The sequence below is a fragment of the Burkholderia sp. Leaf177 genome (genome assembly GCF_001424345.1).
GTDB lineage: Bacteria > Pseudomonadota > Gammaproteobacteria > Burkholderiales > Burkholderiaceae > Caballeronia.
Genome location: NZ_LMPF01000022.1, coordinates 1 through 57,671 on the forward strand (window position 1 = coordinate 1; position 57,671 = coordinate 57,671).

At 56.2% G+C, this 57,671-nt stretch carries 47 protein-coding genes, 3 pseudogenes and 1 riboswitch (1 of these 51 running past the window's edge); of the genes and pseudogenes, 24 read left to right on the top strand and 26 right to left on the bottom strand.

Annotated features, from left to right (window positions below; all coding sequences use genetic code 11):
- Positions 1–364: 364 nt before the first annotated feature.
- Both ASG35_RS18930 and ASG35_RS32770 read right to left on the bottom strand, forming a co-directional pair.
- Positions 365–628, bottom strand: a complete 264-nt coding sequence (locus ASG35_RS18930) for an H-NS histone family protein (RefSeq protein ID WP_235527650.1) — start codon at positions 626–628, stop codon at positions 365–367.
- A gap of 266 nt (positions 629–894) precedes the next feature.
- Positions 895–1,437, bottom strand: a complete 543-nt coding sequence (locus tag ASG35_RS32770; RefSeq protein WP_156393255.1) for a transposase — start codon at positions 1,435–1,437, stop codon at positions 895–897.
- A gap of 361 nt (positions 1,438–1,798) precedes the next feature.
- On the opposite strand from ASG35_RS32770, the gene ASG35_RS31475 reads away from it, so the two are divergent.
- From ASG35_RS31475 to ASG35_RS18945, 5 genes are all read left to right on the top strand, one after another.
- On the top strand, positions 1,799–2,032 hold the full coding sequence (locus ASG35_RS31475; RefSeq protein WP_156393256.1) for a hypothetical protein: 234 nt from the start codon (positions 1,799–1,801) through the stop codon (positions 2,030–2,032).
- Complete coding sequence (locus ASG35_RS31480) at positions 2,029–2,313, top strand: hypothetical protein (protein ID WP_156393257.1); 285 nt, start codon at positions 2,029–2,031, stop codon at positions 2,311–2,313. Before ASG35_RS31475 ends, ASG35_RS31480 begins: the two co-directional genes overlap by 4 nt.
- Before the next feature lie 109 nt (positions 2,314–2,422).
- On the top strand, positions 2,423–2,872 hold the full coding sequence (locus ASG35_RS18935; protein WP_056360994.1) for a hypothetical protein: 450 nt from the start codon (positions 2,423–2,425) through the stop codon (positions 2,870–2,872).
- A gap of 308 nt (positions 2,873–3,180) precedes the next feature.
- A complete protein-coding gene (locus tag ASG35_RS18940) occupies positions 3,181–3,633 on the top strand; it encodes a hypothetical protein (protein ID WP_056360997.1) in 453 nt (150 codons plus the stop codon).
- A gap of 444 nt (positions 3,634–4,077) precedes the next feature.
- Positions 4,078–4,665, top strand: a complete 588-nt coding sequence (locus tag ASG35_RS18945) for a recombinase family protein (RefSeq protein WP_056361000.1) — start codon at positions 4,078–4,080, stop codon at positions 4,663–4,665.
- Positions 4,666–5,233: 568 nt separating this feature from the next.
- Here the strand turns inward: ASG35_RS18945 and ASG35_RS18955 are convergent.
- Positions 5,234–6,745 carry an ATPase domain-containing protein gene (locus tag ASG35_RS18955; protein WP_056361006.1) on the bottom strand — a complete coding sequence of 504 codons (1,512 nt, stop codon included), beginning with the start codon at positions 6,743–6,745 and terminating at the stop codon, positions 5,234–5,236.
- Between the two features lie 327 nt (positions 6,746–7,072).
- On the opposite strand from ASG35_RS18955, the gene ASG35_RS18960 reads away from it, so the two are divergent.
- Positions 7,073–8,683 (top strand): hybrid sensor histidine kinase/response regulator, encoded by a 1,611-nt coding sequence (locus ASG35_RS18960; protein WP_056361009.1) that lies wholly within the window; start codon positions 7,073–7,075, stop codon positions 8,681–8,683.
- 364 nt (positions 8,684–9,047) lie between these two features.
- Here the strand turns inward: ASG35_RS18960 and ASG35_RS18965 are convergent, their stop codons facing one another.
- Positions 9,048–9,818, bottom strand: a complete 771-nt coding sequence (locus ASG35_RS18965) for a hybrid sensor histidine kinase/response regulator (RefSeq protein WP_056361012.1) — start codon at positions 9,816–9,818, stop codon at positions 9,048–9,050.
- A gap of 579 nt (positions 9,819–10,397) precedes the next feature.
- Between ASG35_RS18965 and ASG35_RS18970 the strand changes: the two genes are divergently transcribed.
- Both ASG35_RS18970 and ASG35_RS18975 read left to right on the top strand, forming a co-directional pair.
- Entirely contained in the window at positions 10,398–12,098 is a 1,701-nt protein-coding gene (locus ASG35_RS18970; RefSeq protein ID WP_056361015.1) for a site-specific integrase, read from the top strand.
- Positions 12,099–12,233: 135 nt separating this feature from the next.
- Positions 12,234–12,629, top strand: a complete 396-nt coding sequence (locus tag ASG35_RS18975) for an MOSC domain-containing protein (RefSeq protein ID WP_235527609.1) — start codon at positions 12,234–12,236, stop codon at positions 12,627–12,629.
- Between the two features lie 406 nt (positions 12,630–13,035).
- Here ASG35_RS18975 and ASG35_RS18980 read toward each other — a convergent pair whose 3' ends face one another.
- Positions 13,036–13,488 (bottom strand): winged helix-turn-helix transcriptional regulator, encoded by a 453-nt coding sequence (locus tag ASG35_RS18980; protein WP_056362071.1) that lies wholly within the window; start codon positions 13,486–13,488, stop codon positions 13,036–13,038.
- Positions 13,489–13,616: 128 nt separating this feature from the next.
- Here ASG35_RS18980 and ASG35_RS18985 point away from each other — a divergent pair, with 128 nt between their 5' ends.
- The 4 genes from ASG35_RS18985 (at position 13,617) to ASG35_RS19000 (ending at position 16,462) form a co-directional block, all read left to right on the top strand.
- Complete coding sequence (locus ASG35_RS18985; RefSeq protein ID WP_056361018.1) at positions 13,617–14,252, top strand: NADPH-dependent F420 reductase; 636 nt, start codon at positions 13,617–13,619, stop codon at positions 14,250–14,252.
- A gap of 53 nt (positions 14,253–14,305) precedes the next feature.
- Entirely contained in the window at positions 14,306–15,277 is a 972-nt protein-coding gene (locus tag ASG35_RS18990) for an SDR family oxidoreductase (RefSeq protein ID WP_056361020.1), read from the top strand.
- A gap of 60 nt (positions 15,278–15,337) precedes the next feature.
- Entirely contained in the window at positions 15,338–15,973 is a 636-nt protein-coding gene (locus ASG35_RS18995) for an NADPH-dependent F420 reductase (protein WP_268761132.1), read from the top strand.
- Between the two features lie 87 nt (positions 15,974–16,060).
- Positions 16,061–16,462 carry a nuclear transport factor 2 family protein gene (locus tag ASG35_RS19000; protein ID WP_056361029.1) on the top strand — a complete coding sequence of 134 codons (402 nt, stop codon included), beginning with the start codon at positions 16,061–16,063 and terminating at the stop codon, positions 16,460–16,462.
- 558 nt (positions 16,463–17,020) lie between these two features.
- On the opposite strand, the gene ASG35_RS19005 is transcribed toward ASG35_RS19000, so the two are convergent.
- Positions 17,021–17,965: a LysR family transcriptional regulator gene (locus tag ASG35_RS19005; protein WP_056361031.1), complete on the bottom strand. Its 945-nt coding sequence runs from the start codon at positions 17,963–17,965 to the stop codon at positions 17,021–17,023.
- A 104-nt stretch (positions 17,966–18,069) separates the two neighbouring features.
- Between ASG35_RS19005 and ASG35_RS19010 the strand changes: the two genes are divergently transcribed.
- Positions 18,070–18,837: an SDR family oxidoreductase gene (locus ASG35_RS19010; protein WP_056361033.1), complete on the top strand. Its 768-nt coding sequence runs from the start codon at positions 18,070–18,072 to the stop codon at positions 18,835–18,837.
- Between the two features lie 23 nt (positions 18,838–18,860).
- Positions 18,861–19,937: an alkene reductase gene (locus tag ASG35_RS19015; protein WP_056361036.1), complete on the top strand. Its 1,077-nt coding sequence runs from the start codon at positions 18,861–18,863 to the stop codon at positions 19,935–19,937.
- Positions 19,938–20,292: 355 nt separating this feature from the next.
- On the opposite strand, the gene ASG35_RS19020 is transcribed toward ASG35_RS19015, so the two are convergent.
- The 4 genes from ASG35_RS19020 to ASG35_RS19035 all read right to left on the bottom strand — a co-directional run bounded on the left by ASG35_RS19020 (position 20,293) and on the right by ASG35_RS19035 (position 24,290).
- A complete protein-coding gene (locus ASG35_RS19020) occupies positions 20,293–21,771 on the bottom strand; it encodes a YncE family protein (RefSeq protein WP_056361040.1) in 1,479 nt (492 codons plus the stop codon).
- Positions 21,768–22,259, bottom strand: coding sequence for a DUF305 domain-containing protein (locus ASG35_RS19025; RefSeq protein WP_056361043.1), 492 nt, complete (start codon positions 22,257–22,259; stop codon positions 21,768–21,770). Before ASG35_RS19025 ends, ASG35_RS19020 begins: the two co-directional genes overlap by 4 nt.
- A gap of 133 nt (positions 22,260–22,392) precedes the next feature.
- Positions 22,393–23,031 (bottom strand): uracil-DNA glycosylase, encoded by a 639-nt coding sequence (locus tag ASG35_RS19030; RefSeq protein WP_082508471.1) that lies wholly within the window; start codon positions 23,029–23,031, stop codon positions 22,393–22,395.
- Between the two features lie 92 nt (positions 23,032–23,123).
- Positions 23,124–24,290, bottom strand: coding sequence for a TDT family transporter (locus tag ASG35_RS19035; protein ID WP_200945755.1), 1,167 nt, complete (start codon positions 24,288–24,290; stop codon positions 23,124–23,126).
- A 95-nt stretch (positions 24,291–24,385) separates the two neighbouring features.
- Between ASG35_RS19035 and ASG35_RS19040 the strand changes: the two genes are divergently transcribed.
- Positions 24,386–25,294: a LysR family transcriptional regulator gene (locus tag ASG35_RS19040; RefSeq protein WP_056361046.1), complete on the top strand. Its 909-nt coding sequence runs from the start codon at positions 24,386–24,388 to the stop codon at positions 25,292–25,294.
- Here ASG35_RS19040 and ASG35_RS19045 read toward each other — a convergent pair.
- Positions 25,281–26,363, bottom strand: coding sequence for a sulfite oxidase (locus ASG35_RS19045; protein WP_056361049.1), 1,083 nt, complete (start codon positions 26,361–26,363; stop codon positions 25,281–25,283). The two genes, ASG35_RS19040 and ASG35_RS19045, sit on opposite strands and share 14 nt — an antisense overlap.
- Positions 26,364–26,481: 118 nt before the next feature.
- Positions 26,482–26,598, top strand: a riboswitch (Fluoride riboswitch).
- Between the two features lie 90 nt (positions 26,599–26,688).
- Between ASG35_RS19045 and ASG35_RS19050 the strand changes: the two genes are divergently transcribed.
- The 3 genes from ASG35_RS19050 (at position 26,689) to ASG35_RS19055 (ending at position 28,680) form a co-directional block, all read left to right on the top strand.
- Positions 26,689–27,993, top strand: coding sequence for a voltage-gated chloride channel family protein (locus tag ASG35_RS19050; protein ID WP_056361053.1), 1,305 nt, complete (start codon positions 26,689–26,691; stop codon positions 27,991–27,993).
- Positions 27,990–28,376: a DUF190 domain-containing protein gene (locus tag ASG35_RS30860; protein WP_082508472.1), complete on the top strand. Its 387-nt coding sequence runs from the start codon at positions 27,990–27,992 to the stop codon at positions 28,374–28,376. The genes ASG35_RS19050 and ASG35_RS30860 overlap by 4 nt, the downstream gene beginning before the upstream one ends.
- 76 nt (positions 28,377–28,452) lie before the next feature.
- Positions 28,453–28,680 carry a hypothetical protein gene (locus ASG35_RS19055; RefSeq protein ID WP_056361056.1) on the top strand — a complete coding sequence of 76 codons (228 nt, stop codon included), beginning with the start codon at positions 28,453–28,455 and terminating at the stop codon, positions 28,678–28,680.
- 350 nt (positions 28,681–29,030) lie between these two features.
- On the opposite strand, the pseudogene ASG35_RS19060 reads toward ASG35_RS19055, so the two are convergent.
- The 3 genes and pseudogenes from ASG35_RS19060 to ASG35_RS19070 form a co-directional block, all read right to left on the bottom strand.
- Positions 29,031–29,678 (bottom strand): annotated as a pseudogene (locus tag ASG35_RS19060) (isochorismatase family protein).
- Between the two features lie 530 nt (positions 29,679–30,208).
- Entirely contained in the window at positions 30,209–31,192 is a 984-nt protein-coding gene (locus tag ASG35_RS19065; protein WP_056361059.1) for a hypothetical protein, read from the bottom strand.
- 904 nt (positions 31,193–32,096) lie between these two features.
- Positions 32,097–33,995, bottom strand: a complete 1,899-nt coding sequence (locus tag ASG35_RS19070) for a potassium transporter Kup (RefSeq protein ID WP_056361062.1) — start codon at positions 33,993–33,995, stop codon at positions 32,097–32,099.
- A gap of 62 nt (positions 33,996–34,057) precedes the next feature.
- On the opposite strand from ASG35_RS19070, the gene ASG35_RS19075 reads away from it, so the two are divergent.
- The gene (locus tag ASG35_RS19075) at positions 34,058–34,813 is read left to right on the top strand and encodes a ParB-like protein (RefSeq protein ID WP_162244420.1); all 756 of its coding nucleotides are present in this window, start codon (positions 34,058–34,060) and stop codon (positions 34,811–34,813) included.
- A gap of 2,429 nt (positions 34,814–37,242) precedes the next feature.
- Here the strand turns inward: ASG35_RS19075 and ASG35_RS19085 are convergent.
- The 5 genes from ASG35_RS19085 to ASG35_RS19105 all read right to left on the bottom strand — a co-directional run bounded on the left by ASG35_RS19085 (position 37,243) and on the right by ASG35_RS19105 (position 41,046).
- Positions 37,243–37,818, bottom strand: coding sequence for a hypothetical protein (locus tag ASG35_RS19085; protein ID WP_056361068.1), 576 nt, complete (start codon positions 37,816–37,818; stop codon positions 37,243–37,245).
- On the bottom strand, positions 37,794–38,456 hold the full coding sequence (locus ASG35_RS19090; RefSeq protein WP_056361071.1) for a response regulator transcription factor: 663 nt from the start codon (positions 38,454–38,456) through the stop codon (positions 37,794–37,796). Before ASG35_RS19090 ends, ASG35_RS19085 begins: the two co-directional genes overlap by 25 nt.
- A complete protein-coding gene (locus tag ASG35_RS19095; RefSeq protein ID WP_162244421.1) occupies positions 38,453–38,914 on the bottom strand; it encodes a hypothetical protein in 462 nt (153 codons plus the stop codon). The genes ASG35_RS19090 and ASG35_RS19095 overlap by 4 nt, the downstream gene beginning before the upstream one ends.
- Before the next feature lie 310 nt (positions 38,915–39,224).
- Positions 39,225–40,352, bottom strand: coding sequence for a VIT1/CCC1 transporter family protein (locus tag ASG35_RS19100; protein ID WP_056361076.1), 1,128 nt, complete (start codon positions 40,350–40,352; stop codon positions 39,225–39,227).
- A 130-nt stretch (positions 40,353–40,482) separates the two neighbouring features.
- The gene (locus tag ASG35_RS19105) at positions 40,483–41,046 is read right to left on the bottom strand and encodes a cytochrome b (RefSeq protein WP_056361081.1); all 564 of its coding nucleotides are present in this window, start codon (positions 41,044–41,046) and stop codon (positions 40,483–40,485) included.
- 321 nt (positions 41,047–41,367) lie between these two features.
- Between ASG35_RS19105 and hpnI (ASG35_RS19110) the strand changes: the two genes are divergently transcribed.
- Together hpnI (ASG35_RS19110) and hpnK are read left to right on the top strand one after the other, a co-directional pair.
- Positions 41,368–42,585, top strand: a complete 1,218-nt coding sequence (gene hpnI, locus ASG35_RS19110) for a bacteriohopanetetrol glucosamine biosynthesis glycosyltransferase HpnI (RefSeq protein WP_056362083.1) — start codon at positions 41,368–41,370, stop codon at positions 42,583–42,585.
- A gap of 35 nt (positions 42,586–42,620) precedes the next feature.
- The gene (hpnK, locus tag ASG35_RS19115; protein ID WP_056362086.1) at positions 42,621–43,502 is read left to right on the top strand and encodes a hopanoid biosynthesis-associated protein HpnK; all 882 of its coding nucleotides are present in this window, start codon (positions 42,621–42,623) and stop codon (positions 43,500–43,502) included.
- A 1-nt stretch (position 43,503) separates the two neighbouring features.
- On the opposite strand, the gene ASG35_RS19120 is transcribed toward hpnK, so the two are convergent.
- Genes ASG35_RS19120 through hpnJ form a run of 3 tightly spaced genes read right to left on the bottom strand, consistent with a single transcriptional unit; the run spans position 43,504 to position 47,238 of the window.
- A complete protein-coding gene (locus ASG35_RS19120) occupies positions 43,504–44,517 on the bottom strand; it encodes a lysylphosphatidylglycerol synthase domain-containing protein (protein WP_082508519.1) in 1,014 nt (337 codons plus the stop codon).
- Positions 44,518–44,522: 5 nt separating this feature from the next.
- Complete coding sequence (gene hpnI, locus ASG35_RS19125; RefSeq protein ID WP_082508473.1) at positions 44,523–45,758, bottom strand: bacteriohopanetetrol glucosamine biosynthesis glycosyltransferase HpnI; 1,236 nt, start codon at positions 45,756–45,758, stop codon at positions 44,523–44,525.
- A 31-nt stretch (positions 45,759–45,789) separates the two neighbouring features.
- Positions 45,790–47,238, bottom strand: a complete 1,449-nt coding sequence (hpnJ, locus tag ASG35_RS19130) for a hopanoid biosynthesis associated radical SAM protein HpnJ (protein ID WP_327019652.1) — start codon at positions 47,236–47,238, stop codon at positions 45,790–45,792.
- Between the two features lie 240 nt (positions 47,239–47,478).
- Here hpnJ and ASG35_RS31805 point away from each other — a divergent pair, with 240 nt between their 5' ends.
- Positions 47,479–47,766, top strand: a complete 288-nt coding sequence (locus ASG35_RS31805; protein WP_056361087.1) for a hypothetical protein — start codon at positions 47,479–47,481, stop codon at positions 47,764–47,766.
- Positions 47,767–49,154: 1,388 nt separating this feature from the next.
- Here the strand turns inward: ASG35_RS31805 and ASG35_RS19140 are convergent.
- From ASG35_RS19140 to ASG35_RS32190, 4 genes and pseudogenes are all read right to left on the bottom strand, one after another.
- Positions 49,155–50,876 carry a porin gene (locus ASG35_RS19140; protein WP_235527614.1) on the bottom strand — a complete coding sequence of 574 codons (1,722 nt, stop codon included), beginning with the start codon at positions 50,874–50,876 and terminating at the stop codon, positions 49,155–49,157.
- Between the two features lie 832 nt (positions 50,877–51,708).
- The gene (locus ASG35_RS19145; protein ID WP_056361091.1) at positions 51,709–53,394 is read right to left on the bottom strand and encodes a hypothetical protein; all 1,686 of its coding nucleotides are present in this window, start codon (positions 53,392–53,394) and stop codon (positions 51,709–51,711) included.
- A 107-nt stretch (positions 53,395–53,501) separates the two neighbouring features.
- Positions 53,502–54,120 (bottom strand): annotated as a pseudogene (locus ASG35_RS32185) (alkaline phosphatase family protein); the annotation flags it as partial.
- Between the two features lies 1 nt (position 54,121).
- Positions 54,122–55,235, bottom strand: a pseudogene (locus tag ASG35_RS32190) (alkaline phosphatase family protein); the annotation flags it as partial.
- Between the two features lie 354 nt (positions 55,236–55,589).
- Here ASG35_RS32190 and ASG35_RS19155 point away from each other — a divergent pair.
- Complete coding sequence (locus ASG35_RS19155; RefSeq protein ID WP_235527616.1) at positions 55,590–57,041, top strand: TolC family protein; 1,452 nt, start codon at positions 55,590–55,592, stop codon at positions 57,039–57,041.
- An 8-nt stretch (positions 57,042–57,049) separates the two neighbouring features.
- A protein-coding gene (locus ASG35_RS19160; RefSeq protein ID WP_056361100.1) for an efflux RND transporter periplasmic adaptor subunit crosses the window boundary here: on the top strand, positions 57,050–57,671 show its 5' portion. The gene runs 446 nt beyond the window's last position; only the first 622 of its 1,068 coding nucleotides appear in the window; its start codon is at positions 57,050–57,052; the stop codon falls past the right edge of the window.

The window sequence follows — 57,671 nt, forward strand, 5'->3', positions numbered from 1 at the left end:
TGGATGGCAACGCCGGCAAGCCGATCGCGTCGAAAGCGCTCGTTGATTGCTGCAATGTCGCTGTCAGTCAACGCGAAGTAACGCTCCACGTCGAATTCCGATAGTCGAGCGGGCAGGCGATCCTGTCCCATATAACGAAATTCTAGCTTGGCATTTCCGCCTCCCGTCAAGGTGGCGCGATTTAATCACGGGCAGATATTTTATCCAGACGCATTTTGAGCCTTCGGACAAAAGTCGGAACCTCTTGGCAGCCCATAAATTAAGGTGCTTCAGAGATAACCGCCAGATCTAGCACGAAAAGAACGAATACCCAGGCTCGGATACCCCACGCGTCGCGGACGGCAGGAGGTGTGATCAGGGCTTATTAGCGGTCTGTAATGTTGATTAGATATTTTGCCTTGTTACCAACAATCCACTTCGGTTGCCGACCTGCGCCGGTCCAGGTACGCCCAGTTAAAGGGTCTTGGTACTTTGGGGCGCGGGTCCTTTTGCGTGGCGCACCTATACTATCTTCGGTATGACTTTCCTTGCCCGCATTCTGATCAAAACCTAGCTCCTCTGCGGTAAATCCAAATTCCTTAATTCCCCCAAGAATGAGAGTTAACATCTCGGCGCGAACAAGTCGCATTGCTTCGTCCGCTTGACGGCAAAGCGCGTCTGCTTGCTCTCTGAGCTCTTTATAGGTCGCCACATAATTCCCAATATCAATGATCCATTAAATCCAAGGATCACTGTACGTGTTAACTCCCCGCTTATGTATAAAGCCATTAAATTAAAGGTCATATGGAGAAATTGTTGGGTTATCAGACGCACAAAGGTAATTGCGCGTTGAGCGTCGGACGTCCAAAAAACGATCGTTTGCAACGATTTTCGTATTGATAGGATTAGCCGCCGCTAGTCACCTTTTGACACGATCCAATGCGAATCTGAGCGAGGCGTGAGAATGTCTTCACGGCGCTTTTTTACCCCAGGCGCCTGCGCTTCGGGCAAAGGTGCATTAAGCACTGCGAAAATCGGTTGAATATGCCCGGCCAAACGCCACCTGTAAAAGGCGCCGTAGCATGCCGCGTGAGGCGGAAATCGGGATGGCAAGCCCGCCCAGCTTGTCTTGTACGTTCCTAACCAAAGCAACGCATCGATCATGCACCGTAGGCGGCGGTGCCGACAGTAAGCTGCACCTACCTTGGTCAACTCGTCCCTGACAAAGATCCATTCAGCATCAGTCAGTTGGCGGGATTCGTCGTTTTGCATATAAAAGGAGTTAATTGCAGAACGTTGAAGATTCGTTGATATTTTCCAACATCGATCTATAGCTGCTGCTCCGCATCTTAAAGCGAATTTTTTATCTCGAACATCTTTTATAGGTAAACAGCTTTTCCATAGGGCAGATCTACTTATTTTGGGCCTCGTTCGATAGAGATTGACTTCTTCACTCATCTTCTTGTTTAGATACACGGCTAACTGATAAATAAGAAATTTGCAACATTTTGTACTTAAAGCATCCAATGCGGACGAAAAGTCACATAAAATTGCTTGAAGTCCTGCGATTCTAGATCAATTGCTGATTTAAATCGGACGCGGAATGTACCAGCTTTAAGATTATTTAAGAGTCGTCCTACTTAAAAAAACAACTTCCCACTTACCGCCTGTGGCTGCTCGTTTGACTGAGCAGTTGCGACGTACACTAAAGTTATGCGGCCGAGGTCAAAAATCCATTTTTAAATGGAAGGCTAGCTATAAGCGCGTTGTAAGGGTAAATACCCTCTCGCGTCGAAATATTGGAACCTGAGAGATTCCTATGAAAACCAGTGCGTTGATCCAGCAGTTAACAGACGTTATGAACGCGTTGGGTGACCCTGTAGTTGTTGTTCCGTCATACGTTGAAAACAGATATGAAGCGCTTGAACGCGTTGAAATCACAACGATGGTCCTGTGTACATCTGAAAAGCCAAACCGCAATACCAACCGTTACCGCACACGTTATGCTGCTGAGCCCGTCTCCGCAGCGATTGTCTTGAGAGGATCAAGATGATCGATCTTAGCGAAGACCATTTGAACATCATCGAAGCCCGAATCGATGCGTACAGCGTTCACCACGATCATCCCAATGGTGCCCAGCATGTTTTCGAGTTCGTGCTAAAGGATGCAAGCGGCATTGACAAAATTGGTTCCGTCTCGGTTCATGCCGCGCGGCAACTGCGGCGACATCGCAATCTTGGTCTGGCGCTCTCGCGAATGCTTCATGCGATAGGGTCTACGCCGCCCCATGAACTTTCAACATTAGTCGAAATGCGGTTTGCCGGGGAGAACTGAGCACGTTGTCCATACGTGCCAGGCTGCTACCCAGCGTCTTGTCCAAATGTTTGCGACGTGAACAATTCCAATGCACCCCGCGTAAGCGGCTCATTCACGCGGAGTCATAATGAGTGTTCGTGCTTACGAAGGCAGTTCCCTTCAATGCGCGTTGTGGAACCACAAGTCGATTCGTGTCGGTCAAAACGAACGAAGAATACTTGTAATCCACTCGGACTGGATGGTCGGCGACACCATCGCATACCTCCTTGGCCTAAAGGGATTTTCGGCGACGCTCGCAATTGACGTGTTTGCCGCGCGAGGGGATATTGTCGGTTCCAATCAGCATGCGATCCTTCTTGATACGCGTGTCGGGGCAACCAAAAACTACGAGTTCGCAAGAGAGCTAGGCACGAGCGAGCGAGCGACTAAAAGACTGCTGATTGCGATGAGTAATTTTGCTCCAGAGGAGTTTGTCGAGGCCCTTAAAAATGCAGGGTACGACGGACATTCGCGCAGGCCATGTCCCATGTGGCAGATCGCAGATCTGCTGGACAGCTTCTTTCTAATTGAGTCATGACAGGCAAGCACGACATAGATACAGGTTTTCACACGTTCGCAGCCATGATTTCGCAGTAGCCAACATTTGTGCTAATTGCATAGATTGAAAAATTGTTTTAGCTCAAAGTGTGAACCGTGGACGCCTGCAGGTCACAGGTTTAACGAACACTGTTGTTTGTCGTTGCGGCTTCGATCACGTCGCTATTCATCGACACTAGACCAAATCCGTAGGAAGATGTCTTACTCGCTCGAAATTGGGCTCTTCGTTCAGTTGTGCAGGTCTTGCACCGCCGCGCGCTCCGAACGTTAATCCCGGTTTTTGAGAAAATGAGCAAACGCCTACCACACGACGACCAGACGGAATTCTCGGTCTGGAACAAAAAAAGATCCGTCCAGCCTGGCATACAGCGAAAGGTGCTCGTTGCTCATACGGATCCTTCCATTGGCGAGTCAATTGTCCTGATGCTCGGATTGCGGGGCAATTCGAGCATGTACGCGCCCGACCTCGAAAGCCTTCACCTACAACTCGATTTTTGGGATCCCTCGGTCGTTTTTATCGATACCAGGTTCGAAAACAAGATCGATTATGCTTTCACGCTCGCTATGAGATCGGATCCGCAGTATTCCGCACGTCTATGGATTGCGATGCGTGATATCGCGAAGGAAGAAAGTGCTGAGACCCTAAAAAACATGGGTTTCGATGGGCTATGTCGGCGGCCATGTCCTGTCTGGAAGCTGTATGAGATTCTGAACGATTTCTACGCCCCTATCGCCAAATAACATGACCGCTTCGGCCGCTCCGAAGTGCGCCTGTTGTTTCCTTCGTGGTGGCCTACCGAGATGGTGCGCCCCATGAGCACCTACGTTGATTAAGTGCGCTTATTGCTATACGCGACCCGTCGCGACCGTATCGAACAGCAAGCCGCATTAACTATTTTGACCATTTAGTGTTTCGCAGTCCTGTCAAATGACATGAGTGGCGGTACGAACTAACATTGAATTCGCTATGTCTTCAGTATCTTCCGGACGTTTTCTGCAAGCTTTCAATGCAACATTTGCACGATAAGCACCGCAGTTTTGTTAACATGCGCTGAAAATTGCGGGCTCGCGCCAGACGAAAAGTACGCATCATGGCAAATGAGCTAGGCATACTTTGGAGGGTAATTTGTGACCCTATTCATCTATATAAACACAAGCGGCGATCGCCCGGTCCGCGAGAGGGACTTGTTTGAGATCGATGCAGCCGGATTCCTGGTCGACATGGGCTCAGTGCTGGTCGATCACTGCAGCAACGCGATGGCCGCCGCGTCCCGTCAGGCATTGCAAAAAGTTATCCGGCGCATAAAACCTGGGGATACACTCGTCTTCTCGCGCCTAGGCTACCTCGGCAACGGCATCAGTGACGTGGTGTCCATGCTTAATGCCATCGCGGTAAAACGCGCTCATGCCATCTGCCTGGAAATGGGCCGGAACGATCTATGTGTCCCGGGCGACAGCTCGCCTGTGCGCATGCTTGAACTCGCCGCAGAACTGGAACGCGATGCCAAGCGCGCCCGCGCGCTCGACGCTGCGGCCCTGGCCAAGCAAGTCGGCGCACCGCAAGGCCGGCCAGCGTCCCTGTCTGCATCGCAACGCCAACAGGCGCTAGGCGCGCTCGCGGCGGGCAGCACCGTATCGGCAGTTGCAAGGAGTCTCAGCACTTCGCGCCAGACGATTATCCGGCTTCGCGACGCCGCTGCGACACAAACCGCGTCAAACGACAGCGCCGCCAGTCTGAGCGTTACCTCGCGCGCAGATCACTGGTGCGAATGAAAGCGCAAGTTACGCGTGCCACAACATGCGGGGCAGTGCAGAATTGGCGTATTGAATCTGCAAGGGTTACGCAGGTCGTGCGCAAACATTGCCAGGAATTGGTCCGTGCGGTGGTCCGCTTGCCGTAAGTCTTCGGCCGCCATTTCGCGGTCTGCTAGAAGAGTTCGCGCATCATATTGGCGGCGGCGAGCCCTTAATGCCGATAGTGCAGTTCTCGCCAACGTATCGCCGCTGACAGGACGCTCGACCACGATTACGTTGCCAAGGGTTGTGACATGTCCCGCAATGAGGTTGATGCCTTAACCGAACGCTTAGCGGTCAGAACGACGAAAGGAAAATCGAACCACACAGGTTGTGCTCCGATCCACTGTTCTAAGCACGCCAATGCGCTTGCGTCGATGGCCTCTTCAGTGACGATCGCAACCGCCGCTCCTTGACTCAGGGCCTCAAGCAATCCGTTCGTATCTATACAGGCCACGCTCCCCAACTTGTGAACTGATAGCAGCTGCTCGATCACCTGCGCATCGCGCCCCCGTGGCGCCCATATCAACGCTCGATGTTACAAGTCTTACTCCGCGCGCACTTGAGGATCGAGAAGAGGTACGTCACCCGAATATTTTGGCAAACCCGCCAGCACGCCTTCGAAGTCTGAAAGTGGCGCGCCCACCTGTACTCCATTCACGCCGACCTGAAACTCTCTAACTGTTCGTTCATGGGCACTGGTTCGGCTTTTCAAGACAGAGATCGCCGACAGCACCTTGCCAGTCGACTCAAAGAACCGAAAAAGAATGATCGAATCACTAAGGTAGCTTAAGTCGATTTCCGACTCAACATTGCCAATAAGACCGTGTTGCCCAAGCGCGATCAATGTCGTCACGCCCTGCTGGTTGAGGTAGCTAAGGAGTTCGTGCATTTGAAGCAGCAGGTAACGCTGGCCCGGCATCGATTGGAGATAAGCGTTCAAGCTGTCGATGACGACCATGGTCACGCCGTGTTGCTCGACTGCAATACGAAGCCGGCTGGAGAATTGGCCCGGTGTCATCTCCGCCGGATCGATCTGTTGAATCGTAAGACGGCCCGATTCGATGTGCGGCTCGAGGTTCATGCCGAGTAACTTCGAACGGGTAAGCATCGTGGCCAACGTCTCGTCGAAGAGAAAATAGACGGCCTTTTCGCCTCGCTCCAGGGCCGTGAGAACGCAACGCGTGTTCGTAGTTGTCTTGCCCACGCCTGATGGACCAATTAGCAATGTATTGGTGCCCGGAACTAATCCGCCGCCAAGAAGCGTATCAAGCTCGGCAACACCGGTAGAGGCGGCCTTATTCGAGAATGCCCGATGGTGTTCAGCCGCTATTAACCGCGGATAAACCGTAATTCCCCCGTGGCCTAGGTCGAAATCGTGCATGCCGCGACGGAAGTCGATGCCCCGCATCTTAGCAATTCGAAGACGCCGACGCTCCGAACCGTATTCCTGCAGGACCTGATCTAATGAGATGACGCCGTGACAGATACTATGCAGCTGAAGATCGCCTGGCTCCGACGTCTTGTCGTCAAGGAGCAGTACCGTACAACCCTTGTTGACAAGGAACTGCTTCAGAGCCAGAACCTGCCTGCGATATCGCAGCGCATTTTGCGATAACAGACGCATTTCAGACAGGCTGTCAAAGACTACTCGGTCCGGCTGTATTGAGCGTACCTTGTTCATTACGTCGTTTACGGTCTCACCAAGCTCGACCTCCGACGGATGCAATACCGATTGCTCTGCCTCTGGCTCGAGACCGTCCTCGCTTACGAGTTCGTGGATGGCAAGCTCATCCAAAGACCATCCGTGCGAAGCGCCAACTGACTTTAGCTCCGCAGCGGTTTCTGACAATGTGATGTAAAGCGCTTTTTGCCCGCGGCGCGCGCCCTCTAGAAGAAACTGCAAACCAAGCGTGGTCTTACCCGAACCTGGCGAGCCCTCCACCAGATAGATGCGATTTGCGGTCAACCCTCCGTTGAGCACCTCGTCAAGACCCTGTATTCCGGTGGCTACCTGAGCATCAGCTTCAGAATTCTTGAGCGCTTGCTGTTGCGTCATGGCTTTCCTTGTAAATCACGTTGAAGTTCGGTCCCCGGGCGGACACTTCGATTTTAACGTGGCAAGTTTGCCAAAACCAAACAATACGCTATGGACAAACGAGTGATTGTTGCCGGCAAGCGAAACAGCGCCGACTTATTGACCGAACCCCATATGCATATTAGATGCTACTTTTGTCCACCAATGCCCGCATTTTCGCAGGTGGCCGACGTAGAAGGTTGCGAAAACATCTTTTGCGGCTGGCTGCAGAACCGCTACCGTTATAAAAATTAAGCGCTTCGGCACGCGGTTTGCGACGTCAACTTACCTTCTATCGAATGCTAAATAATGACGTCCGCCGCTATCCTAAATAATCCGATCCGAATAGCGAAATTGCGGGCACTCGGTGTCAACGAGGAAGCTGCTACACATTTTGACGGATTGGCACGGCTAGCCGCTCAAATGATGAGCGTGCCGGTTGCTTTTATCAACATCGTCGATAGCGCAAAAACGTGGTGCAAGGCCGCGTGGGGTGGCGAGCCAAAGAGTCTGCCGCACAATCAATCACTGTGCGCAAGCGCGTTAGACGAAGGTGCGCTGCTCTTGATTACGGATGCGCATGCCGACGAGCGATTTTCACAGCATCCAGAGGTGATTGGAGAACGGCAGGTCGCCTTCTACCTAGGGATCGTTCTCAAAACTTCGGACGGCCATGCAATAGGAACGCTGTGTGTCATGGATCGGAAGTCATGCATGCCGAATGCCGCAACGATAGACATGTTGCGGCTGCTTGCGGAGCAAGTCGTCAAACATATTGACAGCGCCTCCAACAGCCGTGCTTTGATACTTCAAGCGCAAGGCAGCCGCGATCAGTTCCTCGCCATGCTTGCCCACGAACTCCGTGCACCGCTCGCGCCTATACTGAGCGCTGTGCAGTTGTTGAACCGCCCGGAGATAACGCCCGAGCAGCGTGCATGGTGCCAAAAAATTATCAATAAACACGTGAAGTTCATGGGGGCGATCGTTGACAACCTATTGTCGGCATCGCTTGTCTCATTCGGCACAATCGAACTCGAGCTTGAGCCGTTACAGATCCAAGTACTGTTGGACCAAGCTTTAGAGATAAATGCTGAGGTCATCTCCCAACGCAAACATCTCGTTACCGTGACTCTGTCGGACGACCTCTGGGTTTGCGCAGACCGGATCCAGTGCCCGCTCATCGTTTCAAATCTGTTGCTGAACGCAGCAAAGTACACAGCGCCAGGTGGTCAAATCTTCGTTGACGTCGAAACCATGAACGACTTCATCACGATTAGGGTTAAGGATACCGGTGTCGGAATAGCAGCATCAGACATGCAAGAAATTTTTCAGATCTTTGGGCAATCCAAGCAACCGATAGACCGCGCGAAAGGAGGGATGGGGTTAGGGCTTCCTCTTGCTAAGCGGCTGGCTGAATTGCATGGCGGATCACTTAACGCTCATAGCGATGGCATTGATAAGGGAAGCGAATTCATACTTAAATTGAAGCGGGTGCTGCCGGCCACGTCGGCGCCTGACCATAGCGGGACCAGCGACCACCCGGTTCGATCGCTTGACTTACTGATCGTCGAAGACAGCGTTGATACAGCTAACGCTCTTGCGCTCTACTATCAGCTATCTGGACACACGACTCGGATCGCTTATTGCGCAGCCGACGCAATTCTTATGGTGACGGAGCGCCAGCCGGATGTCGTGCTGAGCGACGTTGGACTGCCAGACGTGGATGGTTACACGCTTGTTGCGAACATCCGCGATATTAGTTTGATACCGAACCCCACTTTCGTTGCCCTTACCGGATACGCAAGCGATGCCGACAAAGCTGCAGCGCTTGCGGCCGGCTTCGATGGCCATTTATCAAAACCAGTGGACCTTGCACAGTTGGACGAAATGCTGATCCGTCTCCGGGGTACTAACCGATAACAAGGGACTTCGCAATCGTCGATGGGGAGTGCTGAAGCCGGCATCTTTTCATTAAACGTGGACGAGGTGTTGAAGAAAGTAGAGGTGACAAAGATTACTGGCGATCATTGGACGTAGCTGGCAGCCTCTAGCAAGCCCAAAAGATAAGATCCTTGTTAGAGCCGGCCACATTGCGTCCAGCTTGTAAAGCCCCGCCTTTACCAGGCACTCGATATTCAAAAAGGGCCTGTCGCTTCGTGGATTGATCCGGCTACACAGCGTTCTGAATTGCGAATTGACAGAACACATCAAACAACGGCCGCTGCACGAACAGATTGCTGTGACGACCTTTATCATCACCCTCCCTGCTTAAACTCTCGGTAATTCACATGGCTTCAGCTATTGCTTGCGCAAGCGTCTCGAAATCGACCGGCTTCGTAAAGTGCTTATCAAAACCCGCCGCGGCAGAATTTCGTCGATCTTCGGGCTGACCCCAGCCCGTGATTGCTATCAGTAACGGCCGTTTAGCCCAAGATTGAGCGCGGATTTGTTGGGCCACCTGATATCCGGTTAGCTTTGGCATTCCAATATCTAGCAGGGCGATATCTGGTTGTTCGTTGGCGGCTACCCGGCTTGCCTGCTCGCCGTCATGTGCCACGCTGACTTCGTAGCCGCTTAGCCTTAAGAGTGTCGCGAGTGCTTCAGCTGCGTCTTCGTTGTCATCGGCAACAAGCACGCGTACTCCTGAGCGCTCAGCTATTAGAGTTTTCGCCGCAATCTCAGTCTCGGGCGCACTCACCACCGTATCGCTTAACGGCAAGCTGATGGTGAACACACTGCCGGCACCTAGGCCCGCGCTCGTGGCCGACACTTGACAACCATGCAGAAAAGCGATCTGCCGACACAGCGATAAGCCTACTCCAAGGCCGTCTTTCGACAGATCATTTGTCCGGCCGACCTGAGCGAACATCTCGAAGATCCGTTCTGTATCATCCGTGGATAGACCGATACCTTCGTCTTCAACGGATATCGTAATGTGCTGTGTTCCCACAACGATACTGAGCCGAATCGTCGATCGAGGCGCCGAGTATTTGGACGCGTTGACAAGCAGATTCGCGACCGCTTGCGAGAGGCGCGCTCCGTCGGCGTGATACAACGGTATCCGCGCTGGCCTGTCTCGGCATCGCGAAGCAGCGAAAGCAACCGTTCTAACCCGATATGCAAGCGATGCGACTTTGCCACGTCTGCTTCGCTGCTGTAGAGACGCTGCGTCCCGAAGGCCCCAGCAAATGCCGTTGCAAGCATTAAGATCGTCACAAAACACGCGGCCCAGCCAGTCCATCTGGATGTCTTTGCTTCAAGGTTGTGAACCACACTCGACATTGCCACCTCGTATTTTGTACGGAGTAGCTACATTATCAGCGCAATATCGTTGGCGTAGGGAAGATTGCGGTTAGTCGCTTCCAGGCCACGACGAAGGCGTATGCAAGCCATTCGCGAATTTGCGATAAAACCTATGGGTTAGGAAACTCGTATTTCTTAGGCAAGCGACCTACTCTTTTTGATAAGCAATAAGCAGTAACCGCACCGTGTTGAACAAGCGCTGGATGGGCTCTTAACCCACCTTGATATATGGCCAAACATGAAAACTAGTGAAGAAAAAATAAGAAATTCAGCGCTATTAAGATAACTATCCTTATCCTAATAGCTATTCCTTTACGCTAAACTCGTGCTTATGGAAACGCACGGACCTTTGATATATCCCCAATTATTGGTACAAACTATCGATCTGCCCGGCGACGATGCGCTTGCCGCCTTGCGATGCTGGTATGAAGGTGTGCCCACACGCGAGGCCGTCGTTCGTTACCTTCCTCATCGGCTCACCTACGGCACATCCGCACGCGGCGTGCTCAGTGAGATTCGGCGCCAGCTTGTACGCTGTGCCCTCGCCCGTCATCGGGACGACCTTGCCAAACTCTTCGATCACCGCACGACCGAACGCGTCAAGCACGCACGGCTTGTTGCCAAGGGCATTGAGGCCCTTCGGGTCGCCACAGTGGCGATACCTTCGATTACTGACGACATTGCCCGCTGGCTGCCGCCTCGCGCCGTGCACGCGCTTCACGCTCACGGCATCATGACGCTCGCCGAACTCACGCTTCGCATCCCGCGGCGCAAGCAATGGTGGACAGCCATTCCCAAGCTCGGACAAGCCAGCGCCAAACAGATTGAAGCGTTCTTTGCCGCCCACTCGGCGCTTACCGATCGCGCCCGTGCATTGATCAAGTCCACGGGGTCTCCCATTGTGGTGCCCTGGGAGAACGTGCGACTGCCGCATGAAATCGACGGATCATGCGGCGTCTTCAGAGCGCCGCGAGAAAGCTGCGCGCTGGACGCCAACAACGACTACGACGCGGTGCAAACGTGGTTGTCGCTGCACGAGTCACCCTCGACGCAACGCGCCTATCGGAAGGAAGCCGAGCGCCTCATCCTCTGGGCGATCGTCGAACGAGGCCGGGCGCTCTCTTCCCTGACCACCGAAGATGCGATTGCGTATCGCGCATTCTTGCGCCGGCCCACGCCCCGTGATCGATGGGTTGGTCCAACGCGCGCGCGTACGTCACCGCAGTGGCGGCCCTTTACGGGCAACCTAGCGCCGCGCTCGGTGGCCTATTCGCTGATGGTCCTGGGTGCGCTGTATCGATGGCTGATCGAGCAACGATATGTGCTCGCGAACCCGTTTTCTGGCGTGAAGGTGAAAGGTACGGAGCGCGCTGCGCTCGACGCATCGCACGCATTCACCGAAGGCGAGTGGCAACTGTTGCGCACCATCGCCGACGGACTTGAATGGTCGTATCGCTGGAAACCAGCAGCGGCCCAGCGACTGCGCTTTGTGCTGGATTTCGGCTACGCCACGGGGCTGCGCGCAAGCGAGCTCGTGAACGTGACGCTCAGGGACATTCGCACCGATGCACAGGGAGATCATTGGGTCGAACTCGTCGGCAAGGGCCAGAAAGCGGGAAAAGTGGCGCTGCCGCCCCTTGCTCGCAGGGCGCTAGAACGCTATCTGGTGGAGCGCGGCCTACCCGTGTCGCCCGAGCGCTGGACACCCGGAATCGCGTTGATTGCCGGCCTGAATGAAAGCGATCGCCAAGGGCTGAGCACTGTGCGGCTGTGGGCGATCATGAAACGGTTTTTTGAGACGACAGCGGCCCTGATCGAAACGGAAAAACCAGCATTCGCGGTAAAACTGCGGCTGGCCGGCCCGCACTGGATGCGGCACACGCACGCGACCCATGCGCTTACACGCGGCGCGCAACTGACCTCCGTTCGAGATAACCTCCGTCATGCATCGATAACGACAACGTCCACCTATCTGCACGGTGACGAGGTAGAACGAGCTCGACAGTTCCGGGATGCATTCAAGGCGACCTAGTCCGTTTCACTCAATTTAACGCTTACTTTATTTATGCCGCTCAACCCACAGTCTTCGCTCACCCGCCTCTTCAATGCGCCCATCAGATCCGGTGTGCTCATTTGGATCGGGGCGCGGCCCGAGCGCCGTTCCTCTATGCGCCCGGTTGACGAAACGATCCTTGATCCGCACGATGGACTAGGAGGCGATCACTACAGTCGCGATTCCGGAATACGGCAAGTCACGCTCATCCAGGCCGAGAGTCTCGCAGCCATCGCAAGTCATCTTGGGCTGGAAACGCTTGCTCCGGAATGCCTGCGTCGCAATCTGGTGACGCGCGGCATCAATCTGTTGGCGTTGAAAGACCGGAAGTTTCGCATCGGTGATGCGGTGCTCGAGATGACGGGAGAATGTCATCCGTGCTCGCGTCTTGAAGAAACGCTTGGCGTGGGCGGTTACAACGCGACGCGAGGTTTTGGTGGCATAACGGCGAAGGTCCTTGCACGAGGCCGCATTTACGTCGGCGAATCCGTTGTGCGTATTGACGACTGATCGCTCGTAGCGTGCTAGGAGTATCCTCCCAAGCTCATCGAGCTGAATGCCAGAACAATCACGAATTATCAACTCCATCGCGTTGCTGGCAGCCTTTTAATCTGAGATGTGCAGCCCCTTCCCGCCTATCCCTCTTTGCTAGTCCGATCGGATTGCCGGCTCTTTGATGACGAAACAGACCCGGTAGCAACACCTCAGTTGTGTGATGATGAAATGGGTCGGCCAGACCGTTAGTTGATTTTCTGTCCGACGACTCCGACTGGTCGTGATCGACCCTAAGCAGTCGCGGGCATTCTCCAAACACATAGGGCTGCCAGCAAATATATTCGGACATTCAATACACGCTTCGCTCCGTGTTGCACGGCCGCAACGTAAGCAGGTCCTCCATTTCGCGCAAAAATTGCGTTTATCCCTTGCCCTCAGGAAAAAGGCAACCCCCATTCCGGACCAAGGCTTTCACCTCTTCGCTCACTCCCGCGGGATCTTGGCTCAAGCGCGCGACAAGTGCCTTACTTCGTCGCACGTAAGACTTCGCATCGTGCTTTGCACTCCAGATCACAATGCTGATTACGATAGGGATGAGGTCCAACCCCTTCTCCGTCAACGTGTAGAAGTCCTTGCGTTTATCTTCGGGGTTGGGCGACCTCGACAGTATGCCCTGCTCTTCTAGAAATGCGAGACGCGAAGCAAGGACATTGGTTGCGATTCCTTCTTCCGATTTCAGGAATTCACCGTACGTTTTCTTTCCAACAAATACGATGTCGCGAATAATCAAAAGTGACCAGCGGTCGCCGAAAACTTCCACGCCGTAGTTCACCGCACAGTGGGACCGAAGCTCATCTTTTAGCGTTATCTTCATGAGAGACATAATAACATCACTTGCATAAGACAAGTAAATATCACGCTTTTACTTGTTTTTTGCAAGTGATATGGTTAGCATGGTCTGTAGGCGATTTGATTAGTAGCAGACTCACTTGGAGATTTCATATGAGCAGGATCACCATCATCGGCGCGGGAGGTATGGCCACAGCGATTGGAGGCCTTGCCGTCAAAGCCGGACACACCGTCGAGGTAATGAGCCGTGATGCGACGAAGGCGCAAGCGCTCGCCCAAAAGCTTGGTGATGGCGCAATGACAGGCACGTTCGGTGAGACACCGGCTGGGGACATAGTCGTGCTCGCGGTCCCCTACTCAAGCGTTCTCGAAGTGGTGAGGCAATACGGCAGAGCGTTAGGAGGAAAGCTTCTTGTTGACATCACCAATCCTATCAGCTCGAACCTCAAGGGTTTTGTGACGCCCGTGAACAGTTTCGGCGCATGGGAGATTGTCAAAGTTGCCCCTGCCGATTCGGTTGTCGTCAAGGCTTTCAACGCGCAGTTCTGTCATGTCTTGGCGAGAGGTCCAGTCCCAGGTTACACGTTGGCTGTTTTTGTTGCCGGGGATGACGTCAACGCGAAGGCGCGGGTCTATGCGTTCATCGAAAGTCTCGGATTGCGCTCGATGGACACTGGCTCGCTCGAAATGGCGCGATCGCTGGAGCACGTCGCCTTGCTGACGCTGGGCCTCGTCGCTCATTCGATTCAACACACCAACTTCTCGCTGGGCATCAGCCTTCTTGACTGAGTTCAACGTCAATAATCGTTTTTTCATTTCAATACTTCATAAGGATTACTTACATGCGAGTTTTCGTCACTGGCGGGACCGGTCACGCAGGTTCCCACATCATCCCTGAACTCGTCGCGGCCGGGCACGAAGTCACCGCTCTCGCCCGATCGGATAAAACTGCGGCTATAGTGTCCGCCCTGGGCGCCAAAGCGCGTCGTGGTGACCTTGACGACCTTGAAGGACTCAAGGCGGCAGCAGCTGAGTCCGACGGCGTCGTTCACGTCGGATATCGTGCCGATCTGCTTGCGTCCGGCGGGATTGCCGCCTTGGGCGACTCGGAGCTCGCGATCGTGCTCGCGTTTGGCGAGGCGATGGCGGGTACTGGCAAGCCTTTGGTCGTCGCAGGTAGCATTGGCGCACCCATGAACGTAGGACGCGAAGCACCTGTCGTCGCGCCGGTCAGTCTGGGCCGACCGGCAACCGAGGATGACCTCGCCCTTCCCACCAGACCCCTGGACGCAGGCACGCTACGGGCTCGCAATGTCGTGGAGGGCGCTGTCATTGGTCTTGCAAATCAGGGCGTCCGGTCTTCCGTCGTGCGAATCCCTCCGATTGCACACAGTGCGAGTGATCGCGTCGGGTTTCTCCAGATTCTGATCGGGCTGGCGAAGGAGAAAGGCGTTGTCGCCTACGCCGGCGACGGCCAGAACCGCTGGCCCGCTGTGCATATTCGCGATCTGGCTTCTTTGTTCCGACTCGCGCTGGAAAAGGGACCTTCCGGTAGGACTTGGCACGCAGTTGCGGACGAAGCCATCCCATTCCGCGCAATTGCTGAAGGGATCGCCGCTAGATTAGGCATGCCCACCGCGAGCATTCCCGCTGACGAGCTGATGGTACCCGGCTATTTCGGGTTTCTCTCTGCCGTAGTCACAGCTGATTTTCCAGCGTCTAACGCCATTACTCGCCGAGTCCTCGACTGGGAGCCCGTACAGCCTGGACTGCTCGAAGACATGGATAACGGCCACTACTTTCCTGCTGGCTGAATCGATCCACCCGCACTGAGCCGGGTCACACGATTCCGGCAAACAGCCAGACCGTCACACTTGAGGACACTACACATGAGCACCATAAGTATTATTGGATCGGGGGGCATGGCGACTGCGATCGCTGGCCGCATCGCTCAGGCTGGACACACGATAGAAGTGATCGGACGCAACGTTGCGAAAGCACAAGCACTGGCGAGCCAGCTCGGTGCCAAAGCAAGCACGGCAAAGTATGGCGTGGTGCCAGCAGGCCACATTGTCATCCTTGCGGTACCGTACCCCAATGCTGCGGCAGTCGTAGCCGACTTCGGGGAGGCGCTCGACGGCAAGGTAATCATCGACATCGCCAACCCTGTTGCCTCCGACCTCTCGGGTCTCGTCACTCCACACGGCAGTTCCGCTGCGCAAGAAACTGCCAAGGGCCTGCCTGCCGGCGCGCATGTCGTGAAAGCTTTCAATACCCTCTTCGGTCATGTACTTGCCAAAGGCGGACGTCTCGATGCGTTTATCGCAGGCGACGATGCCATGTCCAAGGCAGCGGTCTCGACCTTCCTTGAAAGTCTCGGTCTTCGTCCGCTCGATGTAGGCGGCCTACCGATGGCGCAGACGCTCGAAGCAGTTGGCCTGATGATGATTGGCCTGGCAAAAAACGGCGCGGGGACCTGGGACATTGCCTTGAACGTCGATATTGGCTGAACCGGCGCCGTTCTGAGCTAACCCACCGTTCAAGAGCGTGTCCGGTCATATCGGATACCCCAACGTTAAGGGATTGGAGAGATTGGCATGAGCATCGATGAGAACGTTCAGGTCGTGCGGGAGTTTTTTGCAGCCTTGGGCCGCGGCGATATACAGAATCTTAGAACGTTGTCTGCCGAAGATATCGAATGGGTCATTCCCGGCGAGGGCTGGCCGCTGGCTGGCACGCACCGCGGACATGTTGGGTTGACAGATTTACTTCAAAAGCAGTCCGAATCAATGGAGACTTCCGTTATGGAGTTTCATGAGTTCATAGCGCAAGGAGACCGGGTACTCGTAGTCGGTTTCGCCAAGGGGAGTATCAAGGCCACGAATAGAACTTGGGAGGACAATTGGGTCTTCGCCATAACTCTTCAACAAGACAAGGTGACGAACATCCGGGAATATATCGACACGCAAGCTTTGTCGCAGGCCGCTGAACCGCGCTGAGTGCCAGGCCTTGGCCGATCAGTTAAATATCTGTGGCCGTTCCCCGCCCGGCGTTGAACCGGCAGAGTAAGCGCCACTGATCGGGGCTGCGTCTGGCAGAAACCGACCCACAACGGCCAGCCGTGGTTTCCCGAAGCGGCCGTTCACGCTCTCCGTCGCTCTTCAGTAGGTTGGAGCTTGCGCGCACAAAACTATAACCGAGATCGTACGAGTAACCATTTGTGGTGATCGTCGACATGTGATGAACGATTAGGCCTCCATGCGCAAACCGCCAGACTTGGTCTGGGTGTCGCGATGCTGGCGCTTCCCGACGTACTGCTGCATCTGGCCGGCGGCAAGCTCACACGTTTGCTGCCCGAATTGCATTCAGACGCAGGCATGACTCTCCTTTACTAGGCTTTGCGGCGGCTTCAACCCCGGGAAGACGCGTGTGTTCATCGACTTCGATGGAGAATTTTCAGCAGCTCACTTAAGGCGCAAAGATTCAATGCGACGAGGGACGAGCGTGTGACGGAGCGCATATCCAACCGATGACCGCGTATTCCTCGACGACAAGCACTAGGAAGCGTGAGCCTGCACCAGTACGTCCCAAGGCGCAGGGGACGGAAAGATGTCCTGCAAAAATCCGACAAACGCTCTCACCGCCGGATTGCTTCGCCGGCTCTCGGGCCACACGGCATGCAGATGGAATCTGTCGTAGGCGAACTCATGCAGCACAGGGACGAGTTCGTGCCGTCGAACGAATGGCGCCGCGATATACGTCGTCGAAATCCCGATACCGGCGCCTGCCGCCAATGTCGCGGCAATCGCGTCGCTGACGTCGATAATCAAGCTCGACGCGGGCGTGAACTCGATGAGCTTGCCTCCCACGTTGAATGGCCACGCAGCCTCCTGGCCCGTCGACTGATATCTGAAGTTCACGCAATCGTGTTGCAAGAGATCGTTCGGATGCTGCGGCACGCCTCGCTCACGCAGATATTCCGGCGACGCGAACGCGCAAATCCGATGCGGTGCGAGACGGCGCGCGATCATCCGCGTGTCGCCGGGATCGCCGACGCGAATGGCGACATCCACGCCCTCCTCCATCAGATCGACGTATCGATCGCTTAGGCGCACATCGACGGTCACTTTCGGGTGCTGCCGTCGAAAAGCAGGCAACGCGGGCGCAAGGATGTTCACGCCGACGGGCAGCGGCGCCGTCACCTTGAGCGTTCCGGCCGGCTCCGCGCGCGCGGCGGCGACGCCTTGCTCGATACCTTCCGCCTCGCGCAACAAGCGTTGCGTGCGCTCCAGAAGATCGCGTCCCGCCGGCGTCAGCGTCAGCGAGCGCGTGGTCCGGCTGAACAGCTTGAGTCCGAAATGCTGCTCCAGCCGCTGGATGCTCTTGCTGATAGCCGATGGCGAAACGGACAGCGAACGCGCCGCGGCCGTATAGCTGCCAAGCGATGCGGCACGCGCGAAAGCAATCAGACCAGTCAGTCTTTCTACGACGATTTGTTCCATGATGGCATCATTAAAGCGAACGACGGCCCGATTATCAAGCACAGTTTCGTGAATTAACCTTCTTCCATCGACGCCACACCGGCGAAGGCAAACAGGAGAAGGACATGAACGCAAATACGAAAGCGCAGGACGCACAGGCCACGGAAGATGCCAACGGCGCATTGGCAGGCAAGATAGCACTGATCTTTGGCGGAACGTCGGGCATCGGGCTCGATGCGGCTCTTCAGGCGAAGCGCGCGGGCGCCGCAGTCATCGTCGTGGGCCGATCGGCGGATACGACTCAACGCGTCGCCGCGCAGCATGGCTTCGCCGGATGGCGCGCAGCCGATGTGACCGACGCGCATGCGCTGCAGCAGGCGGTAAGCGACATTCCGAAGGTTGATCACCTGGTCTTGCTGGCCGGCACCTTCGTAGCGGGGACGGTGCGCGAGGCGGACGTCGCCCATCTCCGGAACGCGTTTGAGGAACGCATCTGGGCGGCCGTGCACGTCATTCGCGCCCTAGGAGACCGCTTGAGCGCCGATGGCTCGATCACGTTCGTCTCGGGCAGTCTCGCCGACCGTCCGAACGCCTACGGCACCGCGGTGCTCGCGGCGGCATCGGCAGCGATGGAAGCGCTCGCGCGCGGCCTGGCGCTAGAAATGGCGCCGGTGCGCGTCAACACGCTGTCGCCCGGTCCGATCGACACCCCGATTCTGCGTAAGGCGCTCGGTGACGCGCGCGATACGGTCGTGGCAAACATGGAGGAAGCGCTGCCGTTGCATCGTCTCGGCACCGCCAGCGAAGCCGGCGCGGGCGTGGTGTTCCTGATGACCAACGGCTTCATGAACGGAGCGACGCTCAACGTCGATGGCGGCGCGCGCCTCGTGTAACCCCACAGCCAACGGAGAAAGACATGACCACGCTTTTCGACCCGACCCGGCTGGGTGACATCGAAGCGCCCAATCGCATCTTCATGGCACCTATGACTCGCGCGCGGGGTACGCGAGATCACTTGCCGACGACGATCATGGCGAAGTACTACGCGCAGCGCGCGAGCGCCGGACTCATAATCAGCGAAGCGATCGGTATCTCGCAGCAGGGGTTGGGATGGCCCTTCGCAACGGGCCTCTGGTCCGACGAACAAGTTGCAGGCTGGCTGCGTGTAACCGACGCCGTGCATTCGGCCGGCGGGCGCATCATCGCGCAGCTTTGGCACATGGGCCGCACCGTGCATCCCAGCTTCAATGGCGGCGCGCAGCCGTTATCGGCTTCGGGCACGACAGCGCCGGGACACGCATATACCTATAGCGGCAAGCAGCCCTATGTCGCGGGCAGACCCATGCACGCGAACGAAGTGCCTGCGCTCCTCGAGGATTTTCGCCGCGCGACGCGAAATGCACTGCGCGCCGGGTTCGATGGCGTGCAGGTGCATGCCGCCAACGGGTATCTAATCGACGAGTTCTTGCGCGACGGCACCAACTTCCGCGACGACGCCTACGGTGGCAGCATCGAAAATCGCGTCCGGCTGCTGAAGCAAGTTGCGCAGGCGGTGATCGAGTTTGCCGGCGCTGGCCGCACTGGGGTGAGGCTCACGCCCAACGGCACGGACCAGGGTGTGCGCGACAGCGATCCGGAGCCCGTTTTTGTCGCTGCGGCTCGGACACTGTCGGCGCTCGGCGTCGCGCATCTTGAACCTCGCGAGCCGCCGATGAACGGGACTTTCGGCGCATCCGATCGACCGCCCTTCGCGCCTGCCATCAGAAGGGCATTCGCAGGCGTGACCATCCTGAATTCTGATTACGGTCTCGATCGCGCGGCGGCGGCTATCTCCAGCGACGAGACGGATGCCATCGCCTTCGGCCGACCGTTCATCGCAAATCCAGACTTGCCGCAGCGTTTCAGCGCAGGCGCTCCGTTGGCGGCCGATAAGGGGGTGTTGTGGTTTACGCAGGGGCCCGAAGGCTACCTCGACTACCCCGCGCTTGCCTGAACAGAGGAAGGTTCGCTCTTGGGCGGCTCGAGGCAGTGCGCGAGGGAATTAGCTTACCGAACAACCGTGATTCGGGAAGGGCGGACGAGGCCTCCGTTAGCCAACTGGACGACGACCTCGACCGGCCGCTTATGGCCGGTCACTGCCTGACGCCGATCGGCAGCAGGCGACCCGAAGCGGTCTCAGCGCATAGCGTGATGTAAGCGGCGGTTAAGTGGTGTGCAACCGCCATTCCCTTAGTTGCCGGGATAATGTTGAACACAACTTACGTAGGGCCGGCGCCCGCGCGCTACCATTAACGATATAAGTAGTTGTTGCGCCGCCCGTGTTTGCTTGATTCGAACAGCTTCGATTTTTAATTCGACTGCAGTTGAACGGCGGTGCCGATTTTTTCTGCGTCGCGCGGAGCAATGACCAGATATCTTTGCGTGCTTGCGGCGCTGTTCGCTTCTGGCTGGACGATCTGACGGATTTGCCCGATTGCGTTGACGATCGCTGAACCCGCCGGGTTGCTCATGAAGTTCGCCAACGGTTCCAGCTCGCCGCTTCCATCAGGGTGGTCTGAAAGCGCAATGACATAGGGTTTCTTGGGCTGCAGTCCCGTGACCGACGCTTGCAATACCTGAACTAAGCCCTGATCAAAAAGTGACACGCTCGTTGGCGCGGTTGTGCTTGCTGACGTGGGCGAGTCTCCCACCGCCGTCATCGTCAGATGCGCCGCTTTGCCTGCCACACCGAGCGGCTGCGTATTCTGGATGCCATCACCCATTCGAACGGCATTCGGTACATAGGTAACCGCTTGTGGCGCTTGTCCGATTGGCACGGTGGCAATCACCTGGTTCGTCAACGTGTCGATCACAGTCATCGCATCGGCGTTTTCAAGACCGACGTACATGCGTGTGCCGTCGCCTGATGGCCAGATGCCGTGCGGAAGTTTTCCGACGGGAATCGTCGCGATCTGGGAGAAGTCATCGGTTTTGAACACCTTGACTTCATTGGTACCGCCAATCGTCACGTAGGCAAAAGAGCCGTTGCTATTGCGTGCGAAGTTGACGTGATTGCTGATCGGACCGGTATCGATCGTCTTGAGGATATTGAACGGTGGTCGGGCGTTAAATACCTGCGTCTTGCCCGTATCCTTCAAAGTGAACCACACCTGCTTGCCATCAGGCGTTGCGGCGATATTCGGACAAAATGGACTGGCCTGCGTAACGTGGCCGACTATCTTATGACTCGCGACATCGATCACGACAGTCTCCGGATTGAACGACGAGCAGACATACCCGTATTTCCCATCAGGCGAGAAGATCTGCATGCCGGGTCCCGCCGGCACGACAATGCGAGATTTCTCTTCGTAGGTCGAACCATCCAGCACGGCGATGTAATTCTCACCTCGCACCGTGACCCAAACCTCCTTGCCGTTGGGCGTGAAGAACGCCTCGTGCGGGGACCGTCCGACATACGTCACGTGCTTGACCGCGTTGGTCTCGGTATCGATGAACGAGACTGAATTGGAGCCGATCGAGACCACCGCGATCGTTTTGTGGTCCGGCGAAAAGCCCATGCCATGAACCAGCACCTGACCTTTGTAGAGCGGGCTGAAATTGCCGGGCGACGGATCGCCGAGCTTGATCAGGCCGACTAGCGTATTGCTGGCAGGATCGATGACGGAAACGGTATTAGAAAACTGCTCGGCCGCGTAGACGCGATCCTGATGGCTGATGGGTATGTCGGCGGCAGAAGCCTTTCCAGGTGCCTGCCCTGCGAGGGCAACTAATGCAAAGACGAGCGCGATCAGGGCTGAAAGCGTCGAGACTGCGGGAATGCGGTTCATTGTGGCTCCTGGTTCATTTTCATGGACATGCTGTTATGTTTAGGGGACTGCGTTTTTCCATGTGCAATATCGGACGCCCGGTCTGCGCTACCCGCAGTGCCGGTCGCTGACGTTGAAACGCTCGAACCGATCGCCAGATGCATCGCAACGATCTCTTGCTGCTGCTCAACCACGATCTCTTGCGCGATGCGGCGCAACTGCTCGTTCTTTCCGTATTGCAGTTCGGCGCGCGCCATATCGATAGCGCCCTGGTGGTGTGGCACCATCATCGCCACGAAATCATTGTCGATATTCCCACTTGGCTTGACCGCCATATTGGTCATCATGGTCGACATCGCCGTATCGTTTTCGGATAGAAATGAAGCCTCCGCGGCCGAAGCATCCGTCGGTGCATCGCCCGCAAAAGCGGCAACGCTTGCGGGCAGAAAAATGAGGGCGCCAGCTAACGACAGCGTGGCGGCTAGCCAGTCCGGGGAATTCGAAGCCATCGTGCATGTTCCTGATTAGGTAAGTGGCAACGGGCGAACGCCGTTTATGGGCCGTTTATTCCCAGATATTTTCAAACAAAGGGTTTACCACTTGTGGCAAGCCAAACGTCTGCGCCTGCACCGCTTGCGTCGTTTATCGGGACGCGGCTACTTGTGCGGCCCGCTCGAGCGTTTCGACTATGTTTGTCGCAACGTTCGGGAATCGGCACACGGCGAGAGGACTTGGATGAGGCGTCGTAAGAATCACAGGAGAGCCCGGCAACTGTTTGAGCATAGAGAACGCGCGTTGAGCTTTGCGACCTGCCAATACGATCACGCGCAGATCAGGCAACAGGCCGATCAACGATGGCAATTCGTCGATGCCCTGCTTAATCTCACTGATTGTCAAAGTTTGGCGCGGCCCATTGAGCGCCGGCAGCCAAGGGAAAACGTTCCACAATACAGTCTGACGGCGAGACAGCCCTGCTTCACCAAAAAAGCGCTTGAGGTTTCGTTGCGCGGGCACCGGATTGTCCAGCGATACAAACCGGGGGCGAGACGCAAGTCTTGCCGGCGACTCGAGAAGCACAAGCACCTTGGCCTCACAGCCGCCGTCAAGCGGATCGAAATAGGGAACTGCATTGCTTCGCGCGGACAGCGCGTCAGCGTATTGCGTCAAGGGGCCGATATGCGCTTGATTGAGAAGCGCGATTCGTCGCTGAAGCGCCTCCGGGTCCCGAAGCGACTCACGTGCTTCTGAAGGCGCCACGGGTTCTTCATCGAAATCGTTCATAGAGCGCCAACGGGTGCCTGGTCCTGGAGTAATCCCATGTTAAGCATCTTCGCCCTGCTCCGGCTCACTCCGATCCGCCCGGAACAACCGTTTCATTTCCTAGGCGTTGCGAGGCAAGGTGCCTGAAAGAGGTTGCCGTGCCACATTCCCTTGAGCGTCTTGCTCACCACGATCAGCCAGAACCCGATCAGCGCGACCGTAAGCGCCGTACCGATGACTGCAAATGGAAAGAACTGCGTGAGCCGATACAGCGCGAAGGTCGTAGCGGTGTACACGCCGATCGGAAACGTGAACCCCCACCATCCCATGTTGAACGTCATGCCTTCGCGCTGATAGCGCACAGTCAGGATGACGGCAATCACGAGCCACCACACGCCCACGCCCCACAGAAGCAGGCCGCCTAGCAGTCCGAAGTCTCTAGCCACGATTGCCACTTGTTCGAGCGCCGTGCCGGCAAATGCGGCAGGCGCAGCTTGACCGAGCAGTAACAGACCGAGGCTTCCGGTGCCAATTGGACCCAGTGTCAGCCACGATGAAGCCGCCGTATCGCGATGCGGAAGCTTGTGAAGCGCGAGGCGCAAAAACACGATTGTCAGGATCGAAAATGCAAGGGGCACGGAAATCGCCCAGAGCACATAACCCGTTCCGACCAGCAACTGCGCGGCAGTGTGCGAAAGATGCGGAGCGAGCACGCCGGCACTGGACGCAGTCACTTCCGGTGCAACGATTGGCAACAGCCAGACGGCAGTCATCTGTTCGGTCGAATGCTGCTGCGTCGTGAACATGCGATACGGCACGAGACATGCAATCGATACCGCCAGTCCTGCGTCGATCCACCACAACGCGTGCGCCACGCTCAGTGCTGCCGGGCCGAAAAGCTCCGGGCCAAACACACTTAGACCATTCACGATCGGAATCAGCCCCATCGGGATCGCGCCCAAGAACATCGACTGCACCGGATGGTCGAGCATGGGCTTGATCGTTTCCGGAAACCGGACCAGGCGCGCCATAAAAAGAATCGAAAAAACAGTGAAGAACACGATATCGATCATCCATAACGCCTCCGCGACCGTGTGTTGACCGGGCAAACGAAAAGGCGCGGCGAGAAGGACGAGAAAGACGATCCCGGTTCCCATCGTCAACGCAAACCAATTGGGCGTGAATTGCCGAACGATTTCACGATGGCGAGTGACATGCCTGAACGGCTTTAAAGCATCAAATGCTGCTCTTTCCGGTAATTTCACCTGCGTCTCGGTCATCTTGGTCGACTCCTCGTTGATCTACGTATCCAGAATAACGAGATTGTCGATATACTTAAAATACATATTACGTATCTCTCCCATATCAAATAGGCATGAATTTCGTTCACTTGCTGGCTTTCCACGAAGTCGCGCGCGCAGGCTCAATCAGCGCTGGCGCACAACGTCTGCACGTCAGTCAGCCAGCTGTAACTCGCGAGATCAGGGAGCTCGAGGAGCGTCTGGGCGTGACCCTCTTCGACCGGTTGCCACGAGGCGTTGCGCTCACTCAAGCGGGTAAAACGCTGCAGGAATATGCGACCCGGATATTCGCGTTGTCGGAAGCAGCGGAACGCGAGTTGACCGAACTGGCGGGATTAACTGCAGGTCAGTTGCTGATCGGGGCGAGTGCGACCGTCGGTGTATATCTGGTGCCCGCAGTGATCGCGCGGTTCAATGTCCTTTTTCCCAAGGTCACAGTGGAGCTGACGGTGGCCAATACCGAACAAGTCGAACAGGGACTCCTGGCACACACTTTCGGACTGGGCTTTATCGAAGGCCCCTACGATGCCGCCGTCTTCGATGCTAACGTTATCGGTGCGGATGAAATCATTGCGGTGGCTGGAGTCGGGCATTCACTGGCGAAGCGGAGTTTTGCCGCATGCGAACTGGCCGACAAAGCCGTGATCCTGCGCGAGCTCGGCTCCGGAACGCGGGCTGCCGTGGAAGAGGCGTATAAACGTGCAGGCTTGTCGATGACGCCACTCATGTCGGTCAGCCATACCGAGGCCATCAAGCGGATGCTGTTATCGGGCCAAGCCATCGCCTATGTTTCGTCGTTGAGTGTCGCAGATGAGATCGCGCGGGGCGATCTCGTCAGGCTAAAGGTCATCGGCGTCGATATCAAACGCTCGCTGCATGTGGTGTGGTTGAAAGGCCGGTCGTTTGGGCCCAGCACGGAGGCTTTCGTCAAACTACTCGATGAACAATTTCCCGCCCGCTTCAGCTCCGTTATTGTGCGGTGACGGTAATCCGATGCCACGCTGTACTTAGATAGCCTTTGAAATTCCATACATCGGCTACCTGCGATACCTGGGTCTGCCCGGCCGAGTCCCATGCCCGCACTGAAAGTTCATGCGTGCCCTTCGGCAGCGCCAGCTCGGCGTTCCAGAGCGTCCAGCTCCACGGGGTGCCAGGCTCGACGTGGAGTGCGGCTTGTGTCCACGTGACCCCGTCATCTGACGACACTTCTACGCGCGCTACCGATGTTCCCGTCGCCACGGCGTATCCGGCGACCCGGACAGGACCTGCGCACAATGTCGCTCCTTCGTTCGGTTCGCAAATGGCCGAGTTCAGCGGCATATCGTTGATCGTCGTCCCGTTCTCCCAGTCCGCGCTGCTTTCATCGACGGAAGCGGGGAACAATTTGTACTCGCGTTGCTGCATGTGATTGTCCGAGGGTTTGTCGCGCACCTCGATCGATGCCAGCCACTTCGGACTGCGCACGCCCGCGTAACCCGGAACGACCACGCGCAACGGATACCCATGGTCCGGGCTCAACACTTCGCCGTTCATTTCGTAGGCAAGCAGCACATCGCCGGATAGCGCTTTGCTCGCCGGAATTGACACACCATAGCGGAAGCGTTTGCCTTCTGCTTCGCAGTCGTCGCACGCTGCAAATACCACGTGCATTTCTCCACCGGACATGATGCCGGCCGATTCGAGCACGTCCTTGAGCCTCACGCCGGTCCAAACCGCATTGCCAATCGCCCCCGGTGCCCACGGGTCACCCGAGACGGGTTTCACCGACAGCAGGTCAGCACGCCGGTTTCCAGCGCATTGCATCACCGCACTGACGGAAACGCGCTCAAAGCGGCTTTTGAGATCGTTCAGTGAGAGGCTGATCGGACGGCTTACTCGGCCTGAGACCGAAATCCGGTGGAGCGTCTCGTCAATTACCGGCACATTGCCGTGGTTGCGAACGTAGAAGTCGTCTTGAATCGTATGCATGCCGGCGATCAAGCGCTTGAGTGCAGGCTCTGCGTTGAGCGGCGATGTGGAATGGATTCGCTTGTCGAGCGCAGCTGGTGTCATTCGTATCTCCGGCGTTGAATCTGCGTTTGGGAAGAGGGGCTACGGCCCTCTGCGCAGTGCAGGAAGCGCGCCCGGTGCGGAATTCCCGCTCGACAGCCCACTCCGAATTCTTTTACAATTGCGCTACGGAGATGGCATTCCTCCTGCAGCTCATCGCAAACCGCTGGATTAGTTACGTAGCTGACTTATCTGATTGAGTCGCCTAATTAAGCCAGCTAATGATGCCTACGCGTTCCTGGGTCAGGAATCCGTAGGCATGCGCGTTCGGCGCACTTCCCTCGCGGCTTTCGCCGCCCAGGTTTGAGTTCTTCAAACTCGGAAATTCATGAAACGTTTCGTCTTTCCCGAGCAGCTCCTAATGCTGCCGCATGTGGCGCGCTGGCTTTTGCTGTCGGGTCTCGTCGGTGCCTTGGCGGGAAGCGCCTCAGCCTTGTTTCTTTGGGCGCTCGATATCGCCACGAACACTCGCGTGGCGAACCCCTGGCTCATCGGGCTGCTGCCCGTCTCCGGCTTTTGTGTCGGCTGGGTTTACTTGCGGATCGGGGCCAGTGTCGAAGGCGGAAATAATCTGCTGATCGACGAGATCCACGATCCGAAGAAAATCGTTCCAAAGCGCATGGCGCCGCTGGTGTTGATCGCAACGGTGATCACTCATTTGTTTGGTGGCTCAGCGGGGCGCGAAGGCACGGCTGTGCAGATGGGCGGCGCACTCGCCGATCAGGTGACACACCGCTTCGGCCTTAGCCGCGAGGACCGCCGGATACTGCTAATGGGCGGCATCGCAGCAGGATTCTCGTCAGTGTTCGGCACCCCGCTCGCAGGCGCGCTGTTCGGCCTCGAGGTCCTGGCGATTGGACGTTTGCGATACGACGCCTTGCTCAGCTGCTTTGTTGCGTCAATTTCCGCCGATCTGGTTACACGCGCCTGGGGAATTCATCACACGGTTTATGCGATCCCGTTCATTCCACCGGTCAGCCTGAGCGGATTGGGATACGTGATCGTGGCGGGGATGATTTTCGGGATCACGGGGATGCTGTTCGCCGACGCAACGCATCGTCTGTCGGGGTTGATCAAGCGAATCGTCAAGTACGCGCCGGCCCGTCCGTTCGTGGGTGGCATCGCCGTCGCGCTTGCTTCGTTGATACCAGGAACATCGCCGTTTCTTGGGCTTGGCATACCGACAATCGTGGAAGTTTTTCACCGGCAGCTTCCACTCTACACGTCGGTCGGAAAATTTGGCTTTACCGTGATCACGTTGGCGTCGGGCTTCAAGGGGGGCGAGGTCACGCCACTCTTTTACATCGGCGCGACGCTCGGCAACGCGCTCTCTCACGTTCTGGCCCTGCCCTTTCCAGTCCTCGCCGGGCTCGGTTTCGTCGCCGTATTTGCCGGCGCCGCGAACACGCCTATCGCCTCGACGGTCATGGCCATCGAGTTATTTGGGGTCGATATTGGTGTGTATGCAGGGCTTGCATGCGTGGTGGCCTACTTGTTCTCCGGGCACACGGGGATTTACCGGTCCCAACGCGTCGAGCACAGCAAACATGCTGATCTGCCACGCGGTATCCGACTATCTGAACTCGCCGCACTTCGCCGACAAAAATCAACCGCCAACACGGAGAACAAATGACACCGGACCTCCAAGCGGGTAAGCGCAAGATAATGGTGCTCCGTCTTTATTTTCCGCACGCGGCGCGCGTCGCCCATAGCCGGTTGTGGCACCACCTGAGCCGGCCGTCACTAGCGAACCACCTGCTCCATCTTGCAAAGAAAGACGGCGTCGACCAGGCCCTAGTGCACCTCGTGGATGCAGGCTATCTACACGGAGATACGAGAATTCGTCATCGACATGTGGAGCACTCGCACCGCAATCTGCCGCAATGCCTCGAACTTATCGACACGGAAGCTACGCTGCGCGCATTCTGCAAGACGCATCGGCACCAACTGGCATTGGCGCGCGTGCTTCTGCTCCCATGCGAAGTAATCGACGACCACGGCTTGGGACTCGATTGATGTCGGTTTTGCATTGCTTAGTTATCGCCGAAGTTTCTCAAGTGAAAATACGATCTTGAATCAACGGAGCTTACGCATGAAGAAGATCAACCTGTTGCATAACGATCCCGAAGTCATCGATCCGTCGGACCCGTCCTTGGGGATGCGTGGGTCGATCGAAATCGATGGCAACGATTGTGGAATATGGGAACAGCACGACAACGGCACATGGACTGCAACGCTAAATACTGGAGATGAGACCGTCCTTCGCGCAGATGGCAAGGACTTACTTATCGGCATGATCGCCGACCATTGCCATTGCTGAGCTCCAAGCAATCGACCGAGGCGCTTGCGACGTTGACTAAGGGAGTCGTCCACTTTGCTCGATTTGACATGATGTTTTTACCGGCGACAACGCGAAAGTCCTGCATGGATTAGGTGGCGGTATCGGTCGTACTTTGCTCAAGGGTAAGACGCGGGACCGCGATTGACCCTACTCTTTCTGAAGTGCAGCGGTTTCCGGCAGTCATTAGCCTTGTCGTGGCAGGTCCCCACGACGCGCGTATCGCATATGGCCCGGCTCAATCGCAATTTGTCGAGTTGTTTCGGCGACCGGCGCAAACGCGCATTTCAGGCCGACAGTCTATTCGACTGTCAACCGATCTTACTTGTGCGTCATTCCATCCAATGCACGACTTCGTCAGTAGTCACCACACCGTGCGCGAGAAACGCATAGTTGATCATCGCCGCCTTATATCCGTCGCCCCAAACCGGATGACGAGGTCCGGCAGTGGCGTCGCTACCAACATGTACCTCGAAGCCCTGTTCGAGCAGATCACGCAGATGTGACTCGACGCACATATTGGCGAGCATGCCTCCCAGTACCACCTTTCTCACTCCTCGCTTGCGTAGTTGAAGGACCGGATCGTTGGTTTGCGGTCCGAAGACCTTGTGCGGACTCACAACAACCGTCTCACCGTCGTTGATGTACGGTTTGAATTCGTCGAGCCAGTCAGCGCCGGAGCCTTCAAATCCTTCCAGACTCAACTGACCACTACGCGCAAACGTGCCGGTAGCGAATTCATCTGCCTCCAACGGTCCATTGATTTTTCATACACGATCAGTCGGGAAAAAGTAATGTGGCGAGATAAAGACCGCGAACTTCGCGGACTTTGCCGCCTTAAAGATTCGCAACATGTTTTCTACCGTCTTGTTCTCTGTCACGCTTGCTCCCACCGCGCCCCAATTCTTGCCACTCTTGCTTAAAACATCGACTTGCGGGTCGATGAAAACCACGGCTGTCTCAGTTCGATCAAAGGACACTTCGGACCTCCCTTAGAGTGTTGACGGCTACCCGTAGTCGACCCCAGCCTGTCCGATCAGATTAGGAAACGGCGGACTGAAATGCAACGACGATCTGACAGATTTCGATGGCGCATCCAAGTTCTTGCGCGGGGGCGCCGGCCGACATGGCGTTTGAAGAATTCTGTATGTTGGCGCCGCGGGCATGCTATTAACAGGCTAACGATTGAAAAGTCAACGCGACCGATAGAATCAGGCTGCAAAATGCAATCTCCGAGATAGCCTCTCCGCGACGAGTCCTGCGAGCCCTTTCCATCTGGAGGCAACACTGTGACTTTCCTGCCGGACGCAGTTAAAGTCCGCTATCGAGAGACGAGGCGACGCCCGAATTACCGACCAATCGCGCGAACGAATGGCGGCAGATGGCCGATTGCGGGCAAACACTGACAGACAGGGCGGCCTGCCGCTTATCGTATCGTAACCGGCGCAGGCCGTCCCTCAGGCGACATTCACAGCCCTCGGAAGGGCCACTGGCAGCCGAAACACTGCCTTTACTGTACGGCCGCCGGTCTAACGTTCTCTAGCCCTTTTGCCCCTATGCATCTGAGGAATAGTGAGCCAGGTCCGCTGATTGACCCGGCGGGAAAATGGTAGCGCAAGCTGAGATTGGAAAACTCAAAGTTGTAGTCAATTGAAAATTGCCCATCGATCAAACGTTCTGCAACCCGAGTTGCACTTGTTCCTGAAAATTGCCCCCTTACCGCCATATGATCGTCGCCTGTTGGCAGAACACCATAGCCGTCGGCGCCACTAACATCTGCTGAAGTTAGGATCAGCCGTTGAGCGGTGGCCAATGGTTCGGCGACCCAAAAACGAGTTGACATGCTGGCGCAATTCGGGAGCCCTTGTTTTCCTTGAACGCATTGATCGCTAGGCGCATCAATTTCGATCCCAAGCTTTTTGAACCTCCCCCCGTGATCTCCGGTCATCACCAACCGGCATACGTCGCCGTTTCTGCGGATGTCCTTAGAAAACGATGCGGCTACATCAGCATGGAGGATCTCGTGAACGCTTTCATGAGCTAGTTTGGCGGTGGCTTCACTAGCCGATATGGCAGGGTGCGGGTCCATAGAAATGTGCACCCCTTTTAGCTCGCTTTTAGTATCAGGGCGACCGCCTGCGCGAAAGTTTGGGCTGAGAATCTGAAGGTGCGTATCATCAACCCATCGAAAAAGAATGCTCGGATCGGGCTCAGCGAGATCAATTTGAGTCTTCGAACCCTCATAGCGTTTTTCCACGACGATAAGTCCCGTCGCGCAACTTCCACCGCAACCACCGACCATGAAGTTTTTTGCGACTAGCTGACCATTCGGCGATCTGTTGGAGCTAAAAAGTTCTTCACCCGGCGATAGGAACGTGAAGTAACCCACAGTTAGCAGAAAAACTACAACAAGAACGGTCACTATTTTTTGCAAATGAGTATCTTGCGCTTTTAGCCATTGCTCCTCGCGCAGTGAAGTACGTGGCGCTTTCATTAAGAGGTCACTTGGATGTCGTTGGCCTTGTAACTGGCGGCAATTGCCGATTGGAATACATAGCTCCGTTAATATCAGTTACGGACGAAGTGGCAACTGCGGCGACAACTGAAATAATAGCGAGTTCCTTCACCAAGCATATTACAAAATCTCGATTGTTATTTGCTTGATCGGACCTAACAACTCCGTCTACGAATTTGTTGGATTGTCAGCGAATGAAAGTCCTTTCTCGAGCGCCTTATCGTTCCGTGTGCAGCAAAGTTCGACCCTTTAGGGTTTCTCAACTTTCCCAACGTCAACATCCGCGTTTATTGTGAGGATCCTGCCGACCTTGCCGCCGACCTTCTGGAAAACTTACCGCCGCCTCCTGCTCAAACGCCAGTTTGTTTTCTTCTTAGACGACTGCCGATGAGCAGCGGCTTAAGCGGAACTGAATTCTGCTAGCGAGGTTCAACGCGTTAAATTACTTGTTGGTCGGCTGGTCTGCGCTTTTTCCTTGAGACGTAAGCCAATGTAAATGCGCCAATTGGAAACATCATCAATATTACAGAAATCATTAATAAAACGTCCTAAGGTGCCTCTAATCCTATTCGCGATTTTCGCGTGCATCCTGCTAGCGCTCGCGCAGTGATGGAAACTCAACGACGCCTCGGACGCCTTGATAGCGATGTACCTTGGGACCAGGTCCCTTTGGCGGGAGGACCGCCTAATATATCCCCTTCACCGTGTCGACCTGTCCGAAGCTCTGGTTAGTGTTTTTGCATGTTCAGTTCAATCCCGACCTGCTCGATTTGAAATTTGAATAACCGGTCTGGAAAACACACAATAGGTCTGGCCGGGTGCGAGGGTTCATTCGTTAGCTGCGTGCATCGCAACGCACGCCGTCCAGTCAACCGCGAGACAGTCAAATGTTGATTTGACCACCCATCTCGACGACGCGGTTCGGCGGCAAGCTGTAGTACTCAGCAGCCTGCGCCGCATTGCGACCAAGAAATGCAAATAGCTTCTCTCGCCAAAGCGCCATGACGTGGCTTTCGCCAGTCGCACGAATGGTGTCGCGAGCCAGAAAGAATGAAGTGTCGCCGACGTCGTAACTCCAACCAGGTATCTGTTTTTCCAAAAATTTTAAGAGTGCCGGGACGTCCGGTATTTCCATGAACCCGTGGCGCACCGTGACAGCATAACAACCGTCGCCAAGCTCCTCCACGACAGCCCTATCCGTCTTCTTCACATGAGGTACGTTGTCCGTTGTGCCGGCCAAAAAAATATTGGTTTTATGCAGCACCCGATTGTGCTTCAGGTTGTGCATGAACGCGGTCGGTGTCATACCAGCTACGCCACCAGGGAAGACCGCGGTACCCTCAACGCGAGCAGGTGGGTGACTACTTCTGCATAACGAATGGATAATTTCCTCGAGAGGTAGATTTTCGGCTTTCATCCGTTCGATAAGTGTTTCACGCCCACGATGCCACGTCGTCATTACCGTAAATAACGCAGCGCCTGCCAGGAGAGGAAACCAACCGCCATCCAGTACCTTGCTGACATTGCTCGATACGAACATCGCGTCGACGACGGCGAGCGGTCCAATCACAATCGCCGTCATCAACGGCTTCCAGTGCCACAAGCAGTGGGTGATGAAGTACATAAGCAGGGTTGTCAAAAGCATGGTCGATGCAACAGCGATGCCATACGCCGACGCCAGGTTATCGGACGATTTAAAGAAAACCACCAGGAACACGACAGCCGCGTAAAGCGAAAGGTTAATAAACGGGACATATACCTGCCCTATTTCATGCGTCGATGTATGAACGATGGGAATTCGGGGTAAAAATCCGAGCTGCACCGCTTGCTTGGTCATGGAGAACGCCCCAGAAATGACCGCCTGGGACGCGATGATGGTCGCAGCCGTTGCCAAGACGACAAGCGGCACGAGTGCCCATCCGGGCGCCGACTCGAAGAACGGTTGTTGCACAGCCTTCGGGTTCGAAAGCACGAGCGCCGCTTGACCAAAGTAATTCATCACGAGACTCGGCCACACGAGGAATACCCAAGCAAGCCGAATCGGTTTTTTTCCGAAGTGGCCCATGTCCGCGTACAGGGCCTCGCCACCCGTAAGAGCCAAGAAAACAGAACCAAGTACAACAAATGCGGTTCCGGGACTGTGCGCAACAAATTTCATCGCGTAGGTAGGAGAAGCCGCCATGAGAATACCCGGATGCTGGGCAATATGAAGCACGCCCAGCGCGGCAAGAGTAATGAACCAGACCACCATGATAGGGCCGAACACTTTCCCTACCGCGCCAGTCCCACGCTTCTGAATGGCGAACAAGCCAGTGAGGATGAGAAGGGAAATCGGAACAATCCAACGAGTCAGGTTGGCGTCGACGAGCGTCACGCCTTCGACGGCCGAGATGACCGAGATTGCCGGCGTAATCATGGAGTCACCATAAAACATGGCCGCGCCGAAAACGCCGAGTGTTAGCAGGACGCTGCGCAATTTTGCTGGTGCAACGCCGGACGCAAGTGCCGTGAGAGCAAGAATGCCACCTTCCCGGTCGTTGTCAGCGCGCATCACGAAGCTTACGTATTTAAGCGTAACCACGACGACAATCGACCACAAAATTAGCGATACGATGCCGAAGACGTTAGGCTGGGTAACACCGCCGGCGGCTTTCAGGCACTCCCTCAGCGTGTAGAGCGGACTTGTTCCGATATCTCCAAAGACCACGCCGACGGCGCCCAGAACCAACCCGGGCGCTGCTTTACTCATCTTGCCTTTACTGCTTAAAACTGATGCTGACATGTGGCTTTCTTCCCGTTGGTGTCATCAGCTCTGCGAGGTGGCGCTTAGGCTACTCGATTCCAGTGGAATGGACCAACAAAATCGGTCGCAACGTTGAGACCGATTTATTCAATCACGGTGCCTATCGCACCGCTAACTTGATGGCCATCGTTTCATCCAGTACGCTCGACGCCTTCGGTAAAGAAAGGATGAACGTCATGGGAAAGATTTTAAGGCTGGAGCTGCAGCAAATTCATCCGACGCAAGTCACAGCTGGAATGCTCGAAATTGAAGAGAAGCGCAAGCACTTCGCTTCGCTCTCCGCGGACGAACTCAAACATGCCCTGAAGGCGACGCCTATACCGGTGGTGGTTGGTCGCAATGGCACGCACTTCGCGACCGACCACCACCACCTTGCGCGCGCACTTTCCGATGCACAGATTGAACACGCTTACGCCGAGATTATCGCGGACCTCTCAAGTATTAAAGGAGACGCCTTTTGGCTTGAAATGGCGACCAAGGGATGGGTGCATCCCTACGACGAATTCGGACTATTGCATGGAGTTGCGGCTATTCCAACTCACGTGTCGGGCCTTATTGACGACCCATACCGCAGCCTCGCCTCGTTCGTACGGGATGCAGGTGGCTATACGAAGACACCAGAACCCTTCGCAGACTTCCAATGGGCAGCCTTTTTTCGGACCCGAATTCGTCTTTGGACTACGACATTCGAATTTAACGCGGCAGTGCAGCAGGCCGTTCATCTGGCAAAAAGTCCCGATGCCCTCGTGTTGCCCGGATTCAATGCGCGCTCAAAGGTCACAAGGTCGAAGCCATAAAGAAATCAGTTGGCGACGTCCGCACTACTCCTTATTCGTTGGCAGCGGCCGGGGCCATCCGGCGCCGCCGTCAACAAGCATGGCTGCATCGGCGCAGGTATGGTCGACAGAATTTCAAAGGTACGCTATCCCGATAGCGTACCGCTCAACTGGCGGCGCTGCGGCTGATTCGCCCTCATTCCAGCGCCGACCGGCAAACAAAAAATCTGAACGCGCCCTAAGCATGTGGAGCGGGCGGAGGAATTGACGGAGGCATCTCCGGCAGGTGGCCCGCAACGAAGCAGCAACCTGGGTTATAAAGCTGAGGAACCTTAGTCCTTCCTGGCAGCGAGGACGTTAACAGTCTTCGTCGTCTCTATGACAGCGGCGTTCGTTGCCCCTTCGCCAACCATTGTCGCGCCTCCCGCGATTGTCCCAATCATCACGACGATATCTATCTTGGTAACCATAACCATAGGCGCCCGGCGGCTGACCGTACACAATGGGTGGCGCTTGGTAGACCACCGGAGGCGCCTGGTAGACCACCGGCGGCGCCTGATAAACAACCGGCGGCGGGTACGATTGATAAGCACCTTGCGATGCATAGGGCTGGTAATAGACAGGTGGAGGCGCGGCGTAAGCAGGGCCGCCGAAGTACACACCAACGCTTGCGTGCGCCTCGGCTATTGTCGATGCGCATGTAGGGGCGGCTGCCACTAGAAGCAATAAGAGTGCACGTTTCATGGTTAACTTCCTGAGCATTTTTCGCCAGTTCACTACGGTATGACGGACAACACTGCAGTAGCGTATCCGTTTGTTTAAACGGTGTGTGAAAGCGCCTATGGGCTTCTGTAACTGCCGGTAACGCTTTGGTTTCTCAGGTGCGTGAACGTGCTGCCACGGTGGTCGCGGCGCCTGAAAGTCGAGCGGAAGGGCTTCCGCCCGAACCCGAAGAGCTAACAAAAAAATGGGGCAGTGCCTGCGTCCAGTGGACGGTCGTCGTCCATTATTCCCAGACCGGGTTACCAATGATTCCACCTGCCAGCAGCTCCGCGAAAAGCGCCCAACGTCCCGCCGCCTGGAGGTGCCGATGCAGGACCAACGCCGGCCACGCCGATTACTGCATCGCCCTCGCGGTCAGTCATATGGTTTGCATGGGCTCACGCCGACTAACGTCGATACACCAGAAGCGCGATAAGTGACGTATTCGTCGTTCTATTCAGATAAAAGTTCTAGAAACTCGATAGTCTTGCGAGTTGCCTAAGCGAACTCGCCGCCAAGCCAAACGGCGATAGACTTTCGAAACTTATTGTGACGATTTCGAGGCCTGCGCGGCGCTCTGCCTTCGCGTTTGCGCAGCGGCGTCCTCCTTCGCCTTCTGACTCGCCATGTGATGTCCAACGAGGCATCCACCCGCAGCGCCAACTACCGCGTGGCCCTTTCCGACGAAGTGACCGCCGACACCGCCTACCGCAGCTCCTTTTAAACATCCCGCAGCCTGCGCTCGTCCCGCAGTCGCGACAGCGAGGACAGATATCGCAAACATCAACATTTTTATTTTTATCTCGCGTCCCATTTTTAAGCAGTTTAAAAAACCATGAAAGTCGTTGGGAACAAGCTCAAGGTTTGATGCAAACCTGCAGCTCGAAGCAACTTTCAGCCAATGGCTTCGAATTCACGCATTCTTAACGTTTCATAGCCCCGAGTGGATGACCTCCGGACATCGAATATTGCAACAGGATGTTGCAATGAAACTGCTGTACATTCATTTTTGAGGGTAAGACGGTGACTTAGCTTTAGGACTTCGCCATGATTCCAGCATTGCAAAATCGGTCCTAGCCGGTTGTGAGGACGCAGCGCATCAAGGCCAAATTTTCGAGCAAACGCAGGACGCGGAATGGATGGACCGGACACCGAATACTGGAGCTCACCCGCGGGACGAAGTTAGGCGACCAAACAGTGGAACCCGATAAGACATGGCCGTGGCGTTGACGGGCCTGACATCGCTTACGCGAGTTACATCGTGCTCCTACTTAGCAGAACTGGGTGTCCTCGACCCACTGCTTGAGCGTTGGAAACCGAACGATGTACCTGTCCTAAATTCCACGACCACTTGGGTGTTGGTAATACCTGGCTGAGTTTCGCCTCAATGCCGTCACCCTCCCGAACGTGCGCGAGCGCAGCGACTGCTCGACGAGCGAACGCGTACGCGTGAGGCCATTGCTCAAGGCAGTAAAGCATTCGCGCGCCTGCGCCCGCCTCTCCGACACATCCAGCCGCTCTGCCTGCAGCAAGCGGCGTAAGCGGCGAGCGCAATTCATGCGCTGCGTCGGCTGTGGAACGCTCTAGAGCGCAACCGAGTGGGCAACGCGCGCGAGCATGCGGTTATCGGCAACAAAAAATGGCACGATCTCGGCCGGAAGCTGCGGGCCGCGTGTAACCCGTATTTCTCAAAGATCGTGTTCAGGACGGACATCAAGTTTTCCGGCAAGCCGCGCGAGGGGCATAAATATACGCCTCACCAACAAGAACACGAGGCCGGCCAACATCGGCGCCAGTACAAGAAACGGAATCAATGTAGCGGCCGCACTATTGCGGGCGATTTCGTTTCTATCGGAAGTCTGCTGGCCAACAGCTACGCGAGTAACCGGCGCCACTGTGCGGACCACAACGCGCCATTCGCGGTCGCCGAGAGTCAGCGTCCTCATGCCATCAGGCAGGGGTGGGGGCGAGTCGAGCAGGCGGTGCATGTTGACGTTGCCTGGCTTTTGCACTACAACCTTCGCCTCCGGCTCGAACTCCGGCACATAATGCACAGAGCCTTCCGCCATGAAGTCCACATTTTTCGCCGTGACAAGCGTAGCCACTTCCTTTAGCTGCTGATCCTGGATCTCGTTGGTTTCGTAGAACGCGGCCTTGAAAGAGAAGATGGCCGCTGCGACAGCATTCAAAACAACGGCAATTGCGAGCCACGTGGACAACCGCAATTGGAGCGACTGCCCTAGCCGTCTTTCGATACCATCCATCCGACACCCCTAACGTTTTTAATCGTATCGCTGCCGAGCTTTCGCCGCAGCGAGTGAATCAGAAATTCGACTGCATTGCTTTCAACTTCTTCGTTACAGCCGTAGATGCGGTCCTCGAGTTCCACGCGCGACAGGATCGCACCAGGACGGATCATTAACGCGTGCAGCAGCGCAAATTCGCGCCCGGAAAGCCGTAACGTTATCCCTGGCGAGTGCGCTTCATGCGTGGCAGGATCCAACGATATGATGCCATTCGTTAGCACAGGCGCGGCGACACCGGCACGGCGACGCACAATCGCTCGCAAGCGCGCAAGCACTTCGGACATTTCGAACGGTTTGAGGACGTAGTCATCGGCGCCGCTGTCCAAGCCGCGAATACGGTCGGCGACCGCGTCGCGTGCGGTGATGATCAGTATAGGGATGCAATTGTTGTTGGCGCGAATGACGCTCAGAACGTTCATTCCGTCTACCTTTGGCAAACCAAGGTCAAGCAGGACGGCTTCATATGAGTGAATCATAACTGCGCTCAGCGCCTGCTGTCCGTCGCGCACCCAGTCAACACCCCATGACGCTTCCTTCAACGCGTCCTTTACGACCTCGCCGATCATCCAATCGTCTTCAACCAATAGCACTCTCATCGGGTATCCCAGAACGCGCGGCACGTGCCGATTGCCGCCATTCCGACTTGCCGCATCTTCAGCATTCGCTCACCTGCGGTGTGGACCTCTTGCAGATCGCTGGCAAGCCGATCGAACAACGCGCTCAGTGCGGACGGCGAAGACGTCGTCAAAATAGCGGCCGTAAGGTTGTCGAAGAAATCGCGTGTGCTGATTTGAGCGCGCGCCGTCGCAATGACGAAACCGGTTGCGTCGTTGGGTGCGCTTTTAACCGCGCTATTGGCGGCGGCATCCACGCGTCTCAAGACATGCTCGACGTACGAACGATTGTAAGCCGCAGCGAAAACGGCGCGTTCGCCCGCCGCCCCGCTTACAGCGCACAGCGCTTGTTGCGCGAGTGCGGCTGCAACATCGAATGCATCCGTGGTTTCTCGGATGCGATCGGCCAAGTGCGCGCCTATTGCTTTACGCGTGCGCATGGCCTCCTGTGCAGGAATTGCGACGCCGAGCAAAATCCCGGCGATGGCTCCTATCCCATCCAGCCAACCGTTTGACATGACCCCCTACCTTCGAACCTGTTGAAACATTGTGCTTGCAACATGCCGCTGCGCGGCGCGTCGGCGGGATATGGGTGGGCCGACCTATCTCACCGCGACAATCGGGGTTTGTATTCATTTGTTGGCCTCCCCACTTCGAAGCCGACCCACACCTCAATAATAGGTTCAGGAAGCGTAACAATAATTAGCAGGGGCTTACATAGCATGCGCAAAGCATCCGGGTTAGTTGATCTCACGACATCGATACACCCAACAACTTGCCGACACCGAACGTAAAGCCTGCGGCTACCATGCCTATCAAAATCTGCCTTACCGCTGAATACACTGCCCCTCGGCCGTTGAAAAGCGGCGTGAACACGCCGATGGCAGCTAATTCCACACTGCTGAGCACGATGCACTGGATAACCCCGCTCACGCCGTCCCCCCAGACAAACGGCAGTGCGGGAAACACGGCGCCAATCGAAAATAAAAAGAACGAAACAAGGCCTGCGGTCCACGGATTGCCGCCGAGTTCGGCTGGGTCGAGTCCGAGCTCCTCGCGAGTTAATGTATCGAGCGCTTTATCCTTGTCCCGCATAATCTGCGCTGCGACGCGCCGTGCTTCTGCTGCGTCGAGCCCCTTCGACTGATAGATCAGCGCGAGTTCGTGTCGCTCGGCGTCAGGCGTGTGTTCCAATTCGTCGGCTTCTTTCGCGATCTGGGTACGCGCGAGTTCGCGTGCATTTGTAACCGACAACCATTCTCCAAGCGCCATGGAACACGCGCCGGCCACGAGTCCGGCAAAGGCAGTCAGTAAAATGGTACGGGCTGGTGCTCCCGCCCCTGCGACACCCATAATTAGGCAAAAATTGGACACGAGCCCGTCGTTCACACCAAGTACCGCCGCGCGTAAATCGTTACCCGACGATACCCCTCGATGCCACGATTCGGCCGCTGCAATCTGACTGCCGCGCGACTGCCCTGATGCCCCGCGATTTGCCACCTCCTGCACGATGCCGGCATGACGATGCTCTTCCTCCGACATGCCCACGGCGTCTGGCTGACCGGCATATTTGTCCCGATCTGCGTACTCGGACGCAGCGACCGTCTTGAGCACGAAGTCCGGACCGAAGACTCGCACCAGCGCGCGCATCATTTGCGTCTTGGCGCTTGCCCGATGCGTGCGCACATTCACGCCGTTAGCGCGCAATTTCTCGGACCAGACGCGCGCATGGTCGCGCTCCGATGCTGCGAGTTCCGAATAGACCTGTTTGCGTTCGCTATCGCCTTCGGCGCCGGCAAGTGTTTCGTAGAGCGCGGCGCTGTCGAGTTCATCGGACAGGTTGTTGCGAAATCGTTTGAGCTCCGATTTTGATGCCATGCTCGATCTCCGCCGCTGTGTGAATGAACGACTCGCAGAATAACGTTCATGCATGCGTCGAGACGCTATAACCCTTCGACCGCGGTTGAGTGCGAATGCAACTATTTCTCATCCCGCGTTAAGCGCTCCGCTATTGGCTTTCACGCGATGCGGAGAGCATGCGCCGAAGCGTGGCATCGCGAAGAACAAAATGATGAAAAAGCGCAGCCCCTGCATGCAATCCAACAAGCGCGAGCAGAACCCAAGCAAAAACACGATGCCAGTCGCCAAGCGAATGTCCGAATGGCGATCCTTCCGGTGTCAAGGACGGCAACGGCAAGAGGGTGCCCATAAAGGTCGGCCAACCTCTGGATGAAGCGTTGGCCCACCCCATCAGGGGCAGTGCGATCAGCAGAAGGTAAAGCGCCCAGTGTGTGAGGCGTGCAATAACCGCTAGCGTGCGGGGAATGTGTGGCAACTCGGGTGGTGCCGGATGGGTGAAACGCCATACGATTCGCAGGACCACCAGCAACAAGATCAGCATGCCCACCGACAAATGCCACGCGATCAGCCCGACGGGCTGGGTGCCGCGATGCACATCAGGCATGGTCCACGCGATCGTGAATTGGCCTGCGAGAAGAAGCACGGTTGCCCAGTGAAAGAAGCGTGCGGGGGCGCTATAAACAGACGGTGTGGTCGAGGAGTCCTGCCGCATATGAGTATGTCCTTATAGGTTTGGACGGAGCAACCTGAGCTCGGATACTTAGTTGAGACTTAGTGACACGCTTGCGCTTCACGATTTGCACATGGGATATCACAGTATCAGTCCATTTCACATAGCAATGCTTACGTTCACGCAAACCTACGTAAGCGCGCGCTAATTGTATTCGATGAATGTCTATTTATGATCGGACGCAGCCAGGTTCAATCGAGGTGTTGGCGAGTCGCCTCCCGACCTGATGACATCCTGGATTCCTGGTCATTCGTGCCTGCCGGCGCGATGAACGGGGCCCTCAACGATTTGACGGGGATCGCGATGACTTGGACGCCGCTGCCCGCGACGGAATGGATTCTGATTGCGCTATGCTGTCTTTCGGCGTGCTACATCACCGTGGTTGCACTCGTTCGACACGGATGCGCTGCTCCAATGATGAAAGGCGCCGTTGCGGCAACGCCGCGACCAGTCAGCGTGCTTAAACCGTTATGTGGATTTGAGCCTCGGCTGTACGCGAACCTCGAAACTTTCTGTGAGCAAACCCATCCCTGCTTTCAGCTCATTTTCGGTGTGTCTTCGCATCGCGACCCGGCTGTCGCAGTGGTGGAACGATTGCGAGTCATCTATCCCGACGTCGATATCACGCTAGTTGTGGACGCAACACTCCACGGAGCGAACCACAAGGTCAGCAACCTGATCAATATGGAGCAGCACGCGCGCCATGACGTGTTTGTCATGGCCGACAGCGACATCGCGGTTCAGCCGGATTATCTGGTGAAAGTCACTGCGCCGCTTGAACAACCGAGCGTTGGAATTGTGACTTGCCTGTATCGCGCGCGCCGGGTCGGAAACTTCTGGACGCGCCTGGGTGCACTTTTTATCGATGAATGGTTTGTGCCGTCCGTTTATCTCGCTCATGCCACCGGTTCGCAGCGCTTTGGTTTCGGCGCGACGCTCGCCATGCGCCGCGAGACCCTGGATACTATCGGCGGACTAGCGGCGGTGAAAAACTGCGTCGCCGACGACTATTCAATCGCTCACGAAATTCGTCAACTGGGGCTATGCACTTATTTGTCTGAAGTCGTTGTTTCGACCGACGTGACCGAGCGTGATTTCGTCTCGCTCTGGCAACGCGAGACCCGCTGGCTTCGCACGATCCGAACAGTTCATCCACTCGGCTTTGCGTTTATTCTCATCTCGTTTTCATCTCCTTGGCTGCTGACGAGTTTCATTCTCGGCCTCGGTGATGACGCAAACGGCGGCTTGAGCTCGGCAGGGATGGTAGACATGCTTGCGGACCTCTGCACGTCGCTTGGCGTCAGCGCGCGCGTCTTGTTGCATTGGCGCCGGGCGCGTGACTGGCGCGCTTTTCTGCGCGACTTGCCGCTGATTCCTCTGCGCGATTTGCTCTTGTGGGCCGAGTGGGTAGTCGCAGCATTCGGATCGCACGTGATATGGCGTGGGAGCCGAATTCGCATTGATGAGAATGCTCCGGGCAAAAACCAGCCGGATGGTCCCGAAGCCTTTGATCGAACCTAGCAGCGTGAAAAAAAGTCCGCATGAAAATGTTGCGCATGCCATTAGACACTCGCCTCGCAAGCACTAGCCGTGTATCGCGCGCGCTTATCATCACCGCCGACGACTTTGGCTTGCACCAACGCGTCAACGTCGCCGTGGAGCGTGCGCACAAACACGGCGTGTTAAGCGCGGCGAGCCTCATGGTCGGCGCAAATGCAGCGGCAGACGCCATCGAACGCGCGCGGCGGACACCGGATCTGCGCGTGGGTTTGCATCTGGTCCTAGCAGACGGACAGGCAACGCTGGCGGCAACGGAGATACCCTCCTTGGTCAATCGCAACGGGCGCTTCGGCGACGCGATGGTCCGGGACGGCATACGGTTCTTCTTCCTGCCGCATGTACGCGCTCAGCTTGAACGCGAGATTCGCGCGCAATTCGAGGCGTTTGCTGCAACCGGCCTTGCGCTCGACCACGTGAACACCCATAAGCACTTTCACCTCCATCCGACAGTGCTTACGATCATCCTCAAGGTTGGCCGCGAGTTTGGCATGCGTGCAATGCGGCTGCCTCGCGAAAATAATATCCCTGCCGCGCTGGTTCCATGGATATCGCTGGTCAATGCACGGCTCGACCGTCACGGCATTGCGCACAACGATCGGGTCATTGGTATCAACCAAAGCGGCCGGATGGACGAGGCAGCGCTGATCAAAGCGCTGGAACACTTGCACGATGGCGTCACAGAGATCTATTTGCACCCCGCAAGCGCTGACGAAAGCGCTGCGCCCGTAACGCCATCGATGGCCGGCTATCGCCCGGCCGATGAACTCGCCGCTTTGCTCTCACCGCGCGTGGCGGCAGCGGTGCGCACCACCGGCGCTTTGCGCGGCGGTTTCGCCGATGTCTTCGCACATGCCACACGCGTCGCGCACACGTCGTAAGTCAGGGACTGATGCGCGCGCCGGCGGGACGGCTTTCTGGAGGATAGGATGCGCCGGTTGCTTCAGCGACTTGCCACGCGACCAGTCCGGGTAGGAACATGATGAGGTCGCGGATGCGCCGTGAGCCCGCAAGCGCGAGACTTGTTGCCGGATCGAACCCCAATGCGCCACCGATCAGCACGAACCCGCCTTCCTGTACCCCGAGCGCGCCGGGTATGAAAAACGCAGCGCTGCTCACAGCCTGAATGAGCAGTTCCAGCACGACCGCTTTCCCGAAACCCGCCGTAACACCGAGGAAATACAGCGCAAGCCATAACTCGAGTGCAGTCAGCAGGCACTGAACCGGCTGCCAGAAAAAGACATATCGGAGTATGACGCCGCGGCGGCGCCAAATCAGTTTCATCGATTGATCGATACGGCCAGAGTGCCCAACGAGTTCGGCAAGCTGACCGCCGCACATCCGGTTGACGAACCGTGCCATGCGTTCAAACGGACGCGCGTGCTGAACCAGTGCGAAGAGAATGAGAAATGGCGCGAGCACGGCCGCGCCAAGCGCGAGTTCGGCGGACAGTCGCAGCATGCTCGAACTCGACTGCGCCGCAAGATACCCGATGCTGCCAAGCGTGAACACGAGCTGGCTAATGACGGTCAACTGCATATCGACAATGATGCTCGCCGCTGCTGTCGCTGGGCGCAGCCCACGGCGCGCCATCAATCGGAACGACACGACTTCGCCGCCAATCCGCGCGACGGGCAGCATGCTGTTGACCGACTCGCGAATCCATACGAGGTGCAGCATGCGGCACAGCGTGGGCCGGTTTGCCCCGCGAATCAGCGTTTGCCAGTCGCGCGAGTTTGCGATCATGGGCAGCACATGCGCCGTCGCCGCGATAGACAATCCCCACCCAGCCGTGCGCATGAGCGCGACCACCGCGCCGGGGTTCTCGTGCGCGACCAGCCATACCGCGGTGATCAATCCGGCGAGCGCCGCCGCGCCTCCCAAATAACGCTTCACCACATTCATTCCTCGGTGACCGGAACCAGCAAGCCATCCCGTCCCACCGTGAAATTGAAACCACGCCACACTACACGCGATGAAACAAAACTCAGCAGGTAGACCGCGAACAGCACAATATCCCAGATCGGCAACAGCGCGATGCCCGCAGCCGGTCGCCTTAGCGCCTTGTTCATCTGAAGCTTGAGCGCAAGCCGCGCGATGATTGCCGTACCGACGGTGGTCCACGCCCATATTGCGCCGCCCGACACCACCACACTCAGCAAGGCAAAGGCCAGCGGATGCGTCAGCACCGAACCCAGGTGACCGGCAGGATCGATGGTGCGGATCGTTCGGCTCCATCGCAACTCGTGCGCGACAAATTCAGCCGCGTTTTTTTCCACGCACGCATGGGTCACCGCAAATGCAGGCACGACGACTTTCTCCCCGGCAAGACGTACCGCCTCGCCAATGGCATGGTCTTCGGCAAGATGATGGACGAACTGCGAAAAGCCGCCAATTTTCTCGAGCGTAGCGCGGCGCATGGCGAGCGTCTGTCCGAAACACGGCTGCGCCAGACCTGATGCCAGTCCAAGTACAACGCCCGGCAGGAACTGATAATTGCTGGCATCGGCTGAAAGACTGCCCCAGAAACCGGTGTCGGGTTTCCCCCAGTACAAGCACGTTACAAGACCCACGCCAGGTTGATGCAGCTCCCCGACCACGCGTCGTAGATAGTTCTGCTCCACGGCCACGTCGCTGTCCGCGAAGACAAGGATATCGTGACGGGCCTCGGGCAGCATGTTGAGGACGTTGCTCATCTTGCGGTTCGGCCCGTACAAGCGGGCGTCGGACACTACGGTGATGTCCGCATCCGGAAAAAGCCCGCGTACGTGGCGGACCACGTCGAGCGCAACGTCGCGTGAATCATGCACGCCGAACAGAAACTGGATAGGCCCCGGGTAGTCTTGCTCACAGAACGAAACCAGGTTTTGCATCAGCGCGAGTTCCGCGCCATGCAGCGGCTTTACGATAGTCACCGCGGGAAATGTCGTGGCCTCGACCACCGGTCGCGCAAAAAAACGCCTCACCAAAAAGGTAGCGACCACGGTGTAGCTGACGCCGAAGACCACGCACGACGCGGTGATCCACATAGCGGGGCCCTGCACCCATTGTGCGAAATCGCCCGGAAGCAGATAGGCGAGCAATGCCGTCGAACATAGCATCGCGACAACGCAGGCAATCCAGAGGGAATGCTTCATCGCCCAATGCCGAGCCGGGGTACACGAACCCTCATGCTTTGTGGGCTCTGAGGAAGCTGAAGAACTCAACGCCTTCGCGCAATCGCCGACTCATCATTTCCCAGCTCATGAGCATTTCCCGCACGATTTCCCAAATCTTCGACGGACGGAAATAGAAGCGCTTATAGAAAGTCTCAAGCCCGTGATAAATCTCATCGCGCGACAGATGCGGATAGCCAATCGCCGCAAGCTGAACACCCTTCGAACTGACGAGATTAATGACCTTGTTTTCCTGCATCCAGCCGTTTTCTATTGCTTGCTTATAAAGCGTCGTGCCCGGGTATGGCGCGGCAAGCGACACCTGGATGGTATGCGGATTGATTTGCTTCGCGTACTCGATGGTCTTTTCGATTGTGTCGCGCGTCTCGCCTGGCAGGCCGAGGATGAACGTGCCATGGATTTTGATGCCGAGCTTGCGACTGTCCTCACTGAACCGCCTCGCGATATCCGTGCGCAATCCTTTCTTGATGTTGAGAAGAATCTGGTCATCGCCCGATTCATAACCCACTAGTAAGAGGCGAAGACCATTCTCCTTCATGATCTTCAGCGTGGAAAAAGGGACGTTCGCTTTTGCGTTGCACGACCATGTCACGCCGAGCTTGCCGAGCCCCCGCGCGATCTCTTCAACGCGCGGCTTGAAGTCGGTGAAAGTATCGTCGTCGAACATTATCTCCTTCACTTCAGGCATGTTGTCGCGAATCCATTTCACCTCTTCCAGCACGTTATCAACCGACCGTGTGCGGTAACGGTGCCCGCCAACGGTTTGCGGCCACAGACAGAACGTGCATTTGGACCGGCAGCCGCGACCGGTATAGATTGATACATACGGATGCTTCAAATATCCAATGAAATAATTTTTGATTTTCAGATCGCGTTTATAGATCGGCGCGACGAACGGCAGTTCGTCCATGTTTTCCAGTATCGGGCGTGCTTCGTTGTGTTCAAGCGAACCATCCGCTGCGCGATAGCTCAAGCCCTGGATATTGGCCAAGGGAATCCCCTGCGCAACATCGCGGCAAGTGAAATCGAATTCTTCCCGGCACACGAAGTCGATAGCATCGCTCGCCGCCAGCGAATTATGCGGATCGACTGCGACCTTCGCACCCACCATGCCGATCACTACAGTCGGGTTCTTCTTTTTCAGGTCTTCGGCAAAAAGCGCGTCAGTGGGGAACGAGGGCGTGCTGGTATGAATGACAACGAGTTCATAGCCGGCCGCAATTTCAAGCGTGTCTGCTACCGACAAACCGTCGGCGGGCGCATCGAGTACGCGGCTGTCCGGTACCAGCGCTGCGGGCTGCGCAAGCCACGTGGGATACCAGAATGATCGTACTTCCCGCTTGGCCTGATAGCGTGATCCGGCTCCGCCATCGAAACCATCATACGAAGGCGCTTGCAGAAAAAGCGTTTTCATGAACACTCCGGGTTTTACCGATGACATGTTTGCTTGAGGTAATACGAAAGGGATTGTCTCCACGCTATTCAGCATGACTTATTGATGCCATACAAACGTGTGGCGTCGGGCCGAGTTAGTTAACACGTAAGGCGCCACCGGCTCTGAGACGTGCCGTTGCCGATGGCAGGATACTTGAACAATGGCTGTACTAACTTAGCGGGAAATTACGACTTTCACCAAACCGAAAGCTAGAAGTTGCCGACATCGGGTCAAGAAAGAGCTCAGTTGAACGCTTATCTCTCCTTCGCGGGCGCGTTCGATCCGTCGTTTCGCTATAGCGACGAACGTGGATTCGTCCGGAACGCATCTGGTACAAGCGGCAAGCAGCCGCTGAGTTGGTCCGCTGCCGGCCACCGCTACGCCACGGTAGCAATGGACGCTTTCCGCAATGGGTTGTGCGGTTTCAAAGTAAACGCTCTGTCGTTCGTGAAGCATACTGCATTGACGACGAGATATTTGTGGATGGAAGTGACAGCATTGAGTAACCTTCACGTGTGCACCGAAACGCAATAACCCTTTGATCGCACTTGAGTGCGAACGCAAGTATTTCTCATCCCGCGTTTGGCAGCCTTCTATACGCTATGACGCGATGCAGGTAGCATGCGCCGAAGCGTGGCATCGCGTAGCACAAAATGGTGAAAAGGCTCAGCCGCTGCATGCAAGCCTACAAGCGCGAGCTGAACGCAGGCAAAAACCAACTGACAGTCGCCGAGCGGATGTCCGACTAGTTATCCTTTCTGCGCCAACACAGGTAACGGCATTACGATTTTCAGAAAGCTGTGCCAACCTACGGATAAAGCGGTGCGCCCGCCCATCAGCTGAAGGGCGATCAGCAAAGAATAAAGCGCCCCGTGTGTGAAGCGCGCAACCGCCGCGGGTAGACAGGGAATGCTTGGCAATCTTTTGAGGCGGCCGATGGGTGAACCGCCATCCGATTCGCATGCCCACCAGCATCAATATCAGATGCCAACCGACACATGCCATGCGATCCCAAACTGCCCCACGAGAAGCAACACGGTTACCAAATGGACGAACGCGCGAGCCTGTTATACGCAGACGGTATCGTCAAAAAATTCTGCCGCATGTGTGTTTGTCCTCGTATATCTCAATCGAACAACCTGCAGCCGGATACTTAGTTAAGACTTAGTGACAAGAAAAAGCGGTGTCCTTCGCACATGGAATATTAGATTTTCGATCCATCAAGTTGTAATGCCACGCCATGCACCTGCGTAGGTGCTCGGTGACTGCGTTTGCCGAAACTGTATGTTGACATGAGGTGACAGCAAGTAAGTTGCCCAGCGATCGGATGACAACCTAGGATTCCGGGCCATTTGCGCTGCCGCGCGAATCAGTGGATTGCAACGGTTTGACGGGAATCGAGATGACCTGCACGCTGCTGCCTGCAACCAGATGGATCCTGTGTGCGTTGTGCTGCCTTCCAACGTTCGATATCGTCGAGTTTGCGCTCGTTTGACATGTACTTCCCAATTGCGTGGTAAATAGCGCCCCCCTGCACGAGCCGCGACCAGTCAGCGTGCTTAACCCAATACACGGGTTCGAGCCACGTGATTACAAAACCTCACTTTCTGCGAACAAGACTCACCATTACTTTCACTCCATTCAGGTGTCTCTCTGCCTTTGCGAAGTAGCTTTCGAAGCCGTTAATCGCATGGGGCCAACTACTCATCGTCTACGTCATGAAGGTCCTGTACGCAAAACTCCGCGTGTTGAACCACAAGTCCGGCAATTCGATTAACAGGGAACAATACATACGCCGCGAAGTGATGAAACGAAAATGCTGCGATCGGTCCTGTCGCATTGGCCGCTATCATCAAGCTCAAGACAACAATATGACGTAATGCAATGGGAAAACGCCCAATAAAGCGTTTTCGCTTGCAAATTTAGAACTTATAGTCGAGCCCAACCGAAACGCCCATCACCCGTCCGCCCGCATAACAAAAAGGTGCGCCGTTCGCGATGGAGCTGCCATCATGACAATCAGTCGCCACGGTCCGTCCGCCCGCTCCGAGATCGTAATGCGCTGCGGACTGATTGATCGTTACGGCGTAGTCTGCATAGACGGTCGTGTGTTTATCGACGGCATGCTTGTATAGCGCGGTCAGCATGTTGGCTCCGTTGCTAGGGTTGGCGACGCCAATGGCATTCGGGTCAGCCGGTGCCGTATTGTGCTGACCAGGATCCCCCGGCGTACGGTTGGCGTGCGCCCAGCCGACACTAACATTGTCCTTTGGAGTAAATTCCTGCGTGACGGCGAGCCAGAACCCGTTTCGGCTACGCTCGTTCTGAATCTGCAAATACGCAGGCACGTTTCGGCGCAACACTTCGTAGATTGCACTTAGCGTGGTTTTTGTAGGTAATACATACTGCGCACCGAATTTAAGGGCCCATTCGTTGCCAATATCGTTGGGGTCAGTACCATCGGGTGATGCCTTCGCTGCCGCGCTGTTAAGCACATCGCTCGAACGATTAACCCCCTCATGGAGCTCGTAGGCAGTCGTAAAGTACAGCGGACCGTTCGTATATGCAATGTTTGCGCTATACGCATTGCCGTAACTGCCGTCGTTACAGGCTATCGGATTGCCTCCACTGCCTGGAACATTGCCGCCCGTACAATTCGATTCTCCCGACGCCTGCACCGAGTTCTCGTATCCGCGATTCTGACCCGGGGAAAACAGTGCATTAAAACTCCAGCCGTGGAACGTTGGCGACTCGAACCAGAGCGCATGATCGAGGCGAGTTCCGAACTCCACACGATTGTCACCACCGGTGTTCCCCATGATCGCCGAGTAATCACCCAGTGTTCCGTAGAAAGGGTTCATGCGTTGAGTGGAGTTCTTATATGGTGCATCGGTCTTGCCGATCTTGAGCGCGCCCCACGATGTCGACGCCACTCCGATATAACTGTTGCGAGACGTCAAAGCACCCTTGACACTTGAGTCCTGCGCCGAGTTTGAGTTGCTGGTACCCGATGTCGCGGAAATATCGAGTTGAGTTTCAAGCTGGTAAATGAACGCTAAATCTTTGCTCGCCCCAAAAGGCAGCTTGCCCCGCAAACCTACGTACGAGATATTCGATGATATATCGGGTTGCCAGCTAAGATGTCCTGCGGGAAAGACGCGATCTCCCCCAGGCGTTGTGTATTCGCTTTTGATGCCCTTCGTTACGTAGTCAACCGAGAGATCGAGATTCCCGTAGAACTCAATGTTGCCGAGCGCTGCTAGCAACGATCTCAGACGCGGTGGCATGCTAGCGCCCCACGACGAGGACCCATCGTCCGACGATGTTTGCGCGTTTGCTGCCGCGCCCGCGCCAGTGGCTGAGCTGATGCTTTCCTTGGTGATACCTGGTCCCGTGGCAGCGAGTGCATGCGCAGGTGCAGCCTGCGCAGGCGGTGAGGCGGGTGTCTGCAATTGCTGTGCGGATAGCTCGTCCAGCTTCCGGGAAAGCGCCTCCATTTGTCGCTTTAATAGCTGTATTTGCTGGGCTTGAGATTCGGATGGCAGCGCCTGCGCCATAGCATGCTCAGGTAATAACCAGCCGCTTGTACCGAGCAGAACCAATGGCACAGCCGCGAGCTTTAGCTTTATTTTAAAACTTCTCATAACAACGTCTCCGATTAATAGTTGTACTTATTAATGATAAAAGTTCTTATAGAAACGATCGGTTTTGAAATAGCCCGGCTGCGCAGGTCTAGACTCAGCAAAAGCTGAGACGCATAGGGGCAATTTTTAAAATCTCCTACTAGGTGAATATAGCGAACCAACTCTGCCAATTACAATGCACACATGATCGCCCTGCTTGACAACAACTATGCAAGCGCAAATGTGCTATTTGGAACTTATTTAGGATAATAAAATATTCTTATAGTAACCATTTGTTATGGAACTCACGCATTGAAAAGGCAGGGCAGACGTGCGCAGGTCCACAGAATTATTCGACCAGACGTCATGTGATTGAAATTGATATGAATGGCTACGCTAAGTCTTGATTGTCATATAACTTATATACTGCGTCTAGGTAGTCTGGATCTAGTCTTTTATTAGGAACCCTGATGTTTTAGCTTTTCTTTCCTCCTACGCAGTGGTGCGAACGCCAGCGATCCGACGTCGATGCGTCGACACGTACGTTGTAGCGCGTAACGGGGACGCAATTCTGATTAACGACAGACAACTCGAATAGCCCGTCTATTAGCACGTGCTAATTTTTTACGACATATCGGATGCCACACGCCGCGCTTGGGCCATACCTCCGATAGTCTGTTCGAAAAGCTTGAATGGGTTCAAGCCTCTTGCATATGCGACGTGTGCCGCGAAACGTTCAAGCTCCTGCAAAATCGAGCGCTTCGCGCATAACATTAATGCGTGGGGAAATTTGAGCTCACGGTTATCGGGCAGGGAAGTGGCGTCTCAATCTACTCGCCTGCCCGAACCGCTTTTAGTTGCGGCCGTGATTGTTGTCGTGGTCGTAAGTTTCGAGCTCCGTACCTGGCGTGAACGACACGCCACGCAGCACTTCCCCAAAACCGGCCGATCGCAACGTCACAAAGCGCGAATGCTTCGCCGCGGTTTTATCTTTCAGTGCGTCTTGCACGGCAACGAGGCGGTTCGGATCGGCACCCGTATCACCATTGCCGCTGACCGTGGAAGTGGTCGCCCACACCGTGACAATGCCATTGTGGTCTACGTGACCCATAATATTGCGCAGCCCGTCAGTCGCAGGCGTCCAGGGTAGTCCGGTCGCGGAATTGCTGCCCATCGGGTAACCGTGCACTGAGTACGGCTCTCCGAGTGCAAGGCCATCGGCCAGCGTATAAGCCATATTCCACGTGCGGCTCCCCGGATTAAATACCCATTTCTGCAAGCCCGCGCTCTTCTGGGCTGCGGCATGCGTGAAAAGGTCGGCGCCGCCGGTGTAACCGTCGCCTTCATCCGCCACATAAAGCGTATTGGCATCGGCGAACCACAATCCGAAGGGGAACGTGGTAGCCGGTGTCACCTTGTTCGAAGTGGAAGGAAATCCCGCGAGAATGCACATGTTCGATGGCAGGCCGCTGCTCTGCAACGTCGCCGCATCGAAAGCCAGCTGCGCGTCCGGCAGCTTCGCGTGCAGCGCGGGCACGCCTGTGCCGTTCGGACATGCGTTGCCGGTCGTATCAACGAAATACACGGTGTTGACGCCGTTGCTGCCGCTTCCTTTCGTCATGTAGACGACATTGTTGAACACGGTGAGACCACGAAAGTTATCGTCCTTGCCGATCTTGTCCGCCGGCACGCCAAGCTTGGTTACCGAGAAGCTAGCAAGCGGCGTGGGCGCGGCAGGAGTCTGGCGCGCCTCAGGCACGTTGGACTGGACGATAAACTGCGCACCCGCACCCAAAACCACGCCCGTGGGCTGCGGATTGCTGCCGTTGCCCGCGTTGCCGGTGGTAAAGAAAAAGCGCTTGTTATTTTGTTCGATCAGCACAGCAGAGCGACCGTTGTTGCCGCTATATGCATTCGTCTCGGTGAAGCTAAAATGTCCTTCGCTATCCACGGTTGCAACCGCACGATAAAACGCTTGGCCGTCAGGATTGGTCGGATCGGCCGCACCCGGCGTATTAGAGTTGGATACGTCGATTTGATTAATCGGTGCGACATAACCCATGAAGGTCAACGTCTTGCCATCGGGCGTGAGGTGCAGCGCGATCTCTGATTTCGAGCTGAAGCTTGTTGCGAGGTGATCGCCCTTTGCGAACGGTTCTGTTGTGTAAGGAACAGCCAAACTGCTGATCGGCAAACCCCCGGCCGTCAATTGGTCCAAAAATATCTTCGACGAAATGCCGAAGCTCGGATCGTAGAGGACATTGTTCCAGACATACGGGTAGGTACCGTCGTTCGTAGCGCCGCTTGGGCCGCTGCATCCCGCGGTGGTCTGTTGGCAACCGGGCGGAAGCACCGTGCCCGGTATCACAGTTGCCGACTGGTTAGTATAGACGCTCCGGCTCACTACCAGATTACCTGGAATGAATCCGCGCGCATGCTCATCGGCGAATGCGTTGGAAGCAGCGCTAGCGATAATCGAGACGGCAAAGAGAAACTGGACGGGCCTGCGAAGGACCGGCCAGTCGAATTGACGGGACATGGAAACACCTCTTTGATGTACTGAGCAGTACGAGTGGGGAAATAGCGAGTACCTCACAGTCCGCGAGTGGAATGCAACTGCGAGGTACTTATCGATTAGCGATCCGGTTAGCGATCGATATCAAAGCCCGGCAGCACGCGCGTACCTTCGCGCGCTACCGATTGCAGCAAGTCCGGATCAATACCAAGCGACTGCAGGATCGTCGGAGCGACCTGAGTGGTGGTGACGGGCAACGTGACCGTACTTGCGTGGCGCAACCCGGCGTAGGACACGACAAGGCCGAGATGACCGTCGTCGGGTGCGTTGCCGCCGTGCTCTTCATCCTTGGTTTTGCTAGATGTATAGATCACACCAGGATTCGGTTGCACGATAATGTCCGGCGTGCGGCCGCGCGCCGGATCGCCGAATGCGTTTTCCATGCGCTCACCCGAGACGATGTAGGCTTGCGGTCCGTCGGCGCAGATGCCGGGCGCGTTGCAGCTCAGGTTTGCGCGCAGTGTCTTGACGGCGGCGGCAGTCTGACGCTGATCGCGCAACCAGATGAGACTGACGTCGTCGCTTTGCACGAATCCGGTTCCGGAAAGGCCGCTGCCGTCGTTGAGGTTTCCTGTCTTGGTGGCATTCTGGCCGAAGTTGCCGTTGGCATCGATGAAATTGTTGGCCTCAAGCAGCGCGGTAACGGTGTCGCCGTTTTTTACGAGCTTCGTGTGATCGGTTGGTGACTGGNAGTTGCCGTTGGCATCGATGAAATTGTTGGCCTCAAGCAGCGCGGTAACGGTGTCGCCGTTTTTTACGAGCTTCGTGTGATCGGTTGGTGACTGGCCGTGTTTCGCAGTCACTATGATCATGGTCGACGAATACAGGTTTCGCTGCTTGAGCTCGTTGACAACGCGCCCGAGCGAGTCGTCAACGTATCCGATCGCGGCCGCAACCTGCGGGCCCGGCGTGAAGCTCGCGTCGAGATAACCGCCACCGGTCGCAACCGTCGCTTTCTGGGCGACGCTCAAAGTCTGAAAATTGGTGCCGAACAGCGTCGGGACTTTTTCGCGGGTTGTCCCCGTTGAATCCCTGCCGTCGATTTGATTGATCAACGCCGTCACATGAAAGTCGTCAAACTTTTCTGTGTGCGAATAAATATCGGTGTAGTTAGTTTTTGTTGCCGGATCGATGGAATTGATTTCGGTCCGAGCAAGATCATCCACGCCCAATCCCGACGGACCATTGAGCCAGTCGTAACCCCATGCATGTTTATCCGCCCATGCTGTCCGTGCGTCGCGTTTATGTTCCTTGATGACTTCGAATACGGTGTTCGTCTTGATGTAATCGTGCGGATAAACCGGCGTGCACACGCCCTTGACCATCGCGTGTGGGATTGCTTGCGGATTGAACGCTCCGCCTCCATCCAGATGAACCAGAGCGCCGCCATTTTCTCCGTCTATACCCGTGGTTTCGTCGAAGACCACATTCCATCCTTGCTTGCCCGAGCAGGTCGGATCGCCTGGCGCGTAGAGCGTGCGATCGTAGGACACGTCATAAAATAGCCCGGCAGTCTTGGGCGAGCCGCCCGTTACGAGAGCGGCCAAGCCTGGGAATGAATCGGACAATCCCGGCGTATGCGCGTTCGTATAAGTCACGCCCGACTTGGCGAGGAGAGCCAGGTTCGGACAAGTGTTCGCGCCCACGCAACGCGCGACATCCTGCTCATGCATTCCATCCACGCTGATCAATAAAACGCGTTTGGGAGAATCGTTGTCGCGAGCGTTTGCATTCATGCTTGCCACTGCCATGAGCATGGTGGCGAGAAGGGTTCGTGTGCTGGACTTTCTTGCGGCGCGTTTCATGGATCGTCTCCTTGAATGTGATATTCGGGTTGGATGAACCCTCGAATAATTCTTACCGGAACTTTCACCGGCCGCGCCAAGGTAACAGTCACTCATGAAGGATTGGTTACATATTCCCTCGTATTCCTAATGTTTACGTTTAGGTTTTTCGTCGACGAATAAAACGAGTTTATTTGTAATCCAATGAAAGCCGTGGCTAAGTTGAAATGCTAGGCGCTTGGAGTAAGCAACTCGGCACTCATGTTGTCGTCCTCAACCAGTAGAGAACGCATCAAGCTTCTTCTTTTAAGGCACGCATTGTCCAAACTTTTAAGTTAAGCGTTCCTTAAGCACGCGATTCGTAGACTCGGTCCGTTGACTCGTCGACGCGCCGTCGCGCCGTCACGGCCCGTTGTTCTTCTGTATCCAGATCTAACTTGGCAATCTATTTTCATGTTTGTGCTTCGATTGTTGTGCCTGTGCGGATCTGCCGTGGTCGTGGCGTCATTCGCGGCTTGTACGTGGTATCACGCGGATCCTCTAAAACCTGTCAACACCTCGACTAGTCAAGACAACGTCGAGCGGATCCGTATTGATCCCGCCAGTATGCCGCTCCCGGAGCTTGCTACGCATACCTTCGATCCATCTGACGGTCTTGACATCGGCGAAGTCGCAATGCTTGCAGTCGCCAACAACCCCGATCTGAAGCTTGCACGCGACGACTTGGGAATTGTCCGAGCGCAAGCATTCGCGGCAGGCTTGCTGCCCGACCCGCAACTGGCTGTTTCCAGCGATTATCCGGGCGCGGCAGGTGCAACACGCGCATTCAACTATGGGCTGAGCATGGATGTGCTTGCAATCCTCACGCGCAGCGCCAACAAGCAGTCCGCCGATGCCACCGTGGCGAAGACGGATCTTGGCCTGCTATGGCAAGAGTGGCAGGTCGTGGCGCAAGCACGCCAATTATTTGTCAAAGCACGTTTTGCACAGAGCACGCTGCCCCTTCTCCGGCAGCAACGCGACCTGTCCCGCATGCGTTATGAACGCATGGCTGCCGCACAGCGCGAAGCAAACCTGACCGAGGACACGCTGACGGCAGCGCTTACCTCTTACTCCGATGCAAGAAAAATTTTTACGGACGCTGAACGTGCAGCCGAACAGATCCACCACGACCTGAACGCGCTGCTGGGGTTGTCGCAGACGGTGCATCTGCACCTCGTGGGAGACTATAACGACACCACCCTCACCGTCTCGACCCTCGACGAGGCGCTGGAGGCTTTGCCACAACGCCGGCCCGACCTGCTCGCGCTGCGCGCGGGCTACGACGCGCAGGAACAAAAGTACCGCGCGGCAATCATGAGCCAGTTTCCGACGCTAACGGTCGGCTTCAACCGGGCGCGCGACACCTCGAACATCTACACAACCGGCTTCCAGATCAACCTGAGCCTGCCCATCTTCAATCGCAATCGCGGCAATGTGGCGATCGAGCAAAGCACCCGGCAACGGATGAAGGACGAATATCAGGTGCGCCTTAACCAGGCGTTCGCAGACGCGGACCACCTCCGCGCCGATGGCGAGATCCTTTCCCGCCAGCTCGCAGAGGCCGAAGCTGCATTGCCGGATGTCGAGCACATAGCGCGTAACGCAAGCGCGGCCTTCGCCGAACACAACTTAGCGCTCAGCGCTTACACCGACGCGCAAGCCGCTGCCATAACGAAGCAAGTCGATATCGCCACATTGCGCGAATCCCTGACCGAGCAGCGCATTGGCCTCCAGGCGCTGCTGGGCGGCGCCATTCCCGACGCATTCTCAAACGATCATTCGTGAGCGCTCTCATGCAGACAATTTCTTTCGCCATCCGGCGGGCTCTGATTTGCGCGCTCGGCGTGTCACTCGGTGCGCACGCTGATGACGTTACCGTACAGGTGCAGACCGTCCCGGTGCAGCGAGGCCCGATTGCCCAGCCAGTTCGCGGCTACGGCGTCGTTGCCGCCACGACAGCGAATCTAACGTCAGTCAGCGTTTCTTACGTCGCGCGGATCGTGCAGCTTCGCGTCCAGGCAGGAGAAAAAGTGACGCGCGGCGATCCGCTTTTCGTGGTGCAGGCCGATCCTGCTGCCACACTTGCGGCCACGCAGGCGAAAAGCGCCGCGACACTCGCCCAGGGTGAACTCGCGCGCACGCAAGCGTTGTACGACCAATCGCTTGCCACCACCTCGCAACTGGCCATTGCAAGAAAAGCACTAGACGACGCCCGGCAAGCGCTCGCCGCGCAGATGGGCACGGGCATTGGCAATGGCAATGCGACCGTGAAGTCACCGGTGGACGGTGTTGTCATCCAGGTCACCGCCGGGCAAGGCGAGCAGGTTGCAGCGGGCGCGCCCGTTTTGCAACTGGCGGCATCGAATAGCCGGGACGCAATGCGTTCGAACGTCACACTCGGCGTAGAGCCATCCG

Excerpts from the sequence above, each read along its gene's own strand:
- ASG35_RS30860 (WP_082508472.1), top strand. The coding sequence starts at position 27,990 with ATGACACCGGACCTCCAAGCGGGTAAGCGCAAGATAATGGTGCTCCGT.
- ASG35_RS19015 (WP_056361036.1), top strand. The coding sequence starts at position 18,861 with ATGACCACGCTTTTCGACCCGACCCGGCTGGGTGACATCGAAGCGCCC.
- ASG35_RS19065 (WP_056361059.1), bottom strand. The coding sequence starts at position 31,192 with ATGAAAGCGCCACGTACTTCACTGCGCGAGGAGCAATGGCTAAAAGCG.
- hpnK (WP_056362086.1), top strand. The coding sequence starts at position 42,621 with ATGCCATTAGACACTCGCCTCGCAAGCACTAGCCGTGTATCGCGCGCG.
- ASG35_RS18935 (WP_056360994.1), top strand. The coding sequence starts at position 2,423 with ATGAGTGTTCGTGCTTACGAAGGCAGTTCCCTTCAATGCGCGTTGTGG.
- ASG35_RS19090 (WP_056361071.1), bottom strand. The coding sequence starts at position 38,456 with ATGAGAGTGCTATTGGTTGAAGACGATTGGATGATCGGCGAGGTCGTA.
- hpnI (WP_082508473.1), bottom strand. The coding sequence starts at position 45,758 with ATGAAGCATTCCCTCTGGATTGCCTGCGTTGTCGCGATGCTATGTTCG.
- ASG35_RS19055 (WP_056361056.1), top strand. The coding sequence starts at position 28,453 with ATGAAGAAGATCAACCTGTTGCATAACGATCCCGAAGTCATCGATCCG.
- ASG35_RS19020 (WP_056361040.1), bottom strand. The coding sequence starts at position 21,771 with ATGAACCGCATTCCCGCAGTCTCGACGCTTTCAGCCCTGATCGCGCTC.
- ASG35_RS19005 (WP_056361031.1), bottom strand. The coding sequence starts at position 17,965 with ATGGAACAAATCGTCGTAGAAAGACTGACTGGTCTGATTGCTTTCGCG.
- hpnI (WP_056362083.1), top strand. The coding sequence starts at position 41,368 with ATGACTTGGACGCCGCTGCCCGCGACGGAATGGATTCTGATTGCGCTA.
- ASG35_RS18970 (WP_056361015.1), top strand. The coding sequence starts at position 10,398 with ATGGAAACGCACGGACCTTTGATATATCCCCAATTATTGGTACAAACT.
- ASG35_RS19095 (WP_162244421.1), bottom strand. The coding sequence starts at position 38,914 with ATGCGCACGCGTAAAGCAATAGGCGCGCACTTGGCCGATCGCATCCGA.
- ASG35_RS19040 (WP_056361046.1), top strand. The coding sequence starts at position 24,386 with ATGAATTTCGTTCACTTGCTGGCTTTCCACGAAGTCGCGCGCGCAGGC.
- ASG35_RS19140 (WP_235527614.1), bottom strand. The coding sequence starts at position 50,876 with ATGAGAAGTTTTAAAATAAAGCTAAAGCTCGCGGCTGTGCCATTGGTT.
- ASG35_RS31480 (WP_156393257.1), top strand. The coding sequence starts at position 2,029 with ATGATCGATCTTAGCGAAGACCATTTGAACATCATCGAAGCCCGAATC.
- ASG35_RS19025 (WP_056361043.1), bottom strand. The coding sequence starts at position 22,259 with ATGGCTTCGAATTCCCCGGACTGGCTAGCCGCCACGCTGTCGTTAGCT.
- ASG35_RS19000 (WP_056361029.1), top strand. The coding sequence starts at position 16,061 with ATGAGCATCGATGAGAACGTTCAGGTCGTGCGGGAGTTTTTTGCAGCC.
- ASG35_RS19085 (WP_056361068.1), bottom strand. The coding sequence starts at position 37,818 with ATGGATGGTATCGAAAGACGGCTAGGGCAGTCGCTCCAATTGCGGTTG.
- ASG35_RS19030 (WP_082508471.1), bottom strand. The coding sequence starts at position 23,031 with ATGAACGATTTCGATGAAGAACCCGTGGCGCCTTCAGAAGCACGTGAG.
- ASG35_RS19035 (WP_200945755.1), bottom strand. The coding sequence starts at position 24,290 with ATGACCGAGACGCAGGTGAAATTACCGGAAAGAGCAGCATTTGATGCT.
- ASG35_RS31475 (WP_156393256.1), top strand. The coding sequence starts at position 1,799 with ATGAAAACCAGTGCGTTGATCCAGCAGTTAACAGACGTTATGAACGCG.
- ASG35_RS19100 (WP_056361076.1), bottom strand. The coding sequence starts at position 40,352 with ATGGCATCAAAATCGGAGCTCAAACGATTTCGCAACAACCTGTCCGAT.
- hpnJ (WP_327019652.1), bottom strand. The coding sequence starts at position 47,238 with ATGTCATCGGTAAAACCCGGAGTGTTCATGAAAACGCTTTTTCTGCAA.
- ASG35_RS19010 (WP_056361033.1), top strand. The coding sequence starts at position 18,070 with ATGAACGCAAATACGAAAGCGCAGGACGCACAGGCCACGGAAGATGCC.
- ASG35_RS18960 (WP_056361009.1), top strand. The coding sequence starts at position 7,073 with ATGACGTCCGCCGCTATCCTAAATAATCCGATCCGAATAGCGAAATTG.
- ASG35_RS18930 (WP_235527650.1), bottom strand. The coding sequence starts at position 628 with ATGCGACTTGTTCGCGCCGAGATGTTAACTCTCATTCTTGGGGGAATT.
- ASG35_RS18955 (WP_056361006.1), bottom strand. The coding sequence starts at position 6,745 with ATGACGCAACAGCAAGCGCTCAAGAATTCTGAAGCTGATGCTCAGGTA.
- ASG35_RS32770 (WP_156393255.1), bottom strand. The coding sequence starts at position 1,437 with ATGAGTGAAGAAGTCAATCTCTATCGAACGAGGCCCAAAATAAGTAGA.
- ASG35_RS19070 (WP_056361062.1), bottom strand. The coding sequence starts at position 33,995 with ATGTCAGCATCAGTTTTAAGCAGTAAAGGCAAGATGAGTAAAGCAGCG.
- ASG35_RS19050 (WP_056361053.1), top strand. The coding sequence starts at position 26,689 with ATGAAACGTTTCGTCTTTCCCGAGCAGCTCCTAATGCTGCCGCATGTG.
- ASG35_RS19045 (WP_056361049.1), bottom strand. The coding sequence starts at position 26,363 with ATGACACCAGCTGCGCTCGACAAGCGAATCCATTCCACATCGCCGCTC.
- ASG35_RS18940 (WP_056360997.1), top strand. The coding sequence starts at position 3,181 with ATGAGCAAACGCCTACCACACGACGACCAGACGGAATTCTCGGTCTGG.
- ASG35_RS18990 (WP_056361020.1), top strand. The coding sequence starts at position 14,306 with ATGCGAGTTTTCGTCACTGGCGGGACCGGTCACGCAGGTTCCCACATC.
- ASG35_RS18980 (WP_056362071.1), bottom strand. The coding sequence starts at position 13,488 with ATGAAGATAACGCTAAAAGATGAGCTTCGGTCCCACTGTGCGGTGAAC.
- ASG35_RS18975 (WP_235527609.1), top strand. The coding sequence starts at position 12,234 with ATGCGCCCGGTTGACGAAACGATCCTTGATCCGCACGATGGACTAGGA.
- ASG35_RS18985 (WP_056361018.1), top strand. The coding sequence starts at position 13,617 with ATGAGCAGGATCACCATCATCGGCGCGGGAGGTATGGCCACAGCGATT.
- ASG35_RS19105 (WP_056361081.1), bottom strand. The coding sequence starts at position 41,046 with ATGCGGCAGGACTCCTCGACCACACCGTCTGTTTATAGCGCCCCCGCA.
- ASG35_RS19145 (WP_056361091.1), bottom strand. The coding sequence starts at position 53,394 with ATGTCCCGTCAATTCGACTGGCCGGTCCTTCGCAGGCCCGTCCAGTTT.